The organism is Pseudomonas sp. PA-1-3F (assembly GCF_021609665.1).
Classification (GTDB): Bacteria; Pseudomonadota; Gammaproteobacteria; order Pseudomonadales; family Pseudomonadaceae; genus Aquipseudomonas; species Aquipseudomonas paracarnis.
Genome location: NZ_WJZD01000003.1, coordinates 1 through 57,671 on the forward strand (window position 1 = coordinate 1; position 57,671 = coordinate 57,671).

At 61.3% G+C, this 57,671-nt stretch carries 34 protein-coding genes and 1 pseudogene (1 of these 35 running past the window's edge); 11 read left to right on the forward strand and 24 right to left on the reverse strand.

What is annotated here, in order from left to right; genetic code table 11:
• Both GIV26_RS02475 and GIV26_RS02480 read right to left on the reverse strand, forming a co-directional pair.
• The coding region (locus GIV26_RS02475; RefSeq protein ID WP_236279433.1) for a non-ribosomal peptide synthetase at nucleotides 1-11,186 on the reverse strand (11,186 nt) is incomplete at its 3' end.
• Complete coding sequence (locus tag GIV26_RS02480) at nucleotides 11,183-24,094, reverse strand: non-ribosomal peptide synthetase (protein WP_236279434.1); 12,912 nt, start codon at nucleotides 24,092-24,094, stop codon at nucleotides 11,183-11,185. The genes GIV26_RS02475 and GIV26_RS02480, both read right to left, overlap by 4 nt.
• Nucleotides 24,095-24,423: 329 nt before the next feature.
• Here GIV26_RS02480 and GIV26_RS02485 point away from each other — a divergent pair.
• The 4 genes and pseudogenes from GIV26_RS02485 to GIV26_RS02500 form a co-directional block, all read left to right on the forward strand.
• A pseudogene (locus GIV26_RS02485) lies at nucleotides 24,424-24,582 on the forward strand (transaldolase family protein); the annotation flags it as partial.
• Nucleotides 24,583-24,644: 62 nt separating this feature from the next.
• A complete protein-coding gene (locus GIV26_RS02490) occupies nucleotides 24,645-25,640 on the forward strand; it encodes a GlxA family transcriptional regulator (RefSeq protein WP_034127747.1) in 996 nt (331 codons plus the stop codon).
• 111 nt (nucleotides 25,641-25,751) lie between these two features.
• The gene (locus tag GIV26_RS02495; protein WP_236279435.1) at nucleotides 25,752-26,951 is read left to right on the forward strand and encodes an NAD(P)/FAD-dependent oxidoreductase; all 1,200 of its coding nucleotides are present in this window, start codon (nucleotides 25,752-25,754) and stop codon (nucleotides 26,949-26,951) included.
• 365 nt (nucleotides 26,952-27,316) lie between these two features.
• Entirely contained in the window at nucleotides 27,317-27,574 is a 258-nt protein-coding gene (locus tag GIV26_RS02500) for a hypothetical protein (RefSeq protein ID WP_236279504.1), read from the forward strand.
• Between the two features lie 64 nt (nucleotides 27,575-27,638).
• On the opposite strand, the gene GIV26_RS02505 is transcribed toward GIV26_RS02500, so the two are convergent.
• From GIV26_RS02505 to GIV26_RS02520, 4 genes are all read right to left on the reverse strand, one after another.
• On the reverse strand, nucleotides 27,639-28,199 hold the full coding sequence (locus GIV26_RS02505; protein ID WP_181124837.1) for a hypothetical protein: 561 nt from the start codon (nucleotides 28,197-28,199) through the stop codon (nucleotides 27,639-27,641).
• A gap of 22 nt (nucleotides 28,200-28,221) precedes the next feature.
• The gene (locus tag GIV26_RS02510) at nucleotides 28,222-29,409 is read right to left on the reverse strand and encodes a sugar transporter (protein WP_054917142.1); all 1,188 of its coding nucleotides are present in this window, start codon (nucleotides 29,407-29,409) and stop codon (nucleotides 28,222-28,224) included.
• Nucleotides 29,410-29,521: 112 nt separating this feature from the next.
• On the reverse strand, nucleotides 29,522-29,884 hold the full coding sequence (locus tag GIV26_RS02515) for a type 1 fimbrial protein (protein WP_034127749.1): 363 nt from the start codon (nucleotides 29,882-29,884) through the stop codon (nucleotides 29,522-29,524).
• 87 nt (nucleotides 29,885-29,971) lie between these two features.
• Nucleotides 29,972-30,970: a bile acid:sodium symporter family protein gene (locus tag GIV26_RS02520; RefSeq protein WP_236279436.1), complete on the reverse strand. Its 999-nt coding sequence runs from the start codon at nucleotides 30,968-30,970 to the stop codon at nucleotides 29,972-29,974.
• Between the two features lie 85 nt (nucleotides 30,971-31,055).
• Between GIV26_RS02520 and GIV26_RS02525 the strand changes: the two genes are divergently transcribed.
• Nucleotides 31,056-31,844, forward strand: a complete 789-nt coding sequence (locus GIV26_RS02525; protein WP_032896737.1) for an AraC family transcriptional regulator — start codon at nucleotides 31,056-31,058, stop codon at nucleotides 31,842-31,844.
• A gap of 92 nt (nucleotides 31,845-31,936) precedes the next feature.
• Nucleotides 31,937-32,368, forward strand: a complete 432-nt coding sequence (locus GIV26_RS02530; protein WP_236279437.1) for a hypothetical protein — start codon at nucleotides 31,937-31,939, stop codon at nucleotides 32,366-32,368.
• Between the two features lie 286 nt (nucleotides 32,369-32,654).
• Here the strand turns inward: GIV26_RS02530 and GIV26_RS02535 are convergent, their stop codons facing one another.
• The 10 genes from GIV26_RS02535 to GIV26_RS02580 form a co-directional block, all read right to left on the reverse strand.
• A complete protein-coding gene (locus tag GIV26_RS02535; protein ID WP_236279438.1) occupies nucleotides 32,655-33,899 on the reverse strand; it encodes a zinc-dependent alcohol dehydrogenase in 1,245 nt (414 codons plus the stop codon).
• An 84-nt stretch (nucleotides 33,900-33,983) separates the two neighbouring features.
• Entirely contained in the window at nucleotides 33,984-35,102 is a 1,119-nt protein-coding gene (locus GIV26_RS02540) for a carboxylate-amine ligase (RefSeq protein ID WP_186527153.1), read from the reverse strand.
• 7 nt (nucleotides 35,103-35,109) lie between these two features.
• Nucleotides 35,110-36,054 carry a methyltransferase gene (locus tag GIV26_RS02545; RefSeq protein WP_236279439.1) on the reverse strand — a complete coding sequence of 315 codons (945 nt, stop codon included), beginning with the start codon at nucleotides 36,052-36,054 and terminating at the stop codon, nucleotides 35,110-35,112.
• A gap of 11 nt (nucleotides 36,055-36,065) precedes the next feature.
• Entirely contained in the window at nucleotides 36,066-37,445 is a 1,380-nt protein-coding gene (locus GIV26_RS02550) for an iron-containing redox enzyme family protein (protein WP_236279440.1), read from the reverse strand.
• Between the two features lie 295 nt (nucleotides 37,446-37,740).
• Complete coding sequence (locus tag GIV26_RS02555; RefSeq protein ID WP_003192009.1) at nucleotides 37,741-39,483, reverse strand: ABC transporter substrate-binding protein; 1,743 nt, start codon at nucleotides 39,481-39,483, stop codon at nucleotides 37,741-37,743.
• A 179-nt stretch (nucleotides 39,484-39,662) separates the two neighbouring features.
• Entirely contained in the window at nucleotides 39,663-39,935 is a 273-nt protein-coding gene (locus tag GIV26_RS02560; RefSeq protein ID WP_014718862.1) for a DUF2160 domain-containing protein, read from the reverse strand.
• Between the two features lie 11 nt (nucleotides 39,936-39,946).
• Nucleotides 39,947-40,747, reverse strand: a complete 801-nt coding sequence (locus GIV26_RS02565) for a carbohydrate ABC transporter permease (protein WP_003192012.1) — start codon at nucleotides 40,745-40,747, stop codon at nucleotides 39,947-39,949.
• 10 nt (nucleotides 40,748-40,757) lie between these two features.
• Nucleotides 40,758-41,624, reverse strand: a complete 867-nt coding sequence (locus GIV26_RS02570) for a carbohydrate ABC transporter permease (protein ID WP_003192014.1) — start codon at nucleotides 41,622-41,624, stop codon at nucleotides 40,758-40,760.
• Nucleotides 41,621-42,718 (reverse strand): ABC transporter ATP-binding protein, encoded by a 1,098-nt coding sequence (locus GIV26_RS02575; RefSeq protein WP_054898271.1) that lies wholly within the window; start codon nucleotides 42,716-42,718, stop codon nucleotides 41,621-41,623. Before GIV26_RS02575 ends, GIV26_RS02570 begins: the two co-directional genes overlap by 4 nt.
• Complete coding sequence (locus GIV26_RS02580) at nucleotides 42,718-43,812, reverse strand: ABC transporter ATP-binding protein (RefSeq protein ID WP_014718865.1); 1,095 nt, start codon at nucleotides 43,810-43,812, stop codon at nucleotides 42,718-42,720. Before GIV26_RS02580 ends, GIV26_RS02575 begins: the two co-directional genes overlap by 1 nt.
• 351 nt (nucleotides 43,813-44,163) lie before the next feature.
• Between GIV26_RS02580 and GIV26_RS02585 the strand changes: the two genes are divergently transcribed.
• Nucleotides 44,164-45,981, forward strand: coding sequence for a sigma-54-dependent Fis family transcriptional regulator (locus GIV26_RS02585; protein ID WP_236279441.1), 1,818 nt, complete (start codon nucleotides 44,164-44,166; stop codon nucleotides 45,979-45,981).
• Between the two features lies 1 nt (nucleotide 45,982).
• Here GIV26_RS02585 and GIV26_RS02590 read toward each other — a convergent pair whose 3' ends face one another.
• The 5 genes from GIV26_RS02590 to GIV26_RS02610 form a co-directional block, all read right to left on the reverse strand.
• Entirely contained in the window at nucleotides 45,983-48,100 is a 2,118-nt protein-coding gene (locus GIV26_RS02590) for a TonB-dependent receptor family protein (RefSeq protein ID WP_236279442.1), read from the reverse strand.
• 128 nt (nucleotides 48,101-48,228) lie between these two features.
• Complete coding sequence (locus GIV26_RS02595) at nucleotides 48,229-48,504, reverse strand: hypothetical protein (RefSeq protein WP_054898274.1); 276 nt, start codon at nucleotides 48,502-48,504, stop codon at nucleotides 48,229-48,231.
• Between the two features lie 132 nt (nucleotides 48,505-48,636).
• Nucleotides 48,637-49,377 (reverse strand): hypothetical protein, encoded by a 741-nt coding sequence (locus GIV26_RS02600; protein WP_003192025.1) that lies wholly within the window; start codon nucleotides 49,375-49,377, stop codon nucleotides 48,637-48,639.
• Nucleotides 49,378-49,722: 345 nt separating this feature from the next.
• Nucleotides 49,723-49,920, reverse strand: a complete 198-nt coding sequence (locus tag GIV26_RS02605; RefSeq protein ID WP_032896718.1) for a hypothetical protein — start codon at nucleotides 49,918-49,920, stop codon at nucleotides 49,723-49,725.
• A gap of 568 nt (nucleotides 49,921-50,488) precedes the next feature.
• Entirely contained in the window at nucleotides 50,489-50,818 is a 330-nt protein-coding gene (locus GIV26_RS02610) for a DHCW motif cupin fold protein (protein ID WP_236279443.1), read from the reverse strand.
• Between the two features lie 651 nt (nucleotides 50,819-51,469).
• On the opposite strand from GIV26_RS02610, the gene GIV26_RS02615 reads away from it, so the two are divergent.
• The 4 genes from GIV26_RS02615 to GIV26_RS02630 all read left to right on the forward strand — a co-directional run bounded on the left by GIV26_RS02615 (nucleotide 51,470) and on the right by GIV26_RS02630 (nucleotide 55,000).
• Complete coding sequence (locus GIV26_RS02615) at nucleotides 51,470-52,420, forward strand: DUF2971 domain-containing protein (RefSeq protein ID WP_236279444.1); 951 nt, start codon at nucleotides 51,470-51,472, stop codon at nucleotides 52,418-52,420.
• Between the two features lie 141 nt (nucleotides 52,421-52,561).
• The gene (locus GIV26_RS02620; RefSeq protein WP_236279445.1) at nucleotides 52,562-53,440 is read left to right on the forward strand and encodes a hypothetical protein; all 879 of its coding nucleotides are present in this window, start codon (nucleotides 52,562-52,564) and stop codon (nucleotides 53,438-53,440) included.
• 362 nt (nucleotides 53,441-53,802) lie between these two features.
• A complete protein-coding gene (locus GIV26_RS02625) occupies nucleotides 53,803-54,024 on the forward strand; it encodes a hypothetical protein (RefSeq protein WP_236279446.1) in 222 nt (73 codons plus the stop codon).
• Nucleotides 54,025-54,178: 154 nt separating this feature from the next.
• On the forward strand, nucleotides 54,179-55,000 hold the full coding sequence (locus GIV26_RS02630) for a hypothetical protein (protein WP_236279447.1): 822 nt from the start codon (nucleotides 54,179-54,181) through the stop codon (nucleotides 54,998-55,000).
• Nucleotides 55,001-55,215: 215 nt separating this feature from the next.
• Here GIV26_RS02630 and GIV26_RS02635 read toward each other — a convergent pair whose 3' ends face one another.
• The 3 genes from GIV26_RS02635 to GIV26_RS02645 all read right to left on the reverse strand — a co-directional run.
• Nucleotides 55,216-56,157 carry a YeeE/YedE thiosulfate transporter family protein gene (locus GIV26_RS02635; RefSeq protein WP_236279448.1) on the reverse strand — a complete coding sequence of 314 codons (942 nt, stop codon included), beginning with the start codon at nucleotides 56,155-56,157 and terminating at the stop codon, nucleotides 55,216-55,218.
• 2 nt (nucleotides 56,158-56,159) lie between these two features.
• Nucleotides 56,160-57,518: a glutathione-disulfide reductase gene (gene gorA / locus GIV26_RS02640; protein ID WP_236279449.1), complete on the reverse strand. Its 1,359-nt coding sequence runs from the start codon at nucleotides 57,516-57,518 to the stop codon at nucleotides 56,160-56,162.
• A gap of 68 nt (nucleotides 57,519-57,586) precedes the next feature.
• On the reverse strand, nucleotides 57,587-57,671 hold the 3' end of the coding sequence (locus GIV26_RS02645; protein WP_236279450.1) for an ester cyclase. The gene runs 437 nt beyond the window's last position; 85 of the gene's 522 nt are visible here — the last part of the coding sequence; its start codon lies off the right edge, out of view; the stop codon is at nucleotides 57,587-57,589.

Consider the following 57,671-nt stretch of genomic DNA (forward strand, 5'->3'; position numbering starts at 1 on the left):
ATCATCACCCCCTGCTCACGCTGGTTCCCCGCCGAATCCAACGCCGGGTCCTGCGCCAACACCAGGCGCACCACCCCGTCATACCGCCCTTGCGGCTGATACACCGTGCGCAACGCCGCCGCGTAAGTGCGCGCCGGCCCATCCATCGCCTCCAGCGCCGCACGCGCCGGCAACAACCCCACGCTCACCATCCCCCCATGCAACGCTTGTCGCTGCGCCACTTCATCGCGCCCGGCAAAGTCCACAGGATCAATCCCCAGCGACTTCCCAGCCGCCAACTGCATCGCCTCGATCAACCGCAACAACGCCGCCGTCGAGGTATATGCCTTGCCCGCACGCCCCGGCGACTCGCTGTCGATCACCGTCAACGACCCCACCTCACGCCCCATTGCCTGCAAGCGCAGCGCCATTTCCAGTGCCACCCAGCCGCCGAACGAATGCCCGACCAGATGCACCGGCCCTTCGGGGCATTCCTGTTCCAGCGCCGCCAGGTAACACTGGGCCGCCGCTTCCACCTGGCTATGGGGCACCGCCTCGCCATCCAGCCCCCGCGGCTGCAAGCCATACAGCGGCCAGTCGCGCCCCAGCGCTTCGCTCAAACCCACAAAGCCGGTGACGCTGTCTCCCGCGCCTGGCACGCAGAACACCGGCGCATAACCGGCGCGCCCGCTCTGGATACGCAGCAAGGGTGAGTGCGCCGCGCAACTCACCGGAGTACTCGCCGCCAGCGCTCGGCTCATGGCCTGGCCAAGGCTCTGGATATGCGGCGCCTGCATCATGCTCTGGTGATCCCCCGGCACCTGCACCTGGCGCAGTTGCCCAGGCGCCAGGGCGATGTCCCAACCCAGCGCGGCACTGCGCCGCGACAGTTCCGTAGGCCGCTGCTCGGCGCTGAACAAGTGAACCGGGATCGGCAGCGGGAACAGGCTGTAGTGGGCCAGGGCATGCCCATGCCCGACTTCCCGTTGCAAAAAGCTCAGCAGGTCGGCGTCCGTCGCCGCTGCCATTTGCGCGTATAGCAAACCTTGATCGCGACAGCGTTGCAGCAGAGCTGCAAAGTCCAGCTGTCCAAGGCCTGCCTCCAGTTGTTCCAGGTTCGCCAGCTCATCCACACCTCCCTGTGCCTTCCAATAGGCCGTGCACTGCAACAACAAATGCCGCTTGAGGGCATCCGGCCCGCTCCAGCGTGACTTGCCCTGGTCGGTCATGCGCGGCACGTAGCTGTCGATCAAGCCCAGAAACGCCACGGCCTCATCCTGCCCCAGCAACTGCATGGCAACTTCATAGGCCAGCACACCCCCAAAGGACCACCCCGCCAACCGGTAAGGACCGTGGGGCTGGATCTGGCGAATCAGCCCGACCATGCGCGCGGCCAGGCCTTCCATGCTGTCCAGATGCGCCTCGCCGAGCGCAAGGCCCGGCAGGCCATAAATCGGGTAATCGCCAGGCAGGTGCTGGCCCAGCGCCGGGAAGTACACGTCCATGCCACTGAACTCATGCACCAGGAATAACGGTGCCTGCGCCCCGCGGCTACGCACTGTGATCACCGCCGTCTCAGGTAGCACGTCGTCACCGCGCAGGCGCAGCAGCGCCGCGACCGAGGCCACGCTGGCATGCTCGAACAGCTCGGCCAGCGACACCGGCAACCCGGCCTCGTCCAGCCGATTGACCAGGCGAATTGCCAACAGGGAATGCCCGCCCAGTTCGAAGAAACTGTCATGGCGCCCCACCTGCTCAAGCTTCAACACCTCGGCCCACAGCTGGGCCAAGGTCTGCTCCAGTGCATCGACCGGTGCTTCAAATGTGCCGCTGGCCGAAGCTTCCCACGTCGGTACCGGCAAGGCTTTGCGATCGACCTTGCCATTGGCCGTCAACGGCAGTTGCTCAAGGATCACAAAGGCCGACGGCACCATGTAGGCCGGCAAGTGCGCCTGCAGATAAGCACGCACCGGCTCGATTCCGACCGGCTCGCCCGCCCAGGTGAAATAGGCCACCAGGCGTTTGTCCCCCGGCACGTCTTCGCGGGCCAGCACCACCCCCTCGCGGATTCCGGAGAATGTCGCCAAGCGTGCTTCGATCTCACCCAGCTCAATGCGAAAGCCACGGATCTTGACTTGATCGTCATTGCGCCCGATGCACTCCAGCAGGCCGTCTGCGGTCCAGCGTCCGAGGTCGCCGGTGCGGTACAGCAAGGCGCCTGGGTTGAACGGGTTTTGCACGAACTTTTCCGCCGTCAACTCAGGGCGGTTCAGGTAGCCCTGGGCGACACCGTCGCCGCCGATGCAGATTTCGCCGGTCGCCCCCAGGGGCAGCAGGTGCAACTGCGCATCCAGCACGTAGACCTGCGTGTTGGAAATGGGTCGCCCTACCGGCACGCTGTCGGCTTGAGTGGCAATGGCGCGCACTTCAAAAGTGGTGGCGTAGGTGGTGGTCTCGGTCGGCCCGTAGCAATGCACCAGGCGCAGCCCCGGAGCCAGCCCCAGCAGGTTGCGGAACGCCGCCGGGTCGGCACGCTCGCCGCCGCACAGCAAAATACGCAAGCCGGCCAGGGCCTGGGGAATCAGTTGCACATACTGGTTGAACAGCGCCGTAGTGACGAACAGCACCGTCACGCCGTTGAGTGCCGCGCCGAACGCCAGCGGGTCGAGCAAGGTGGCGTGGTCGATCACCTGCACCTGACCGCCGTTGAGCAACGGCCCCCAGACGTCCATGGTGCTGGCATCGAAGGCCGGGTTCGAAGCGAAGGCCACTCGGTCATTGGGACTGAAATCGGCGTAGCCGTTGTTGAGCACCAGGCGCGTGATGCCACGGTGAGGCACCAATACGCCTTTGGGCATGCCGGTGGAGCCGGAGGTGTACATGATGTACGCCACGCTCTGCGAGGACTGCAGCAGGCCCGGGTTGTGGTCGGGGTGTGAGTCAAGGGCCAGGGTGTCCAGGTCCAGGCGCTGCGCCGCGCTCTCCACGCTGCAGTCGCTACCGGTCAACAGCCAGGCCGCGCCGCTGTCTTGCAGCATGAAGCCCTGGCGTTCGGCCGGCGCGCTGATGTCCAACGGTACATAGGCGGCGGCGCATTTGAGAATCGCCAGTTGGCTGACCAGCAACGCCACCGAGCGTGGCAGCAGGATCGCCACGTTATCGCCGGGGCGCACACCCAGGCCGAGCAGGTGATGGGCCAGGCGGTTGGCGCGGCGGTTGAGTTCGCCATAGCTTATCCGTTGTTCGCCGTGCAGCACCGCCACCGCGTCGGGGCGCGCCTGCGCCTGGGCTTCGAACACCTGCTGCACGCTGTGTTCACGTGGGAACGCACGAGCCGTAGCGTTGAAGCCCTCAAGCAGTTGCTGGCGTTCAGCCAGGGGCAGGATCGGCAAACTACTGAGGACGATGTCGCTGCGCTCTTCCAGTGCCTGCACCACCTGCACCAAGGCGTTATGCAGGTAGTCGCCCAAGCGTCGGGCCCCCTGCCCCATGGCCGTGAGGCTGAAACCTTCACCCAGGTCATCCACGCTCATCGACACGCCGTAGTGGGTGTGTTCCTCGGTCTTGAGCACCTCGATCCCCTGCCACGCCTCGGCCACGCCCCCGGCCTGGAGCGCACTGTGGCGGTAGTTGAACAGCACGCTGAACAACGGCGTGGCCATGGGTACGCCGCTGCAACGCTGGGCCAGCGCCAAGGGCGCGTGTTCATGGCTGAGCAGTTGGGTCAGGCGCCCATGGGTGGCACGCAGCGCGGTCAGTACCGAGTGTTCACCCAGGTCGACTCGCAGCGGCAAGGTATTGATAAACACACCCATGGCGCGCTCGGCACCTTCGCCGCCTTGCAGGCGACCGAGCATCACCGTGCCGAACACCACCTGTTCACGGGCGCAGACCGTGCCCAGCACATGGGCCCAGGCCAGGTGCATGAGGCTGGCGGCGCTGACTCCCGCTTGACGCGCCTGGTGGCGCAGGCGCCGACTCAACCCCAGGTCGAGACTCACCTTCACGCGCTCATCGGCACCCAGGTGCGGTACGTCGGTGGGTTCGTCGACCTCAGCGAGCATCTCGCGGAAAAACGGCTCGTGGTCCTCAGCGCCCAGACGAGTCTGGGCCACGTAGTTGCGGTACGGCACGGGCGCGGCCAAGGTGTCTTGCGTGCCCAACAGGAAGGCCTGCATTTCGTGTTGCAGGATGTCCAACGCGATGTGGTCCATCACCAGATGGTGGAACAGCAACGTCGCCACCACCCGCTGCGACTCCTCGGCATACACCAGGCGCATCAAAGGTGCCTGGGCGAGGTCCAGGCGTGGCGGCACCGAGCCGTTTTCAATACGTAATGAGGCGGTGCGCCATACCACCTGCACCGGCTCCTCCAGCCCGTCCCAGTGGAAGGATGAACGCAGGATGTCATGGCGCTGGATCACCGCCTGCAAGGCATGGGCAAAGGCGTCCAGGCGCAGGCGGCTGTCGAAGGCAAACTGCGCCTGCAGCACATAGGCATCGTCACCTTGCACGGCGCGATGCTGATACAGGATGCCGGCCTGCAAGGGTGCCAGCGGGTAAATATCCTGCACATTCGCCACACCGCCGGGGATGCTGGCAACGATGCGCTCGATGGCAGCGGGGTCCAGGGTGATCAGCGCAAGCATGTCCGGCGTAATCCGGGTGCAATCGGCCGCAATGCGATTGGCCGGCACCGTCACTTCACGCCCACCGCCCAAGGCCGCAGCCAGGGCGGACAAGGTCGGTTGGCCGAACAGCACTTTCACATCCGCCGACAAGCCCAGGCGGCGCATGCGCCCGATCAGGCTGACTGCCAGCAATGAGTGGCCACCCAATTCAAAGAAATTGTCATGCCGACCCACGCGCTCCACGCTGAGCAATTCGGCCCACAGTGCGGCCAGGGTGATTTCCGTATCACCCACGGGCGCTTCATAGTCGCGCACGCTCAACGCGTCCAGGCCCGCCGTCGGCAGTGCCTTGCGGTCGAGCTTGCCGTTGGGGCTCAGCGGCAGCGCCTGAAGGTGCATAAAGCTCGTCGGCAGCATGAATTCCGGCAGGTGTTGCAGCAGGTGGGTGCGCAGGCTTTCCACGTCGCTCGGCACGCCGGTGTAATAGGCGATCAGGCGCTGCTCGCGGGCAATCACGGCAGCTTCCTGCACCGCTGGATGCTCGGTCAGGCGCGCCTGGATTTCCCCCAGTTCGATGCGCAAGCCACGAATCTTCACCTGGTCATCATTGCGCCCCAGGTACTCGAGAGTGCCGTCGGGCAAGTAGCGACCCACGTCACCGGTACGGTACATGCGCCCCGGGGTAAACGGGTCGTCGAGGAAGCGTTCGGCTGTCAGCTCAGGACGGTTGAGGTAACCCCGCGCCACCTGCACGCCGGCGATGAACAATTCACCGACCACCCCCAACGGCACCGGCTGCAACTGCTCGTCCAGTACATACAGGCGCGTATTGGCAATCGGCTTGCCGATGGGGGTGTTATCCGGCACCACGGCGCCTGCGCAGTCCCACGCGGTGACATCCACCGCCGCTTCGGTGGGGCCATACAGGTTGTACAAGCCAACCCCCGGCAATTGCTGTTTGAAGCGCCGTACCAGGCTGCCCGGCAGGGCTTCGCCACTGCACATCACCTGCACCAGCCCGGCGGCCTGGCTGACATCGCCGTGGGCCAGGAACACGTCGAGCATCGACGGCACAAAATGCAGCGTCGTGACCCCCTCGGCCTCGATCACCTGGCACAGGTAGTCAGGGTCTTTATGCCCGCCAGCGCGCGCCATGACCAGGCGTGCGCCGGTGAACAGCGGCCAGAAGAACTCCCACACCGACACGTCGAAGCTGAACGGGGTTTTCTGCAAGACCGTATCGCTGGCGGTCAACGCGTATTCGTCTTGCATCCACAGCAGGCGGTTGACCACCCCAGGGTGTTCGTTGATCACACCCTTGGGCTGACCGGTGGAGCCGGAGGTGTAGATCACGTAGGCCGCCACGCTGGCCGCCTGCGGGTTATGGGTGGGTTGGTGCTGCCAGGTGGGCGAATCCAGGTTTACCACCGGCACCTCGCCCAGCAACCCAAGGGTGCTGGACTGGCCCAGCACTACCGTCGGCGCGCTGTCGTGGAGCATGTAGGCGATGCGTTCCAACGGGTAGGCCGGGTCCAGCGGCACATAGGCGGCGCCGGCCTTGAGGATCGCGTACAGGCCGATGACCATGTCCAGGCCACGCTCCACGCAGATCGCCACCCGCGCCTGGGGTTGCACACCCAGGGCTTGCAGGTGATGGGCCAACTGGTTGGCGCGCGCGTTCAGTTCGGCATAGCTCAGTTGCTGCGCGCCCGCCTTCAGGGCAATGGCCTGGGGTGTACGCAGTACCTGGGCTTCAAACAGGCCGTGCAGGGTCTGGTCGAGGTTGTACTCAACGGCGGTGGCGTTGAAATCCACCAGCAGTTGCCGACGCTCGCGCGCATCCACCAGCGGCACCTGCGCCAGCACCGCCTGGTCGTTATCGACCATGGCCTGCAACACGCGGGTGAAATAACCGACGTAACGCTGCATCGTCGATTCGTCAAACAGGGCCACGGCATATTCCAGCGCACCGAGGATGCTGCCCTGCACTTCCCCCAGGTTCAACGACAGGTCGAACTTGGCGAAATGGCTGTTCTCGACAATGCTCTCCAGGGCCAGGTCGCCCAGGGCCAGGGTCGGCGCGCTGCTGTCCTGCCAGCTCAGCAGGGTCTGAAACAGCGGGCTGTGGGCCAGACTGCGCGGCGGCCGGGTGATTTCCACCACCTGCTCGAAGGGCAAGTCCTGATGGGCCTGGGCTTGCAGCGTCAGCGCCTTGACCCGCGCCATCAACGCCTCGGTGCTCAGCTCGCCCGAGGTGTCGATACGCAGCGCCAGGGTGTTGACGAACAGGCCAATCAGCCCTTCGACTTCGGTGCGCATGCGGTTGGCCACCGGCGTGCCGATCACCAACTCGGGCTGCCCGGACAAGCGCGCCAACAGCGAAGCCCAAGCGCTCATCAAGGTCATGTACAAGGTGGTGCCATGGCGTTGGCTCAAGGCCTTGAGCCCGGCGGTGAGGCGTTCATCCAGGCGCACTTCGACGCTGCTGCCAGCGTAGTCCTGCTGCGCCGGGCGCGGGCGGTCGGTGGGCAAGGTCAGCAACACCGGCGCACCGGCCAACGCCTGTTGCCAGTAGCTGCTTTGGCGCTGCAGCACCTCGCCGCTCAGCCACAGGCGTTGCCACACGGCAAAGTCGGCGTACTGGATCGGCAAGGGCGGCAGCGGGTCGGCGTGGCCGTGGCTGAAAGCCTGGTACAGCGCCATCAGCTCGCGGGTCAGCACACCCATGGACCAGCCGTCAGAGACGATATGGTGCAGGGTCAGCAACAGCACATGGTGATCATCGGCCATCATCACCAGGCGCCCGCGCAGCAACGGGCCGCGCTCAAGGTCGAACGGTGCCGAAGCTTCGCCGTGGATCAGCGCGTCCAGGGCCTGTTGCGGCTGCGGATGGCGACGCAGGTCCTGCACTTGCAGCGCCAACACCTCTTCGGCCGGCACGACCAGCACCTGGGCCTGGTCACCCTGCTGGGCGAAGCGGCTGCGCAGGGTTTCATGCCGCGCCACAATGCGCGCCAGGGCCCGTTGCAACGCTTGCACATGCAACTGCCCGCGCAACCGCAAACCGATGGGAATGTTGTAGGCGGTGTTGGCCCCTTCCATCAAGGCCAGGAACCACAGGCGTTGCTGGGCGAAGGACAGCGGCACGTCCTCATCACGGTTGGCCAGCAAGATATCCGGCAAGGTGCTGCGACCGGCCTGGGCCAGTACCTCGGCGACCGCCGCCAGTTCGGCGTTGGCAAACAGGTCGCCCAGCGCCAACTCGACGCCCAGCCGCTGGCGCACCTGGGACACCATGCGCATGGCCAGTAGCGAATGCCCACCCAGCTCAAAGAAATGGTCATAGCGCCCCACGCGCTGCACCTGCAACACCTCGGCCCAGATCTGCGCCAGCACGGTTTCGATTTCGCCCAGGGGCGCGGCGTACTCGCGGGTAAAGACGGCGGCCATGTCCGGGGCCGGCAGGGCCTTGCGGTCAAGCTTGCCATTGGCCGTCAGTGGCAGTGCGTCGAGTTTCATGAACGCGACGGGCACCATGTAGTCCGGCAGATGCGCCACCAGGTGGGCGCGAATCTGGGCCACCGTCAGCGGGTCCAGTTGTGGGTTTTCGGTGAAGTAGGCCACCAGCCGTTCTTCACGCACCACCGCCACCGCTTCCAGAATCCCGGGCAACTGGTTGAGCTGGGTTTCGATTTCGCCCAGTTCGATGCGCACGCCACGGATTTTCACCTGGTCATCGTTGCGCCCCAGGTAATCGAGTGTGCCGTCCGGCAGCCAGCGCACCAGGTCGCCGGTGCGGTACATGCGTCCTTCGTTGAACGGGTCGCGCACAAAGCGCTCGGCAGTCAGTTCCGGGCGGTTGAGGTAACCGCGTGCCACGCCCTTGCCGCCCACGTACAACTCCCCCGCCACCCCCAGCGGCACCGGACGCTGGTGTGGGTCGAGCACGTAGACCTTGGCATTGGCCATGGGCTTGCCGATATGCAACGGCTGGCCCGCCTCGACCTTGCCGGAAGTGGCCACCACCGTGGCTTCGGTGGGCCCGTAGTTGTTGACCAGCTCAAAGCGCTGCGCCCGCCCGAACTGGCGCAGGCGGTCGCCACCGACCAGCAAGGTGCGCAAGGTCGGGTGCTCGATGTTCTGACTGAAGGCGTATTCCGCCACCGGCGTCGGCAGAAAGCTCACGTCCAGTGGCTGCGCGCACCACCAGGCCAGCAGTGCGTCGATATCTTCGCCGCCCTCATGGGCCGGTGGCAGGTGCAAGGTGGCGCCCACACACAGCGCCGGCCACACTTCCCAGGCCATCGCGTCAAAGCCGAAACCGGCAACACTGGCGGTATGCCGCCCGGCGCGCAGGTCGAAGGCGCTGCAATGCCAGTCCACCAGGTTGGCGACGCTGTGGTGTTCCACCATCACCCCCTTGGGCAAGCCAGTGGAGCCGGAGGTGTAGATCACATAGGCGAGATTCGTCGGGCCGACGGCGATTGTGGGATTGCTCGCCGAATGGTGCTGCCAGGTGAAGCGGTCCAGGTTGATCACCGGCACTTCCAGCACCGGCAGGCGCGTCAGCAACGCATGCTGGGTGAGTACCGCCACCGGCGCGCTGTCGCTGAGCAAATAGTGGAGGCGCTCGGCCGGGTGGGACGGGTCCACCGGCACATAACCGGCGCCGGCCTTGAGAATCGCCAGCAACCCGGCCAGGGTGTCGAGGCCGCGCCGCGCGACAATGGCCACGCGGTCGTCGGGCTTGACCCCCAGCGCCAGCAGATGATGCGCCAGCAGGTTGGCTTGCTGGTTCAATTCGGCGTAAGTCAGTTGCCGGCCCTGATGCACAGCGGCAATGGCGTGCGGCGTGAGCGCGGCCTGGGCTTCGACGCGGCCATGCAGGGTGGTGCCTTGGGGGAAAACGGTCTGGGTGGTGTTGAACTGTTCCAGCAGCAAGCGCTGTTCGGCGGCGGGCACCACCGAGAGTTGATCAAGCGCGGTATGGGGGGCCTGCTCCAGTGCGCTCACCAGGTTTTCCAGCGCGGTGTGCAGGTAGGCGCAGACGCGCTGAGGGTCAACCAGGGTGCTGGCCAGCAAACTCAGGCCGAAGCCCTCACCCAGGTCGTCCACGCTCAGGGTCAGCGGGTAGTTGGTGCGCTCCTCGGCGCGCAGTGCGGTGATACCGTGCCAGGCCGACACCGCCTCGGCGCTGGCGGCGGGCGCGCTGTGGCGATAGTTGAGCAGCGCGCTGAACAGCGGCGTCGGCGCGAGCACGCCACTGCAACGCTGGGCCAGGGCCAACGCCGCGTGCTCATGGCGCAGCAAGGTGGTCAGGCGTGCGTGGGTGGCCTTGACTGCGGTGCGTACGTCCTGGGCGTCTACGTCCACGCGAAACGGCAAGGTATTGATGAAAATGCCCAAGGCGCGGTCGGTGTCATGGCTGCCCTGCATGCGCCCCATCAATACGGTGCCGAACACCACCTGGGCTTTGCCGGCCAACACCCCCAGCACCTGGGCCCAACCCAGGTGAAACAGGCTGGCGGCGCTCGCGCCCAGTTGGCGCGCCTGCCCGCGCAAGCGCTGGGCCAGTGCCGGCGCCAATGGCAGGCTGACTTCAGCGATACCCCGCGCATCACCTTGCACGTCCTGCAAACCGAACGGCAAGGTGGGCTCGCTGATATCACCGAGCATCTGCCGGAAGAAACGTTCGTGCTCCTGCTCGCTTATCCCCAACCGCGCCTGCGCCACATAGTTGCGAAACGGTACGGCCTGGCCCAGGGCCGCGCCTTGGCCCAACAGGCACGCCTGCATTTCGTGGCACACCACGTCCAGGGCGCTGTGGTCGAGCGCCATGTGATGGAACAACAGGGTGGCGACGATGCGCTGGTTGGCCGGGTCTTCAGCGCGCACCAGGCGCAACAACGGCGCCTGGGTGACGTCGAGGCGATAGTGGCGGGCATCAAACAGGTCATGCAGTTGCGCGGCGATATCGCCATCGGCCGGGTCCAGCATCAAGGCTTGCACCGGCAGGCGTGCCTGGCGCCACACCACTTGCGAGGGTTGCGTCAGGCCATCCCAGACCACCCCGGTACGCAGGATGTCGTGACGGTCCATCACCCGTTGCAGCGCCTGGGCAAACGCATCGAAACGCGCAAGGTTGTCAAAGGCGAACTGCGACTGCATCACATAGGGGTCACCCTGCTCGGCACTGACATGGTGGAACAGGATGCCTTCCTGCAACGGCGCCAACGGGTAGATGTCCTGAATATTCGCCACGCCGCCCTGCACCGTGGCGACAATACGCTCGATCTCGTCCTGGCTCAGGGTCGACAGGGTCAGCATGTCGGGGGTGATGCGCTCGGCATTGGCCGGGATGCCATTGGCCGGCACCTGCACCTCACCGGCCTTGGTCGCGGTGTATTCACCGGCCTTGATCAGCTCGATCAGCGCCGGCTTGTGTTCACGCAAGGCGGCCAAGATCGACGGGTCGCTCAAGGCTTGCTTGTTGCCGTTCACCGACAACTGCTCGCCCTTGAGCGCCAGTTGCACATCCTTGGTTTTCAGGGTTGCCAGCAGCTCGAGGATGTTCACAGGACGATCTCCATTCGTTCGGTCATTGCGGCGTAGCCGGCCAGGGTCGGTTGTTCGAACAAGCCCCGCACATCGGCTTCCATGCCTTCCTGGCGCAGGCGCCCGATCAAGCTCACGGCCAGCAGCGAGTGCCCGCCCAGTTCAAAGAAGTTGTCGTGGCGCCCTACCCGTTCCACCTTGAGCAGCTCGGCCCAGAGCTGGGCCAGGAGGATCTCGGTGTCGCCTTCGGGCGCCGCGTACTCACGTACCTGCAAGGCGTCCATACCGGGTGCAGGCAGGGCCTTGCGGTCGAGCTTGCCGTTGGGGCTCAGGGGCAAGGCGTCCAGGTGCATGAACAGCGCCGGCACCATAAAGTCAGGCAGGTGCTGCAACAGTTGGGCGCGCAGGCTTTCGATATCGGTGGGCGCGCCGGTGTAATACGCGACCAGGCGCTGGTCACGGGCGACGACCACGGCGTCCTTGACCGCCGGATGCTCGATCAGGCGCGCCTGGATTTCCCCCAGTTCGATGCGCAGGCCACGGATCTTCACCTGATCGTCGTTGCGCCCCAGGTACTCGAGCGTGCCGTCGGGCAAGTAGCGGCCCAGGTCACCGGTGCGGTACATGCGCCCGGGGGTGAACGGGTCGTCGAGGAAGCGCTCGGCGGTCAGCTCAGGACGGTTCAGGTAACCCCGCGCCACTTGCACGCCGGCGATGAACAGCTCACCGACCACGCCCAGCGGCACCGGCTGTAACTGCCCATCGAGTACATACAGGCGGGTGTTGGCAATCGGCTTGCCGATCGGGGTGTTGTCCGGCACCTCGGGCCGTGCGCAGTTCCAGGCCGTCACGTCCACTGCCGCCTCAGTGGGGCCATACAGGTTGTACAAACCAATCCCCGGCAACTGCTGCTTGAAACGCCGCACCAGGCTGCCCGGCAAGGCCTCGCCGCTGCACATCACCCGCACCAACCCCGCCGCCTGGCTGACATCGCCGTGGGCCAGGAATACATCGAGCATCGACGGCACAAAGTGCAAGGTGGTGATGTGCTCCGCCGCGATCACCTCGCACAGGTACGCCGGGTCCTTGTGCCCTTCAGGGCGCGCCATTACCAGACGCGCGCCGGTGAACAGCGGCCAGAAGAACTCCCACACCGACACGTCGAAGCTGAACGGGGTTTTCTGCAACACCGCATCGTGGGCCTTGAGGCTATAGGCGTCCTGCATCCACAACAGGCGGTTGACCACCCCGGCATGTTCGTTGATCACGCCCTTGGGTTGGCCGGTGGAACCGGAGGTGTAGATCACATAGGCCGCGTGTTGGGCAATGAGGTTTGGTACTTGCGGGTTGGTGGCGGGTTGGTGTTGCCAGGTGCTGTGGTCGAGGTCGACTACCGCCACGTCCCCCAGCAGGGTGCGGGTGGCGCTTTGGGCCAGCACCACCACCGGCGCGCTGTCGTGCAGCATGTAGGCGATGCGCTCTGGCGGGTACGCCGGGTCCAGCGGCACATAGGCACCGCCGGCCTTGAGGATGGCGAACAGGCCGACGACCATGTCCAGGCCGCGCTCGACGCAGATGCCCACCCGTGCATCCGGGCGCACACCGCTGTCACGCAGGTGATGGGCCAGGCGGTTGGCGCGTTCATTGAGTTGCTGGTAGCTCAAGGTGTGCTCGCCGGCCTTCACCGCCACGGCCTGCGGGGTACGTACAACCTGGGCTTCAAACAGCCCGTGCAGGGTCTGGTCGAGGTTGTAGTTCACCTCGGTGGCGTTGAACTGCACCAGCAGTTGTTGCCGCTCTTGCAGCCCCAGCACCGGCAGGCGGTTCAGCGCCTGGTGCGGGGCCTGCTCAAGAGCCTCGACCAGGCCGCTCAACGCGTTATGCATATACCCGCACACCCGTTGCGCATCCACCTGGGCCAGGGCGGTGAACGCGTAGCCGTCGCCCAGGTCGTCCACGTTCAAGGTCAGCGGGTAATTGGTGCGCCCGTCATTGACCAAGGTCTGCATGCCTTCCCATGCCAACTGCGCATCCGCCGAACGGGTGGCGGCGCCGCGATGGCGATAGTTGAGCATCGAGCTGAACAAGGGCGCCGGGGCCGCTACGCCACTGCAACGCTGGGCCAAGGCCAGGGAGGCGTGTTCATGGCCAAGCAATTGGGTCAGCCGCGAATGGGTGGCCCGCACGGCGGCGCGGGCGCCCTGGTCGTCGATATCCAGGCGCAACGGCAAGGTGTTGATAAACACGCCCAGAGCGCGGTCGGCGCCCTCGCCGCCTTGCAGACGACCCACCAGCACCGTACCAAACACTACCGAATGGCGCGCCGATACCGCGGCCAGCACCTGCGCCCAGGCCAGATGGAACAGGCTGGCAGCACTGACCCCCAGCAGCCGTGCCTGGCTGCGCAGGCGGCGGTTGAGCTGGCTGTCCAGTTGCAGGGTATGTTCGTCGATGGCATTGCCGTCGCCGCGCACGTCCTGCCAGCCGAACGGCAACGTCGGTTCGTCAACATCGCCCAACATCTGGCGGAAGAACTGTTCATGCTCCTGTTCGCTGACACCCAAACGGGCCTGGGCCACATAGTTGCGATACGGCATTGGCGCGGCGGTGGGGGCTGCGTGGCCCAACAAGTGGCCCTGCATTTCGCGCAACACCACGTCGAAGGCGGTGTGGTCCAACACGATATGGTGATAGAGCAACACCGCCACCACGCGCTGGTTGGCCGGGTCCTGGGCGTACATCAGGCGGATCAGCGGCGCCTGGCTGATCTCCAGGCGATACCGCCGCGCATCAAACCGCTCGTGCAGGCCGGCGAGTACGTCACCTTCCAGTTGCAGTTCCTGCACGCACAACTGCGCCTGGCGCCACACCACTTGCAGCGGTTGCGCCAGGCCCTCCCACACCACCCCGGTGCGCAGGATGTCGTGGCGGTCGATCACCTGTTGCAGTGCGCGCATAAAGGCCTGCAGGCGCTCGACACCGTCAAACGCCAGGTGTGATTGCAGCAGGTAAGGATCGCCCTGCGCCGCCGTGAGGTAGTGATAGAAAATCCCTTCCTGCAACGGCGCCAGCGGGTAGATGTCCTGCACGTTGGCAGCGCCGCCAGGCACCTGGGCCACCACCTGGTCGATCGCCGACTGGTCGAGGTCCACCAGGGCCAGCATGTCCGGGGTGATGCGCTGACAACCGGCACTGATGCAATTGGCCGGCACCTGCACTTCGCGGCCACTGCCGACAGCGGCGGCCAGCGCGGCCAGGGTTGGCTGGCTGAATAGCACGCGCACATCAGCGCTGAGGCCGGCTTGGCGCATGCGCTCGATGAGGCTGACGGCCAGCAATGAATGGCCGCCCAGTTCGAAGAAGTGGTCATGGCGACCCACTTGCTCCACCTGCAACACCTCGGCCCACAGCCGCGCCAGGGTGGTTTCGACGTCACCCTGGGGGGCTTGGTATTCACGGCTGAGCAAGGCGCACTGGTCTGGCTCTGGCAATGCCTTGCGGTCCAGTTTGCCGTTGGCGGTCAGGGGCAACTGATCAAGCCGCATGTAGGCGACCGGCACCAGCGCCTCGGGAAGTTGGGCCTGCAGGTGCGCACGCAAGGTCTCGATCTGCAGCGGGCGCTGTTCGGTGAACCAGGCCAACAGGCGGCCTTCGCGCACCAGCACCACGGCCTCGCGGATGCCGTCCAGTGCCGTCAGGCGGCTTTCGATTTCACCCAGTTCAACCCGCACACCGCGCAGTTTTACCTGGTCGTCGTTACGGCCCAGGTACTCAAGGTTGCCATCGGGCAGCCAACGCACCAGGTCACCGGTGCGGTACATCTGCCCTGGGTTGAACGGGTCTTGCAGGAAGCGCTCGGCCGTCAGCTCGGGACGGTTCAGGTAACCCCGCGCCACGCCGCTGCCGCCCACATAGAGTTCACCGGCCACGCCCACCGGTACCGGGCGCAGGTGCGCATCCAGCACGTAGCTGGTGGCATTAGCGACAGGCCGGCCGATATGCAACACCTGCCCGGCCCGCACGCGGCCGGAGGTGGCAACCACCGTGGCTTCGGTGGGGCCGTAGTTGTTGACCACCGCAAAGCGCCGCTCCTGGGTGAACTGACGCAGGCGGTCACCGCCGATCAGCAGGATGCGCAAGGTGGGGTGCTGCTGGGGCAGGCTGAACGCGTACTCGGCCACCGGGGTGGGCAGGAAACTCACGTCCAACGGCTGTGCCAGCCACCAGGCCAGCAGTTCATCGATGTTTTCGTTGCCGATGTCGGCGGGTGGCAGGTGCAGGGTCGCGCCGACGCACAGGGCCGGCCAGACTTCCCAGGCCATGGCATCAAACCCCATGCCGGCCACGCTGCTGGTGTGGCTGACCGCTGTCAGACCAAAGGCCTCACAGTGCCAATGCACCAGGTTTTCCACGGTGCGGTGTTCCACCATCACGCCCTTGGGCTGGCCGGTGGAACCGGAGGTGTAGATCACATACGCCAGGTGCGCGGGCGTCAGGGCGGGCAGTTGCGGATTGCTGACGGCGTGGCGCTGCCAACCGGGGTCCTGCAGATCGACCACGGCGACGGGCCCCAGCAGCTCCCGCGTGCTGGTCTCGGCCAGCACCGCCACGGGCGCGCTGTCTTGCAACAAGTAGGCGATACGCTCGGCGGGGTACGCCGGGTCGATCGGCACATAGCCCGCGCCAGCCTTGAGAATGCCCAACAGCCCCACCAGCATCTGCGGGCCGCGACGGCAACACAGTGCCACGCGGTCATCGGCTTGCACGCCGAGTTCCAGCAAGTGATGAGCCAACTGGTTGGCCCGTTGATTGAGCTGCTGATACGTCAGCGCCTCGCTGCCTTGCTGCACGGCAATGCGATGGGGTTGGCGCTCGGCCTGTACCTCAAACGCACCGTGCACCGTCTGGCCATGGGGGAAGTCGTGGGCAGTGGCGTTGAACTCGCGCAGCACCGTGTCGCGCTCTGCGGCGGGCAGAATCGGTAACTGGCGCAGCGCGCGGTGGGGCGCCGTCTCAAGGGTGGCAACCAGTTGCTCCACGGCGCTGAGCATGTAGTCGCACAGGCGCTGCGCGCCGATTTGCGGCACGGCCAGCACGCTCAGGCCAAAGCCTGCGCCCAGGTCATCCACGCTCAGGGTCAGCGGATAGTTGCTGCGTTCTTCACCGCCCAGCAGTTGCACGCCTTCCCAGATGCCGTGGCCGTCGCGGGCCATTTCGCCTGGGTTGCTGTGGCGGTAATTGAGCAAGGCGCTGAACAGCGGCGTGCTGGTCGGCACACCGCTGCAACGCTGGGCCAGGGCCAGTGACGCATGCTCATGCCCGAGCAAGGCGCTCAAGCGTGCATGGGTGGCTTTGACCGCCTGCGCTGCGCCGGCTGCAATATCGACCCGCAGCGGCAAGGTGTTGATAAACATCCCCAGCGCACGGTCTGCGCCCTCGCCGGCTTGCATACGGCCCATCAGCACCGTGCCGAACACCACCTCGTCGCGGCCCGAGACTAGGCCCAACACCTGGGCCCAGGCCAGGTGCATCAGGCTGGCGGCGCTGACGCCCAGTTGGCGCGCCTGCTGGCGTACACGCTGGGCCAGGCCCGCTTCCAGGTGCACCTCGGCTTCTTCGATTGCACGACCATCGCCCTGCACATCCTGCAGGCCAAACGGCAAGGTGGGCTCGTCGACCTCGGCGAGCATGTCGCGGAAAAACTGCTCATGCTGCGCCACACTGACGCCCAGTCGCGCCTGGGCCACATAGTTGCGAAACGGCGCGGCGACGGGCAAATCCTGGGCCTGGTTGAACATAAAGGCACGCATTTCCTGGCCGACCACTTCCATGGCGGTGTGGTCCAGCGCCAGGTGATGGAACAGCAGGATCGCCGCGACCCGGTTGTGCGCCGGGTCCTGGGCATAGACCATGCGCAGCAAGGGCGCCTGGGTAATGTCGAGGCGGTAGTGACGCGCATCGAAACGCTCATGCAGTTGCGCCATCACGTCGCCATGTGCCGGGTCGAGCATCACCTCGTGCACCCCCAACTGGGCGGTGCGCCACACCACTTGCACCGGGCTTTCGAGCCCTTCCCACACCACAGCGGTACGCAGAATGTCGTGGCGCGCCACCACCTGTTGCAGCACGCCCATAAAGCCGTGCAGGCGCTCGGCAGTGTCAAAGGCCATGCGCGATTGCAGCAGGTACGGGTCGCCCTGCTCGGCGCTGATGTGGTGGTAGAGAATGCCTTCCTGTAGCGGCGCCAGCGGGTAGATATCCTGGATATTCGCTGCACCACCCGGCACGCTGGCGACAATCCGCGCGATGGCCTGCGGGGTGAGTTGCACCAGGCTCAGCATCGACGGTGTGATCTGTATGCAGCCGGTGGGGATGCCATTGGCGGGCACCACGATTTCTCTGCCGCTGCCCACGGCTGCCGCCAGCGCGGCCAGGCTTGGCTGGCTGAACAACACGCGCACATCGGCGCTCAGGCCCACCTGGCGCATGCGTTCGATCAGGCTGACCGCCAGCAACGAATGCCCGCCCAATTCGAAGAAGTGATCATGGCGCCCCACGCGTTCAAGCTTGAGCACGTCCTGCCAGATCTGCGCCAGCAGGCTTTCCACCTCGCCTTGTGGGGCTTCGTAGCCACGGCTGATCAAGGCGGCCTGGTCGGGTACCGGCAATGCCTTGCGGTCGAGCTTGCCGTTGGCGGTGAGCGGCAACTGCGCCAGCCACACATAAGCCGAAGGCACCATGTAATCGGGCAACCGGCCTTGCACATGAGCTCGCAGGGTTGCGATATCCAACGTTGCGTCGGCGGTGTAATAGGCCACTAACCGTTTGTGGCCAGGCTCGTCTTCGCGAACCAATACCACAACGTCCCTGATCCCGGCACAGGCACACAGGCACGCTTCGATTTCACCGGGTTCGATACGAAAGCCACGAATCTTCACCTGCAGGTCATTGCGCCCCAGATACATCAAATTGCCGTCGGCTCGCCAGCAGGCCAGATCACCGCTGCGGTAGAGTTGGCCATCGCCGAATGGGTTCGGGACGAATTTTTCCGCGCTCAGCTGAGGCAGATTCAAGTAGCCTTTCGCAACGCCCGCACCGCCGATATAGAGCTCGCCGGTCACACCCACGGGCAGCGGTTGCTGGCGCGCGTCCAGTACATAGGCCTGAGCGTTGGCAATCGGTCGACCAATCGGAATAGCGCCCTCGCCAAGGGTAGTGACCTCAAACGTGGTGGAGAACGTGGTGGCTTCGGTCGGGCCATACCCATTCAGCAGATGCTGGGGTTTGCCGAGCTTGAGTACCCGGCCAATCACCTGAGGGTCAAGCACGTCGCCGCCGACGATCAGGTAGCGCAATTGGCGGAACACCGGCATCAACGCATCGGCGTACTGATGAAATAGCCCGGCGGTCATCCATAACACGTTGACCGTCTGTTCCCGCAACAGCTCGGCGAACGCGGCTTGGGATAACAACCGCACCTGCTCGACCACCACCACACAACCGCCATTGAGCAACGGTGCCCACACTTCGAGGGTGCTGGCGTCAAATGCCGGGTTAGAAGCAAAGGCCACCCGGTCGTGGGCATTGAATTCGGCAAAACCGTTGTTCAGCACCAGCCGCGAGATGGCGAGGTGGGGCACTTGCACGCCCTTGGGTGTCCCGGTGGAGCCGGAGGTGTAGAGGATGTAGGCAACGCTCTGCGCGGATTGGGCCAAGTCTGGGTTAGCGGGCGACTGCGCGTCCAGATCCAACTGCGCCAGGTCGTCCAGCACATGGCGTGCGCCGCTGTCTTTGACGATGAAGGCCTGGCGTTCGACAGGCGCGTTGACGTCCAGCGGCACATACACCGCAGCGCACTTGAGGATCGCCAGTTGGCAGACCAGCAGATCCAGGCAACGCGGCAAGGCAATCGCCACGCTTTCGCCGGGCTGCACACCCTGGCTGATCAGATGATGGGCCAAGCGGTTGGCACGGCGATTGAGGTCACGGTAGCTCAGTGACAGCTCGCCCTGCACCGCCGCCGACGCTTCAGGGCGAGCCAGCGCCTGAGCTTCAAACAGTTGCGAGACAGTAAGTTGCGAGGGGTATTGCCGGGCGGTGGCGTTGAAACCTACCAGCACTTGATGACGCTCGGAAGGCGGCAGGATCGACACCGCCTGCAGCGGCGTGGTCGGCGCATGCTGCAGCGCGCTCACCACATGGCGCAACGCGGTGAGCATGTACTCACCCACGCGTTGCACATCCAGGTGCGCGACGCCTTGCACCGTCAGCGCAAAGCCACTCCCCAGGTCATCAACGTTGAGCACCAGCGGATAGTTGCTACGTTCTTCGGAGCTGAGAATCTCGATACCGGAAGCGGCAAAGGGGTTGTCCCCCGGCGCTTCATCGGCTGCGCTGTGCCGGTAGTTGAGCAAGGTGCTGAACAGCGGCAGCGAGCCCGGCACGCCACTGCAACGCTGGGCCAGGGACAACGAGGCATGTTCGTGCCCGAGCAGTTGCGCCAGGCGCGCATGGGTGGCGCGCACGCCGGCCTGCACGCCGACGCTGCCAACGCTGACCCGCAGCGGCAAGGTATTGATAAACATCCCCAGCGCCCGGTCCGCGCCCTCGCCGCCCTGCATACGGCCCAGCAACACGGTGCCGAATACCACCTCCTGCTGGCCAGACACCTGGCCCAGCACCTGGGCCCAGGCCAGGTGTACCAGGCTCGCGGTGCTCACGCCCAGTTGCCGCGCCTGTTCGCGCAAGCCCAGGTTGAGCGCAGGCTCCAGCGGCAGGCGCGCTTCATGGATGCCGCTGCCGTCACCATTCACGTCCTGCAAGCCGAAGGCCAGGGTCGGCTCGTCGATGTCGCCCAGCATCTGGCTGAAGAAGGCTTCATGCTGGGCCTGGGTGACACCGAGGCGGGCCTGGGCCACGTAGTTGCGATACTGCACCGCGTCAGGCAGTTGCGCGCTGTGGCCATGCAGGCTGGCACTCATCTCTTTGACCAGCACGTGCAGGGCCGTGTGGTCGAGGAGGATATGGTGCAGCAGCAAAATGCCGACCAAGCCGTGGCTGTCCTGCGCATACGCCAGGCGCATCAGCGAGGCGCGTGACAGGTCCAGGCGATAGTGGCGTGGGTCGAAACGCTGTTGCAGATGCTCCAGTGCATCACTGCCTAGCGCATCCAGGCGTTCGATCACCAAGGGTGCCTGGCGTAACACCACTTGCACCGGCTCTTCCAGGCCCTCCCAGAGGATGGCGGTGCGCAGGATATCGTTGCGCTCGATCACCGTGTGCAGCGCGTTGACAAACCCGTCGACGGCGCCCTGGTCGTGAAACCGCAACTGCACCTGCAACACGTAGGGGTCGCCCTCGGTGGTCGCCAGGTGGTGGTAGAGAATGCCGGCCTGCAACGGCGCCAGGCCATAAATGTCCTGCACGTTGGCAACGCCACCGGGTACGGCCTCAAGGATATGGTCGATAGCGGCCTGATCCAGCTCGACCAGGGGCAGCATGCCCGGGGTGATGGCCGGCGTGTCTGCTTGAATAAGGTTGGCCGGCACCTGCACGGTCTGCTGGCCGCCCACCGCCGCAGCGAGCGCCGCCAAGGTCGGTTGGCCGAACAGCACGCGCACATCGGCGCTGAGGTCGACCTGACGCATGCGCTCGATCAGTTTGACCGCCAGCAGCGAATGGCCGCCGAGTTCGAAGAAATTGTCCTCACGACCGACACGGTCGACGTTGAGCAGGTCTTGCCAGAGCATGGCGAGGGTGGTTTCCACCGCCCCCTGGGGCGCCGCATACTCGCGCCGGGCCACGGCGTCGGCATCGGGTGCGGGCAAGGCCTTGCGGTCGAGTTTGCCGTTGGTGGTCAACGGCAGCGTATCCAGGCGCACGAAGGCGCTGGGCACCATGTGTTCGGCCAGGCTCAGCAGTAGATGGTCACGCAGGGCGGCCACGTTGAGTTCGCCATCGCTGATCACATAGGCCACCAGGCGTTTGTCGCCCGGCTGATCTTCACGGGCGATCACCACCGCATCGCGCACGCCGCTGGCAGTGGCCAGGTGCGCCTGGATTTCACCCAGTTCGATACGGAAACCACGGATCTTGACCTGGTCATCGTTACGCCCCAGGTACTCAACACTGCCGTCGGCCAGCAGGCGGCCGAGGTCGCCGGTCTTGTACATGCGCAAGCCGGTGGCCGGGTCGGCAAGGAAGCGTTCGGCATTCAGCGCCTGGCGGTTGAGGTAACCACGCGCCACCCCGGCACCGCCCACGTACAACTCGCCCACCACACCCAGGGGCAAGGGCTCATGGCGCTCATCCAGCACGTACAACTGCAAATCGGGAATACGCACGCCAATCGGGCTCACGCCGACCAAGTGCGCGTCGGCCGCTTCCAGCGCACGGTAGGTCACATGCACGGTGGTTTCAGTGATGCCGTACATGTTCACCAGTTGCGTACCGGCATTCACTGCCCGTGCGTACCACGGCTTGAGCATGCCCGGTTCCAGGGCTTCGCCGCCGAAAATCACTTGGCGCAAGGAATGGGACTGGGCACTGTTGCCCTGGGCCGCGATCAACTGGCGGAACGCGCTCGGCGTCTGGTTGAGGATGCTCACCTGGGCGTCGCACAACAGCGCGTAGCACTCATCCGGCGAGCGGCTGACCAGTTGCGGCACGATCAGCAACTGGCCGCCGTGCATCAGCGCGCCCCAGATTTCCCACACGGAAAAGTCGAACGCGAAGGAATGGAACAGCGCCCACACATCGTGCGGGTTGAACCCGAACCAGTGGTGGGTGGCGCTGAACAGGCGTGCGACCTGGCGATGCTCGATCATCACGCCCTTGGGCTGGCCAGTGGAGCCGGAGGTGTAGATGACGTAGGCCAGGTTGGCCGGGCTCAGGTGCAGCCCAGGGTTGGTGATGGGCAACGGGCCCAGGTGGTCCAGGTCGATCCGGGCCAGTGCGCCGGCCCGCTGCGCCGTGTTTGCCTGCACCAGCACCACCACCGGCTGGCTGTCGGCCAGGGTGTAGGCGATGCGTTCCTGGGGATAGGCCGGGTCGATGGGCACATAGCCCGCACCGGCCTTGAGAATGCCAAGCAGGCCGATGATCATCTGCGGGCCACGCTCCACGCAAATCGCCACGCGCGCGTCGGGGCACACGCCGTGGGCCAGGAGCGCGTGGGCGACCTGGTTGGCGCGTTCGTTGAGTTGGCGGTAGGTCAGGACGTGGTGCTCGAAGCGCAACGCAATGGCATCGGGCCGGGCAGCGGCGTGGGTTTCGACTTGCTGGTGGATCAGTTGGGTGTCGGCGTAATGCGTGGAGCAATGATTCAAAGTGTGCAGCAAATGGTGGCGTTCAGCGTCAGTCAGGATGTTCAGGCCGCAGAGCGGCATATCCGGTCGTTGTTCAAGGGCTTCGGCCAGGCTTTCCAAGGCCGTATGCAGATAACCCGCAACCCGCTGCGCGCCAATGGACGCATCAACCATCACGGTCAGGGCGAAGTCTTCACCCAGGTCATCGACGTTCAGCGTCAGCGGGTAATTGGTGCGCTCCTCGGCGCCCAACACCTGGATGCCGTCGGCGACTTCGATCACCGCCGCCATGTCGGTGGCCGCGCTGTGACGGTAGTTGAGTATCGCGCTGAACAGCGGCGTAGGCGCCGCCACGCCGCTGCACCGTTGTGCCAGCGCGAGGGACGCATGTTCGTGATCGAGCAAGCGCGTGAGGCGTTCATGGGTGATCTTGACCGCAGCGCGCACGCCCTGCTCACCCACATCCACCCGCAGTGGCAAGGTGTTGATGAACATGCCCAAGGCCCGCTCACCGCCCTCACCTGCGCCCATGCGCCCGAGCATCACAGTGCCAAATACCACCGCCTCCCGACCGGAGACTGCACCCAGCACTCGCGCCAAAGCCAGGTGCATCAGGCTCGCCACACTCACCCCCAGCGGGCGCGCCATGCTGCGCAGGCGGCGGCTCAGAGCGCTGTCGACGGGAATGCGCACTTCGTCGATCCCCTGGCCGCCGCCCTGCACATCTTGCAGGCCGAACGGCAGCGTCGGTTCATCGATATCCGCCAGCATGTCGCGGAAGAACGCCTCATGGACCTGCTCGCTGACGCCATGGCGCACCTGGGCGATATAGCTGCGAAACGCTATCGGTGCAGGGGCCTGGGCTTGCTGCCCGGCCAGGTACAGCTGGATTTCATGCCGAACGCCATCCAGGGCCGTGTGATCAAGGATGGTGTGGTGGAACAGCAGCATCGCCACCACCCGCTGGTTGGCCGGGTCGTCAGCGAATACCAGGCGCAGCAGCGGCGCCTGGCCCAGGTCCATGCGATAAGCGCGGGCATCATAGCGAGCGAGCAATTGAGCGAGGCGGTCAGCACCGTCCAGAGGCACCTCTTCGCAGGCCAGCACAGCCTTGCGCCACACCACTTGCAGCGGCTCGTCCAGGCGCTCCCAGACCATCGAGGTACGCAGGATGTCGTGACGGTCGATGACCCATTGCAACGCCTCGGCAAAGGCCTCAAGGCGTGCGCGGCTGTCGAACACGAACTGCGCGTGCAGCACGTAAGGGTCACCCTTCTGCGCCGAAAGATGGTGATAAAGCATGCCTTCCTGGAGCGGCGCCAGGGGGTAGATATCCTGCACATTCGCCGCGCCGCCTGGGACCGCCGCGACGATGCGGTCGATGGCCGGCTGGTCGAGGTTGACCAGGGCCAGCATGTCCGGTGTGATGCGGTAGGCCGGACTCAGCCAGTCACCGCCATGTTCGGCGACCAACTGCAACAGTTGGGGTTTGTGCGCGATCAATTGATCCCAGAGCGCGTCGTCCAACGCTTCGTCATCGCCCAGGACGATCAGGTCGCCCCCTTCGGTCTGCAGACGGATCGCATGGGTGGAGATCGCTGCCAGTAAGTCGCTGAACTGCATGGGTAACCTGCCTGATAATTCACGGTTGACGAGAATGTCCGTATTCAGTTTTGCCGCTTGGATCGGCAGTGCCGGGCGCCCAGGAAAAAATAGCGGGCGCAGCCGAGGGCCTGGAGTGGCTTCCGGCAGGCTTGGAAAATTAAGGTATCTGTGGGCTGGGTGGTGACATGGGAAGCGGGGACAAGTGCCCGGCTGAAGGGTTCCACCGGACTCTGGCGGTTACCCCTCTCTGTGGATGCCAAGGCGGCCCGGAGCTGACAGCCTCAGGGTAAACAAGGTGCGCGGGACATGGTAAAACAGCGCCGTGCCCTTTTCCGGAGAACGCGGCGATGACGTCCAAACTTGAACAACTCAAGCCATTCACCACTGTGGTCTGCGACACCGGCAATCTGGAAGCCATCAGCCGCCTGCGGCCCGTGGGCGCCACCACCAACCCGTCGCTGCTGCTCAAGGCCTGCGCCATCCCGGAATACGCTGAGCGATTGCGTGCCGAAGGGATCCGACAGTTTGCGCGGGATCAGGAAAAACTGGAAAAGCTGCTGGCCAGCGCATGACTGCACTCTCTGCTTTGGCCCAACCCCGCACGTTGGTGTTCCTGACCTACCCGCACATGGGCTTGCTCGACCTGACTGGCGCCCAGACGGTGTTCTGGGCCGCGACCAAGGCCATGGCCGAGCGCGGTTTGCAAGGTTATGTGTTGCACAACGCCAGCCTGGCGGGCGGGCTGATGCCGACCGCCGAGGGCTTGAGCGTCGACACCGTCGCCTTGGCACAGTTTGACCCCGCTGCCATCGACACCCTGGTGGTACCCGGCGCGCCGGCCATTGAGCAAGCCATGCTGGAAAATACCGCGCTGGTGGACTGGTTGCGCAACGCCTCCGGCCAGGCGCGACGGACCGCCTCGGTGTGCAGCGGCACGTTTTTGCTGGCGCTGGCGGGCTTGCTGGAGGGGCGCCGCGCGGCAACGCATTGGGCCATGTGCGAGCTGCTCAAGCAACGTTTCCCGAGCATCGAGGTGGACGTGGACGCGATCTTCGTGCAGCAAGGCCAGGTGTGGACCTCGGCGGGCGTCAGCGCCGGGATCGACCTGGCGCTCGCGCTGGTGGAGGCTGACTGCGGGCGCGAAGTGGCGCTGCAAGTGGCACGCGAATTGGTGGTGTTCCTCAAGCGCCCCGGTGGCCAGGCGCAGTTCAGCCAGGTGCTGCAAGCGCAAACCGCCGACAGCGCCAGCTTTGATGCGCTGCATGCGTGGATCAGCGACAACCTGCGCGACAGCGACCTCAGCGTCGAGCGCCTGGCCGCGCAGAGCCATATGAGCCCACGCAACTTTGCCCGGGTCTATAAGCAAAAAACCGGTCGCACCCCGGCCAAGGCCATCGAACTGTTTCGCATGGAAGCGGCGCGCCGCATGCTCGAAGACTCCCAGCGCAGCATCGACCAGATCGCCGGGCTTTGCGGGTTTGGCGATGAGGAACGCATGCGCTGCACCTTCCACCGCCACCTGGCCATCTCACCCCGCGACTACCGCGAGCGCTTTTCCCGCTAGGCCGGCAGAGGTGGCAGTCATCCAGGGTTATATGTCCTTTCGGACAGGCCCTGCTGCTTTTACAGTGATCCGGCAATGCCTTGCGGCTTATCTGGTCTCTGGAGCAACCCCATGAAACAACACATTCTGATCATTGGCGCCGGGTTCGGTGGCGTGTGGAGCGCCTTGAGCGCGGCTCGGCTACTGGATAAACACGACCGCAACGATGTGCGCATCAGCCTGCTCGCACCCCAAGCGGAGCTGCGTATCCGCCCGCGGTTCTACGAGCCCGATGTACATACCATGCTGGCCCCGCTTGATGCGCTGTTCGACGCTGTGGGCGTGACCTTTGTGCAAGGCGCCGCCGACAGCATCGACGCCACTAATAAGCAAGTGACCTACCGCAACGCGGCCGGCATCCCGGCCACCCTCGCCTACGATCGCCTGGTAGTGGCCGCCGGCAGCCGCTTGAACCGCCCCGGCATGGACGGCATCGAGCATGTGTTCGATGTGGATCAGATCGAAGACGCGGCGCACCTTGAAGCCCATATCAACGCCCTGAAAAACCTGCCCGACAGCCCGGCCCGCAATACCGTGGTGGTGGCCGGCGGCGGCTTCACCGGTATCGAGACCGCCACCGAAATGCCGGCGCGCCTGCGTGGCGCACTGGGTGAGACGGCCAACATCCGTGTGATCGTGGTCGACCGCGGGCCGCAGATTGCCGCGTCTATGGGCGATGGCATACGCCCATCGATCATCGAAGCCAGCCAGGCACTGGGGCTTGAATGGGTACTGAACACCTCGGTCGCCTCGGTGGATGCCGGTGGCGTGACCCTGGCGGATGGGCAGCGGATTGAATCGAGCACCGTGATCTGGACCATCGGCTTTCGCGCCAACCCCCTGACCGAACAGATTGAGGGCACCCGCGATGCCCAGGGCCGCCTGCACGTGGACGCCCACCTCAAGGTCAAGGGCCAGGCTGCCATCTTCGCCGCTGGCGACGTGGCCTACGCCGCCACAGACGCGCTGGGCAACTTCGCTGCCATGTCCTGCCAGCACGCCATCGCCCTGGGCCGCTACGCCGGCAACAACGTCGCCGCCGATCTGATCGGCGTGGCCCCCATGGCCTACAGCCAACCCAAATACGTGACCTGCCTCGACCTCGGCGCCTGGGGCGCGGTGTACACCGAAGGCTGGGACCGTCAGCTCAAGCTGGTGGGCCAGGAAGCCAAGGAACTCAAACAGCAGATCAATAGCGTGTGGATCTATCCACCGGCAGCGGATAGAAAGGTGGCGTTGGCGGCGGCGGATCCGTTGATCCCGGTGGCGTAGAACTTCGCGTTGCTCACTACAATGACAGGATGTGAACGGTCCATTTTTTTGATGTCATCCACTTCCCGGTTGCGATGGAGCATCGCGCAGGCTACTCTTTCAACTCGCAGCAAGTGCTGCGATTGGACTTGGCGGTCCGACCAGATATAGGCGCAACGGCGCCCCCAACACGATTGCAGGCGCTTTTTTTGCGCCCGTGATTTCGTGCAATGGCGGGTTGCGCAGGGACTTCTTCGGAAGTGCCGGGTCCTATATCCCCGGTCCGCCAACCTTGCGTAATCCGCCACCCTAATTCTGCTTGGCGGCAGAAGGTGACGGCTCACTTAGATATAGGAGCAAGAACCATGACCTCATCTGATCGGTATATGCCCATAACGGGCCCCGATTACACCATACCTACACTGCTAATCGATACTCAGGCGCCGCTTGATGCTTTGCATGACGCAGCAGTTTTTCGTATTCGGGCAGTCACTCAAGTTCTGGAAAACCTGGCACTTCGCGATGAAATCAGCAGCGATACCGTGGTGCTGCAGGACTTCGCGTCGCTGTTGAGTATTCCATTGCGGGACGGCTGCGATTTACTGGATGTGATCGGGCGTAGGCTAAGGGCAAGGATGTCGTAACCGAAAACAGGCGACCTTACGGTCGCCCTCTATAAACTCAGCAAATCAGCAAAGCCGCATTTATTCAGCGTACCTTGTGATAGTTGGCCAAAGCATCCATATAGGCTGCTTTAACTGTCAGGCCTACAGTATCCAATACCTTCGCGTTAAGGGCAGCAAGCTTGTCACCTATCAAGCTTTGCCCCGCCTGCTTCAACTTGAGCCGGGAATGCCCGGCATATTTCGTGCCGGCGATATCCACCGTCAGGCTAACCTCACAGGCGTAATAGTCAGGAGAGTTCCAAGTCTTGACGAAGACTCTGTCGATCTCGACGCTGGTTTTGAGTGTCGAAGAGGGAGAAACGCCCACCGCACGCTTGGTGAAATCGGTCCAGTCGTCAACAGGAACGTTGGCGAACCCCTCGTAAAGGCCGACATTGTAATTAGCAGCATGCCAAACAAGCTTGCTCGACTCCTTGCAGCGCGTACACTTTTCAGCGCCAGTCACTTGCACGATGTCGGCCTGTACAACACTACTTTTGATTGCCGCCAACTCGGCCTCCGTCGAGTACGCCGCGAAGTGCAACTGGTTGGTAACGCAACCACTGAGCCCTAACAGAACACATGCAACGATCAAGTACTTCATCAATCACCAATCCCTGTGAAATTCATTTATTAAGCGGCACACCCTGCCCAAACCGCCGAATCGCCAGGCAATACCCCACCAACGCCAGCCCCGCCAGCAAACCGCCCGCCGCGCCGATCCAGGCGAAGCCGAAGTGGCTGCCCACCCAGCTGCCCATCAACGCGCCGCCGCCGATGCCGATGTTGTAGATCCCGGAAAACATCGCCATGGCCACATCGGTGGCGTCCGGTGCCAGCACCAGCACCTTGGACTGCATGGCCAGGCCAAACCCCATGATCGCCATGCCCCAGAAAATGCTCAGCCCCACCAGGTAAGACTCGGCGCCGCTCAACGGCAGCATCAGCGCCAGGCACGCGGCGAGGATAGACACTGCGCCGATCACGAACAGGTGGGGATTGAAGCGATGCACCAGGCTGAACAACAACGAGCCGATGATGCCAGCACCACCGAACACCAGCAGGATCAGGGTCACGGCACTGCCGCCCAGGCCGGCGACGCCTTCGACGAAGGGTTCGATGTAGCTGTAGGCGGTGAATTGCGCAGTGACGGTCATTGCGGTCAGCACATAGAGCGCCACCAGCGCCGGGCGCTTGAACAGCAGCGGCAGGCTGCGCAGGGAGCCGGAGTTCTGGCTGGGCAGCAGCGGCAAGGTGCGCGCCAGCCAGAACACCAGGGCGGCGGCGAACGCGGCGATCACCAGAAAGGTGGTACGCCAGCCCATGGCCTCGCCCAACAGACGGCCTAACGGAATGCCCAGTACCATCGCCAGGGACGTGCCGGTGGCCAGCAAACCAAGGGCCTGAACCTGCTTGCCCTCTGGCGCCAGGCGTACAGCCAGCGAAGCCGTGATCGACCAGAACAACGCATGGGCCAGGGCGATGCCGACCCGACTGACCATCAGCAAGCCGAAGCTGGTGGCCACGCTGGAGAGAATATGGCTGGCGATAAACAGACCGAACAGCACAATCAACAATTTTCGCCGTTCGACGTTGCGGGTCAGCAGCATCACCGGCAGCGAGGTCAGCGACACGATCCACGCATAAATGGTGAGCATCAGGCCGACGCTGGCCACGGGCATGTCAAAGCTGGCGCCGATGGCGCTGAGCAGCCCGACGGGGACGAATTCGGTGGTATTGAACACAAACGCGGCCAGCGCGAGGGCGATGACCGGTTGCCAGTTGGCTTGTGGGGTTGCGGCTGAAAGGCTCATTGACGGGCGGGGTACTCTGACGATGATCAAGCGGCCACCCAGGACAAGCGCCGCCGCCGAGCATTCTATAGGTTTCTCGCACCGCTGTTGCTGCGGATCGTCGCCCCAGGGTTTATGGCGAGGTCATGGTAATCACGTAATTGCCCGACTGAATCAGCTTGCCGGCGCGGTCTACCAGCACGTAACGCTGATCGTAATAGCGCCCCTCGCCGGTGTCCGCTACCAGCCGCACATGGGGTGCGTCGACGCTGACCACCGGCGCGACACTGCGCACCTCGATTCGGCTGCCACGACTGGATTGGGCGCAACCGCGCAGTTCCATTACCGAGCCGCTGCGCGCATTTGTCGCACACCCTGACTCGACAATCGCGCCGCTGAACCTGATGGTGCCCTGCCCCACGGTCTGGGCGGCGCCGCAGGTACTTGCCCACAGGCCCAGGAGGCCAGTCATTACCGCAACACGACGAACGTTCATGCCGACACTCCTTCTTGGGTTAGTTAAGAAGTAAGTCGTCGGCACGCCGGTTAACTTGAGCTTATTTACCCGCGAATGAGAGGTGCATCACGGATCCACCTGTCCCATCAATTCAGGAATGCTCTCCGGCCGCTGGGCATAGCGTTGGGCCAACGCCGCGCAGACCATCAACTGGATCTGGTGAAACAGCATCAACGGCAAAATCAACACGCCCATGCTCGCCCCGGCAAACAGCACCTGGGCCATGGGGACGCCGGTGGCCAGGCTTTTCTTCGAGCCGCAGAACAGGATGGTGATGCGGTCTTCCTGGTTAAAGCCAAACGCCTTGCCCAGCAGCGTAGACGCCACCAATACCAGGGCCAGCAGCACGCAGCAAGCCACCACCAAGCCGCCCAATTCCCACAGCGGGGTCTGGTGCCAGATGCCTTCGTTGACCGCCTCGCTGAAAGCCCCGTAGACCACCAGCAGAATCGAACCTTGATCGACGAACTTGAGCCAGGCTTTGTTACGCCCGACCCAGCCCCCAATCCAGCGGCTGGCGACTTGCCCGGCAATGAACGGCAGCAACAACTGCACGCTGATTTTGACAATCGCATCGACTGTGGACCCGCCATCCCCATGCACGTTGAGCAGCAGCGCTACCAGCAGGGGCGTCAGGAAGATGCCGAACAGGCTGGACGCCGCCGCGCTGCAGATGGCCGCCGGGATATTGCCGCGGGCCAGGGAGGTAAAGGCAATCGCCGATTGCACAGTGGCCGGCAAGGCGCAGAGGTAGAGCATGCCCATGTACAGCTCGTTGCCGATCAACGGCGACAGCACTGGCTTGAGCGCCAGGCCCAGCAACGGAAACAGTACGAAGGTCAGGCTGAACACCAGCAGATGCAAACGCCAGTGGCCGGCACCGGCGACGATAGCCTTGCGCGACAGCTTGGCGCCGTGCAGGAAAAACAGCAGCGCGATGGCCAGGTTGGTGACCCAGCCGAACGCCACGGCGGTCTGGCCGCTGGCGGGCAGCAGTGAGGCGAGGATCACCGTGGCGATCAGGGTGAGGGTGAAGTTGTCGGGGAGAAACCGGGGCCGGGTCATAAGCAATTCTTCCAGGGGTTGCCAAAAGCGTCGCGACGACTCTAACGTAACCACCTGTTACCGACTAACGCCAATGAGCCAGTAAATGCCGCCTAAAGGACATGAAAAAGCCGTTCGCCGCAGTGTCCCAGGGCTTTCCAGCCTGCCGAGGCCGGTGTACGGGCGTACTGAATCCTTGCCCAACCGTGCGCTGACGCGACGCCACAGCCACCCGTGGGTGCAGCTGTCCTACGCGATTTCCGGGGTGCTGGAGATCCAGACCAGCGTCGGTCGTTTCGTCGCGCCACCGCAGCGCGCCGTATGGATTCCGGCAGGTATGCCCCATCGTGTGTTCAGTTCGCCCCATACGGAAATGCGCAGCTTGTACCTCGATTGCAGCGTCACCGCCTGGGCCGCCGAGCGTTGCCAGGTGCTGGAGGTGAGCAGTTTGTTACGCGAGCTGATCCGCAACTTCAGCCAATTGCCGGTGGAATATACCGAGGACGGGCCGGACGGGCGCCTGGCTCAGGTACTGCTCGATCAGCTCGCCGCCGCGCCCCAGGTGGATTTGATGTTGCCGCTGCCTCACGACCCACGGCTGCGGCAGATCTACCGCAGCCTGAACCTGCACCCCGAGCAGCAGACCACCTTGGGCGAGTGGAGCCGCAAACTGGGGGTCAGCGAAAAGACCCTCAGCCGGGTGTTCCTGAGTGACACCGGGCTGACATTCCGCGCGTGGCGCCAGCGCCTGCGCCTGTTGAGCGCCCTGCCCGCCCTGGAACAAGGCGAGCGGGTGACGGATGTGGCATTGGGGTGTGGCTATGAATCGACCTCAGCCTTTATCAATGCATTTCGTCAGCAGTTCGATTCCACCCCCGGTGAGTTCTTCCGCTGACCCTCCCACGACGCAAATAATCCCCAAACCCACGCTCGGCTGGTATTGTGCCGCGCTTTGAAACACAGCAACCGACTGCGAGGAAATGGACGTTGAACACTGACGAAAAAATGACCGGGGACCTGTTCGAGGTTGATAAGCGCCTGTCACTCAAGCCCGTGGTGGACTTCAACGCCTACCTGCGCAGCGCCTTCGGCGACGGCCCTTGCACCTGCGTGCGCTGCACGGTCAACGGCGGCGATGAAAGCGGCTATGAGTTCCAACACACCTTCACCTTCGACGCCAAGCCCCTGCACCGTCGCTTCGCTTCGACGGCGGGCAGTGATGTATTGATGGCGTTGAAGAAGGCATGGTTGTCGTACACCAAGGCCGAGCTGCCGCTCAGTGGTACGTTGGCGCTGGATACGGTCAAGGAGTTTGTCGAGCCACAGTGGCACAAACGCCTGGCGCCGCTGTTTGTCGCCAGCGGGTTGGTCAAAGATGTCGAAGGTGAATTGCGCATCCAGCCGCAAGCCGCAGCCTGACACCGGTTAATGTGGGAAGCACCACTGTCGAAGCAAAGAAGATCCATGGGGGAGCTGGCTTGCCTGCTATAGCGGTAGTGCAGTAACAGGCGCAGTGACTGTCACACCGCCTTCGCAGGCAAGCCAGCTCCCACATTGGTCATGCATCGCCCACAAAATCAGCGTCCGGCACAGATCCCCTGTGGGAGCGGGCTTGCCCGCGAAGGCGGCGTGTCAGTCACTGAATATTCAACTGAACCACCGCTATAGCAGGCAAACCAGCTCCCACATTTTTCCGGTTATTGGCCTAGAAACCGGGAACGCTTTGTACGCGCAACTCAGGGGGCAGTTCGTCCAGCGGCTCGGTCAGCGGCCGGTCGCTCCCACCCGGCAGCAGGATCACCTTGCGGCATTCCTCCTCGGCTTTATCAAACAGCTCATACCCCCGCGCCGCCTGCTCCAGGGGCAGCCTGTGAGTGATGATCGCTTCCGGGTGCAGATGCCCCAGCTCGACGTGCTCCAACAACTCCGGTAAGAACCGCTGCACATGGGTCTGGCCCATCTTGAAGGTCAGGCCCTTGTCGAAAGCATCGCCAAACATGAAGCCATGGATAAACCCGGCATACACCCCGGCAACGCTGACCACACCACCGCGACGTACGGCGGCGATGCACTGGCGCAGCGCCTTGCCGCTGCTGCCCTCGATCTTGAGCGCGGTGAGCAGGGTTTCCGTGGTGCTGCCCTTGGCCTCGAAGCCCACCGCGTCCACCACACCATCGACGCCGCGCATGCCGGCGGTCTGGCGGATGATGGTGTCCGCCGGGTCCTCGTCTTCTTCAAAATTGATCGGGATCACGCCGTACATTTTCTGCGCATAGGCCAAACGATACGGATGGTCGTCGACCATGAAGATCTGCTCGGCACCCAGCATCTGCGCGCATGCCGCACTGAGCAGGCCCACGGGCCCGGCACCATAGATGGCCACGCTGGAGCCTTTGCCGATGCCAGCGTTGGTCACTGCCTGCCAAGCGGTGGGCAGGATATCGGAGAGGAACAGCACCTTCTCATCCGCCAGGGTGCCGGGCACCTTGAACGGCCCGGTATTGGCCTTGGGCACCCGCACCCACTCCGCCTGACCGCCGGGAATACCGCCATACAGGCGGCTGTAGCCAAACAGCGCGGCACCCGGTGGGATGGATTTTTTATTCAGGATCGCGCCGCGCCCATCGTTGGTGGTTTCGCAGGCGGCGAATTGCTGGAGCTGGCAGAAAAAGCAATCGCCACAGGCAATCACGAACGGAATCACCACACGGTCGCCGCGTTGCACGGCGGTGACGGCCGGGCCGGTTTCTTCGACGATGCCCATGAACTCATGGCCGAAGATATCGCCGTGCTCCACGGTCGGGATCTTGCCCCGGTACAGGTGCAGGTCCGAGCCACAGATCGCGGTGGCGGTGACCCGCAGAATGATGTCGTCGGGTTGTTCAATGATCGGATCGGGCACGGTATCCACCTGCACCTTGTGTGCGCCCTGGTAAGTCATCGCTCGCATGCTCTGCGCTCCTGCCGTTGAGGGGTTACTGATTAAGGGCGGAGCAAGACCATCAGTGTTCCATCAACCTCGTTCAAGACCCGATCAATGGTCGCCGCGAGTCTGGGCCAACAGCAGGTCGACTACCTGGCGCAAGCTGGCAAGCGCATCGGCGCCGCTCGCCTGAGCCTGGGCCTGCCAGCGCAACTGCTCGGCCGCGCTGTTGCCGCGTCGCAGCAGCGCCTGCAGGGTATCGAACAGCAGCGGCTCGCCCATGGCCTCTGCGGTGGCGGCAAAGGTCTGCCGGGCGCACTGCAGCCATTGCTCAGCGCTGCCCAGGGTGCCTGCGGCGTCCAACGCGAAGGTGCCAGCGGCACCATAACGCTTGGCCTGCCAGCGATTTTCCTTGAGTAGCCAGCGCGCCTCGGAATTGAACCTGGCGCCAGGGCGCTGCATCGCGCAGGCATGGGCGACCATCACCCGAAACAGCGTGGCGAGGGCCAAGGTGTCCGCCAACCGTGGGCAGGCGTCGGTCATGCGCAGTTCCAGGGTGGGATAGCGTGCCGCTGGGCGGATTCCCCACCAGCCATTGCCATCGGCCTTGATCGCGCCGATGCGCTGTAACATGGCCAGGTAGCGCTGGTACTCGGCCCAATCGCTGAAGTGTTCCGGCACGCCCATGCGGGGCCACTCGTCGCACGCGGCCTGGCGGTAGCTCATGAAGCCGCTGGGCGCGCCGTCCCAGAAGGGGGACGAGCAACTGAGCAGCAGCAACAACGGCAACCACGGCGACACCTGGTTCATCACCGCGATACGGTCCAGCGTTTGCGGCACCTGCACATGCACATGCAGCCCGCACAACACACTGCGCCGCGCTACATATTGAATATCGTCGAACAGGTGCCGGAAATGCGCCTGATCGGTTGGCCGCTGCCCACGCCAATCGGCCAGGGGGTGGCTGCCGGCGCACACCACACCGAGGCCGAACTCAGCCAGGGATTGCGCCAGGTTGCCGCGCACTGCCCGGAAGTAGTCCGCCGCTTCGGCGCTGGAGGTGAACACCGGAGAGGCCGCCTCGATCTGGCCCTGGAACATCTCAAACGAGAAGCCCGCGCCAATCGCTTCGCGACAGGCCGCCAGCACTGCCGCCGAGGGCTCGCCGACCATCTGGCGGCTGTGCAGGTCGGTGATGAAGTATTCCTCTTCAATGCCAAAGGTGAGCATCGGGTATTCAGCGCAATCGGGTGACAGTCAGTGCGACCACGGCGATGCGCTCCACCTGCTCATAGCCTGGTTTTTCCAGTTCTTCACCGAAAACATCCGGGTCCAGTTCGCGGTAGGTCCAGCCGTAGGCGTCGCTGCCCAGCAGCGGCTTGACCGCCTCCACGAAGGGGTCGCTGCCGGCCACCATCGCCACCCCGGTATACAGCAACAGGCTACCGCCCAGGGCCAGGCGCCCGATGGACTCACTGACGATGCGCAGCGACAACTGCTCCCCCAAGGCGCCGCCGCCATGGCGATAGGCGCGCTGGCGGTCATCTTTCATGTACGGCGGGTTAGCGACGATCAGGTCGAATTCGCCCTCCACACTGGCCAGCACGTCACCGTGGTACACGCTGACGTTATTCAGCGCGGCCAGCTCGGCATTCACCGCGGTCATGCGCAGGGCACGGGGGTTGATATCCACCGCCAGCACCTGGGCGTCATGCCGGGCTTTAGCAATCACCAGCGCACCGACGCCGGCGCCACAGCCAATGTCCACAGCGCGCTTGAGCGGCTCGAAACGCTGTTGCAGATAGGCTTCGATCACGTGGGCAAAGCGGTAGCTGTCGGGGCCGAAAAACACCGCGTCCGCCTGGTCGGTGGGATAAGACGAATGGGCGAACAGCAGCTCGTCGAGGCTCGACCATCGCACTGCGCTGCGCCATAGCGCGCCGTGCTTTTCGATCACATCCGCTTGCTGCAATTCTTCACGTAGGGCCTCGGGCAACAGGCCTTGATCGAACGGCATCGACCAACCGAACACATCGCGCAGCGTCATTGCCAGGGGCGTCGCCAGCCGCCGATAGACACGCTCATGGGTCAAGGGCGTTGGCGTGATAAAGCGATAACCACCCTCCTTCAACCCGCGGCCCAAATTCAACAAGGCACGATCAGCCAGTTGTTGCGCAGACATAGGCACATTCCTTAGCGCAGGCGCGCACGCAGTTGGATAAAGCGGCGAGTGGCATACAGCCCGGCAGGCGTGCAGTGACGGCGGGCCGACAGCCACGGGATCAGCGCATTGAGCTGTTGCTCATCGGGCAAGTTGCACAATGACTCCGCCAGGGCCTGGGTATCAGGATCCGCGGGACGATGCTGCTCGCGGGAAAACCGGCTGCCGCGTCCCGGCCGCACGGGCGGCACGCGTTCGCTGGTAACCCATTCACCCGCAATCCAGTCATGGATCAGTTGTTTTTCATAACCGCTGAACACCCCAAACATCGCGGCGCCAGCGCCCTCGATCAATTGCCAGAAGCGACTGTTGGTGGGGTCCTGGTTGTGCTTGATCCAGCCTTTGTCTTCGAGGGCCTTGAGGAAAGCGCCGATCTGCCCAGGCCGGGCCAGCCATTGGTTGACGGTCTGCCCTTCAAAGCGGCAATAGTCCGAATGCATGTGCTGGCCGAAGGCGCGCTTGCGCTCAAGCATCGCCACCACCTCGTCCTGCAAGTTGAATTGTTTGATGATAGACGTGGTACCCAGGCCCAAATCATTCAGACGGTAGCCTGCCGCCACACGGCGATAGAAGTCTGCCCTGCCCTCGCCCAGCGGCAACAGGTTCAGCACCGATTGTGCAGCTTTGCACGCGTGGCCACTGCTGGCGTTGTCGATGGTGACATGCAGCGTGAAGTAATAAGGGTCGATGCCTAGCTCACTGAGTTCATAGGCGGTGATCAACAGGTGCAGCGGCAGTTGCTCGTAACCCAGGTTGAAGCCAATGACCTCCGGCAGGAACTCTTCGGCGCAAACGCCCAGCGCCAGTTGCAGCGCGCCTTGCAGGTAATGGTCATCCTCCAGGCCGGCTTCGCTGTCGGCATCGTGCTCGCTGAGCAACTTGCGGTAGATCACCACATGGTTCTGCGCAGCTTCACCGTCGCCCAATTCTTCCAGGTAAGTGGTGAGCAGGCCGTCGAAGCGCTGGTCTTGCCAATAGCGCAGCAAGCCGTATAGCCAGGCGCCGTCGACCTGTTTGGTCGGCGCCACACACTGCAGGAAATACAACGCATGGGCCTTGTTCTGGAAATACCGTCGTGGCCCCCCTTGCTGGCGCTGCTCAAGGTAGTCGGCATAGGCCTGGGCCACCTCGGCGCAGCGTTGCTCGACCCAGGCCGGCAGCTGTTCGGGCGCCTCAGGCAAGTCGCAGTCGGTGGCCTCTACCAGGGCCAATTGATCGTGCAGGTATTCACGCGCCAGTTCGGTGGCGTCTTGGGTTTCGCCATGCAGCTGTTGGTAGACCCGTTGATGGCGGCCCTGGGCCGAGTCGGTGAGAGAGGCCGGCTGGCCTGACAGCGCTATGAGGAGTGTCATGATGGCAGTTTCCGCAAAGTCCGTTACAACGGGCCTCCCACAAGGTGGCCCCGCAAGAGCGCTCAACATCACGCGCTTCTAAAATGCAGAGCCTCGGGGCGTGCGGAAAATTCAAATGAGGTTGGGTTGGGAGGGATAAGCGGTCGTATGTCAGGGCTCACAAAACCAAAAAATGCCTGTAGGAGCGAGCTTGCTCGCGAAAAACGTCAACGATAACGCGTGCTTCCTGAATAAACGCGGCGTCGGTGAGTTCTTCGCGAGCAAGCTCGCTCCTACAGGGGTTGAGATGGCGCTGTTACTTACGCGCCGCCTCCCACTGCTTGAGCAGGTCGTTGTAGTTCACGGTTTCACCCTTGGGCTTTTCGTTGGCCAGTTTCGGCTTCGGTGCACCCGGCTGGTCGAACCAGTATTGCGCGTCTCGCTCGGGGTTCATTTTCGGGCCGCACACCGGTTGCACCTTGGAGCGTTCCAGGCGCGTCATGATCGCATCCTGCTCCTTGGCCAGGTTGTCCAGCGCCTGTTGCGGGGTCTTCTCGCCGCTGGCCGCTGCGGCGATGTTGCTCCACCACAGTTGCGCCAGGCGCGGGTAGTCCGGCACGTTGGTGCCCGTCGGGGACCACTCGGTGCGGGCCGGGCTGCGGTAGAACTCCACCAGCCCCCCGAGTTTGGGCGCCATGTCGGTCATGGCCTGGGAGTTGATATCGGACTCACGAATCGGCGTCAGGCCAACGATGGTTTTCTTCAGCGACACCGTTTTTGAGGTCACGAACTGCGCGTAGAGCCAGGCCGCGAGTTTCTGCTTTTCGGGGGTGGACTTGAGGAAGGTCCAGGAACCTACGTCCTGATAGCCCTTCTTCATGCCCTTTTCCCAATACGGCCCGACTGGGGACGGTGCCATGCGCCATTTCGGCGTACCGTCGGCATTCACCACCGGCAGGCCCGGTTTGACCATGTCGGCGGTAAACGCGGTGTACCAGAAGATCTGCTGGGCGATGTTGCCCTGGGACGGCACCGGGCCGGATTCGGAGAAGGTCATGCCCGCCGCTTCCGGTGGCGCGTAGGCTTTCATCCAGTCCACGTATTTCTGCGTGGCGAATACTGCCGCCGGGCCGTTGGTGTCGCCGCCGCGGGTGACGCTTGAGCCCACCGGGTGGCAATCCTCTACACGGATGCCCCACTCGTCCACCGGCAAACCGTTGGGCAAGCCTTTGTCGCCACCGCCGGCCATGGAGAACCAGGCATCGGTGAAACGCCAGCCCAGGGACGGGTCTTTCTTGCCGTAGTCCATGTGCCCATAAATGCGCTTGCCGTCGATTTCCTTGACGTCTTCGCTGAAGAACTTGGCGATGTCTTCATAAGCCGACCAGTTCACCGGCACGCCAAGGTCGTAGCCGTATTTCTCCTTGAACTTGGCCTTCAACTCCGGCCGCTCGAACCAGTCGGCGCGGAACCAGTAGAGGTTGGCGAACTGCTGGTCGGGCAACTGGTAGATCTTGCCGTCCGGCGCGGTGGTGAAAGACAGGCCGATAAAGTCCTTGAGGTCCAGGGTGGGCGAGGTGAAATCCTTGCCTTCGTTGGCCATCAGGTCGGTGATGGATTCGGTCTTGCCGTAGCGAAAGTGCGTACCGATCAAGTCGGAATCGTTGACCCAGCCGTCATAGATGTTCTTGTCGGACTGCATCTGGGTTTGCAGCTTCTCCACCACGTCGCCTTCCTGCAGCAGGTCGTGGGTCAGCTTGATGCCGGTGATTTCACTGAAGGCCTTGGCCAGCACCTTGGATTCGTACTCGTGGGTGGTGAGGGTTTCCGACACCACGTTGATCTTCATCCCACGGAACGGCTCCGACGCCTTGATAAACCACTTCAACTCTTCAAGCTGTTGGGCTTCGGTAAGGGTCGAGGGTTTGAACTCGCTGCCGATCCATTTTTTCGCGGCATCTTCATACGCATCGGCCCAGGCCGAAGCGCTCAAACCACTGAGGGCCAGTACGGCGGCCAATGAAATGCTATGTCGCAGCTTATTGTTTTTATTCAACATAGAGACCTCCAGGTTAATTTCAAACGGGGTTTGTAGGAGCGAGCTTGCTGTGGCGAGGGAGCTTGCTCCCGCTGGGCTGCGAAGCGGCCCCAAAATAGATATCCGAGTCGGTTATCGGTTTGGGAGTGCTGCGCACTCCAGCGGGAGCAAGCTCCCTCGCCACACAAGCCCGTGCACAGCTAGCCCCAACGCATCACACTCAACAGCCAAACAAGGGAGAGCGCGGACGCCACCCAGATGCTCCAGTCGGTAACGCCGATCACCAGCAAATGCAGGTAGGCGCTGCCGAGAAGACCGATAAACAAGCGATCGCCACGGGTGGTGCTGATCGGCAGCAAACCGCGCCGCGGGATACTCGGCGAACGTAATTCCCAAGTGGTCATGCCCGCCAGAATCAGGGCAATGCCGCCAAAGAACAGCGCAGTGGGGGTGGTCCAGGCCATCCATTCCATCATCGACTCCTCTAGACCCGGCCCAAGGCAAAGCCCTTGGCCACGTGGTTGCGAACAAACCAGATCACCAGCATGCCCGGCAGGATGGTCAACACCCCCGCCGCTGCCAGCACGCCCCAATCAATGCCGGAAGCCGACACCGTACGGGTCATTACCGCTGCGATGGGTTTGGCGTTGACCGAGGTGAGCGTGCGCGCCAGCAGCAGTTCTACCCAGGAAAACATGAAACAGAAAAACGCCGTGACGCCGATACCGGAGCCGATCAGCGGGATAAAAATCTTCACGAAGAACTTGGGAAAACTATAGCCGTCGATGTAGGCGGTTTCGTCGATTTCCTTGGGTACGCCGGACATGAAGCCTTCAAGGATCCATACCGCCAACGGCACGTTGAACAGGCAATGGGCCAGGGCCACGGCAATGTGCGTGTCGAACAACCCGATGGAGGAATACAGCTGGAAAAACGGCAGCAAAAACACCGCCGGCGGCGCCATGCGGTTGGTCAGCAGCCAGAAGAACAGGTGCTTGTCACCCAGGAAGCGATAGCGCGAGAACGCATACGCCGCCGGTAGCGCCACGCTCAGGGAGATCACCGTGTTCAGGCTCACGTAGTACAGCGAGTTGAGGTAGCCGGTGTACCAGCTCGGGTCGGTGAAGATCACCTTGTAGTTGGCCAGGGTGAAATCCTGCGGAAACAGGGTCAGGCCGCCGAGGATTTCGGTGTTGCTCTTGAAGGACATGTTCAGCAGCCAGTAAATCGGCACCAGCAGGAACAGGATGTAAACGAGTAGTGGAATCAGCTTGCGCTTGCTCATGTTGGCGGCCTCAGCGGTTGGCGTCGGAATGGGTCATGGCGGTGTAGAACAGCCAGGACACCAACAGGATGATCAGGAAGTACACCAGGGAAAACGCCGCCGCCGGGCCCAGGTCGAATTGGCCGACGGCCATTTGAGTAAGCGTCTGGCTCAGGAAAGTGGTGGCATTACCCGGCCCGCCGCCGGTGAGCACGAAGGGTTCGGTGTAGATCATGAAGCTGTCCATGAAGCGCAGCATCACCGCGATCAGCAGCACGCTTTTCATCTTCGGCAACTGGATATGTCGGAACACCGCCCAGGCCGATGCACGATCAATCCGCGCAGCCTGGTAGTACACGTCCGGAATGGCCCTTAAACCTGAGTAGCACAGCAGTGCTACCAGAGAGGTCCAATGCCACACATCCATGACCAGTACGGTGACCCAGGCGTCCATGGTGTTGGCAGCGTAGTTGTAGCTGATGCCCAGGGCGTTGAGGGTCGAGCCCAGCAGGCCGATGTCGGCACGGCCAAAAATCTGCCAGATAGTGCCGACCACGTTCCACGGAATCAGCAAGGGAATGGCGAGGATGATCAGCACCAGCGAGGACCAGCGGCCCTTGGTGGGCATGGTCAGGGCGATGGCGATGCCCAGTGGGATCTCGATCAACAGCACGCAGGCCGAGTAGATGAACTGGCGCAGCAGCGAGTCGTGCAGGCGCGGGTCGAGTAGCACCTGCTTGTACCAGTCGGCTCCGACGAAATAGCGGCTGGATTGGTCGAAAATGTCCTGCACCGAATAGTTGACCACGGTCATCATCGGGATCACTGCACTGAACGCCACCAGCAGGAACACCGGCAGCACCAGCCACCAGGCCTTGTTGTTCTGCACCTTGTTCATGGCGCCACCTCCAGCAAATAATCGTCGGCGTAGAGCATCAGCCATTGCGCGGGGAAGCTGACGGAGGCCTTGCCTTCCGGCACCGGTTTGTCCTCGGCCAGGCGCACCTTGAGGGTGGCGCCATCGAGGTTGAGGGTCATGATCTTGTAGGTGCCGAGGTCTTCCACATGTACGACGTCGGCTTGCAGGGCGTCAGGGTTGTACTCGTCCCACACGTGGATAAATTCCGGACGAATGCCGACCTGGAGCTTTTTATAGTCGGTGGTGTCGAGACGTTGCTGCATCGCTTCGGACAGCGGCAACAGGGTATTGGCGAATCCTACACCGCCAGCCTTGGCCTGCACCTCGATCAGATTCATCCCAGGGCTGCCGATGAAGTAACCGACAAAGGTGTGGCTGGGCCGCTCGAACAATTCACGCGGCGTACCGAACTGCACGATTTGCCCGCCGTACATCACCGCGATCTTGTCGGCGAACGTGGAGGCTTCCAGCTGATCGTGGGTGACGTAGACCATGGTGATATTGAACTGCTCGTGAATCTGCTTGAGCTTGCGCCGCAGTTTCCACTTCAGGTGCGGGTCAATCACCGTCAGCGGCTCATCGAACAGAATGGCCGACACGTCATCGCGCACCAGGCCACGGCCCATGGAGACTTTCTGTTTTTCGTCGGCGGTGAGGTTGCGGGCTTTTTTGCTCAGCAGGTTTTGCAGGTCGAGGACTTCGGCAATTTCCTGCACCTTGCTGTGAATTTTCGCTTCGGCCATGCCCTGGTTGCGCAGTGGGAACGCCAGGTTGTCGAACACCGTCATGGTGTCGTACACCACCGGGAACTGGAACACCTGGGCGATGTTGCGCTTTTCCGGGGTCAAGTCGTTGACCACTTGGGTATCAAACAGCACCTGGCCTTCGGACGGGCTGAGCAGGCCGGAAATGATATTGAGCAGCGTGGACTTGCCGCAGCCTGACGGCCCGAGCAAGGCGTAGGCACCGCCCTGCTCCCACACATGGTTCATTTCCCGAATGGCGTAGTCTTCTGGCCCTGTAGGCGTAGGGCTGTAGCTATGGGCCAGGTTGCGCAAATGGATCTCGGCCATCAGGCAACCCTCGCGACACGGCGTCCGGGGGCCTGGACCAAGCGGCCCTGACCATCGAACACAAACAGTTTATGGGTGGGGATATACACGCGGATCGGCGCGTCGACATCGTATTCATGCACCCCCGGCAGGTGCAGCACCAGCAGGAAATGCTCACTGCGCACATGCAGGAAGGTTTCCGAGCCGCTGATTTCGGCGACTTCCACGGTCACCGCCAGCTCCAGGTCATCATCGTTGCTGGGCACCAGGCTGATATGGCTGGGGCGCACGCCAAAGCGGAATTCGCCTTCGCCGATAGGACGCAGGTCAACATTGAGTGGGAAATGCACGAAATTGGCGAAGCTCACTTCGTTGCCGCTGATGCGCCCTGGCATCAGGTTGATCGGCGGCTCGGAGAACAGCTCAGCGGCGAGGACCGTTTGCGGCTGATGGTAGACCTCGGCGGCCTTGCCGCTCTGAATCACTCGCCCCTCGTGAAGAATGGTGGTGGTGCCACCCAAGGCCAGGGCTTCGTTGGGCTCGGTGGTGGCATATATCGCGATGGTGTGGCGCGCCTTGAACAGTTCGCGCATTTCCTGGCGCAGCTCTTCGCGCAGTTTGTAGTCCAGGTTGACCAGCGGCTCATCGAACAGAATCAGTTCGGCATCTTTCACCAGGGCGCGGGCCATGGCGGTGCGTTGTTGCTGGCCACCGGACAATTCCAGGGGGTGGCGCTGCAGGAATTTCTCGATGCGCAGCATCTTGGCGGTTTCCAGCACCTTGCTCTGGATCACCTCCTGGGACACACCGGCCTGGCGCAACGGCGAGGCGATGTTCTCGAACACGGTCATGGTCGGGTAGTTGATGAACTGCTGGTAGACCATCGACACATTGCGCAGGCGTACCGGCTTTTGCGTGACATCCACACCGTTCATCAGGATGCGACCGCTGTCGGGCTTGTCCAGGCCGGCCATCAGGCGCATCAGGCTGGTCTTGCCGGACAGGGTGCGACCGAGCAGGACGTTGAAAGAACCGGCTTCGAACCGCAGGTTGGCGTCGTCGATCCAGGTTTGGCCGTCGACAACGCGGGAGACATGTTCCAGGGTCAATGACATGACACGACCTTTTTTATTATTGGAATGAATCTGGTGCGTTGTCAGAGCGAGTTTCGTGCCAAAACCGCAAGCGCTTGATGTGTAAGGAGATGGGTGAATCATGATGTTCAGGAGTGAACAATCCGGCTGAACAACTGAACACTGCCGGGGTTGACAATGAACAGTTGTGAACAACACTTTATGCGCGACGAAGATCAAATGTGGGAGCGGGCTTGCCCGCGATGGCGGTGCATCAGTTTGTAGATGCAGTGCCTGACCCTCTGCCATCGCGGGCAAGCCCGCTCCCACATTGTTCGATGTCCGACGTTAGATGGCGCAAGACCCGACAACAATAATAAAGAAGGTCGCACGATGGCCGAACCCTTGACCCACGACACCCTTATCCAGGAATCCTGGCGCCGTTGCCGCGCCTACGGCCTGGACCACCAGAGCGCCCCCAGCTTTGACCAACTGCCCGCCGAAGGCATACGCCAACTCCTGGAAAGCCAGCATTCCCTAGTGCAGACCACCCACCAGGAAGTATTGCCCTACTACGAGAACATCCTCAGCAATTCCAATTGCCTGATCATGCTGGCCGACAATCAGGGCCAGGTGCTGACTTCGTGGGGCACCCAGCGGTTTATCGAACCCACGCTGGCCCGTGGCTTCAGCCCCGGCGCCAGTTGGATGGAACGCGCCAGTGGCACCAACGCCATCGGCACCGCACTGGCCTGCGCCCAGGCCGTGCATATTGAGCACGATGAACACTTCCTCAAGGCCAACCGCTTCATGACCGGTTCCGCGGCACCGATTTTCGACGCCCAGCGCGAAATCATCGCGGTGCTGGACGTGTCCAGCGACAGTTACCTGCCGCCCTCCCACACCCTGGGCATGGTCAAGATGATGAGCCAGACCGTGGAAAACCGGCTGATCCTCAACCTGTTTCGCGGCGAACATTTCCAACTGACCTTCAACACCGGCCTGAGCAATCTCGACAGCCAATGGGCCGGCCTGCTGATCTTTGATGAAAGCGGCCAGGTGCTCTCGGCCAATCGGCGTGCGGATAACCTGCTGGGCATCAGCCTCTCGCGGGTGATGATCGACAGTCTATTCAAGGTGTCGCTGCTGGAGTTGCTCAACCAGCCGGAAGGGCTGCCCTTTGCCTTGCAAGCGGCGGGACGCAATCGGTTCCAGTGCCTGTTGAAGCGCCCCAGGCAGATGCCGGTGCAGGCCCGGGTGTTCAGCCAACCGCAGCCGCCAGCACCGACCTCGATCAACCTCCAAACCCTGCATTTTGGCGATGTGCGCGTGGAAAAAGCCGTGCGCCAGGCCGAGCGCCTGCTGGAAAAGGACATTCCGTTGTTGATTCACGGCGAGACCGGCGTGGGCAAAGAGGTGTTCGTCAAAGCCCTGCACCAGGCCAGTTCCCGCAGCCGGCAGGCGTTAATCGCAGTGAACTGTGCGGCGATTCCCGCAGAACTGGTGGAATCGGAACTGTTCGGCTACGAAAAAGGCGCCTTCACCGGCGCCAACCAAAAAGGCAGCATCGGTCTCATCCGCAAGGCCGACAAGGGCACGCTGTTTCTCGACGAAATCGGCGATATGCCGCTGCCCACCCAGGCCCGCCTGTTACGGGTATTGCAGGAGCGCTGTGTGCAGCCGGTGGGCAGTAGCGAGGTATTCCCGGTGGACTTGCGCATCATCTCGGCGACCAACCGCGCACTGCGCGAGCTGGTGCAGGCCGGGCGCTTTCGCGAGGATTTGTACTACCGCATCGGCGGCCTGACCCTTGAATTGCCGCCGTTGCGCGAGCGTACCGACAAGCAGGCGCTGTTCCAGCAACTGTGGCAACAACACCGCGAGCCGACGCAATGGGCCGGGCTGAGCGCCGAGGTGCTAAGGCTATTCGAGCAACACCCGTGGCCGGGGAATTTACGCCAAGTGAGCAGCGTGTTGCAGGTGGCGCTGGCAATGGCCGAAGAGCAGCCGATCCGCGCAGAGCACCTGCCCGATGATTTTTTTGTGGATATGCAGGCGACAGTGCCGCTGTCTAAACCTGAACACCTGGATGAAAGTCTCGACCTGAGCCAACGCCTGGAAGCCGTGGGCGGGAATATTTCCCACCTGGCGCGAGAGCTGGGGGTGAGTCGCAACACCCTGTACAAGCGCCTGCGCCAACACGAAGGTTGATTTAACGCCAGCTCCAGGAAACGCCGGTGTAGATACCCCTCCCATCAGCGGGGGTGGAGCGTGCAGCGTCCATGCCTTTGTCGTCGTAGCCCGGCGTGACGGTGTTGGCGTAACGGCGGTTGGTGAGGTTGCGCAGGTCGACCCAGGCTTGCCAGCCCTGCTTGGGCGCGTCGTAGCCGAAGGTGGCGCCGAGGGTGGTGTAGGCCGCCGCGTAGTAGGAATTGGCGTAGTCCACCGCTACCCGTGATGCATGCTCGGTATTGAGGCTGGTGTAGAAACCCGTCGGGTGGCTGTAGCGCAGTTGCGCCTGGTAGTAGTGCTTGGGAATGCCGGGCAAGGTGTTGTCGCCGAAACGCTCGTCGTCGCGGTAGTGGAAGTCGCTGAAGGTGTAGGCCTGGCGCAGCTGGAGCTCACCGCTGCCGCCGCCGTCCCACAGCGGGCTGAGCAGGCTCAGTTCCACGCCCTGGTGCACGGTGGGGCTGGCGTTGGATTCGGCGATGATAGCGTTGCTGGTGGCAGTCTGGGCCTGGGTCTCTACAGAAAGCAGCTCGTGGCGAACTTCCGAGCGATAGAGCGCCAGGTCCCATTGGCCGAGCCAGGCTTCACCGCGCCCGCCGACTTCCAGGGTGGTGGCGGTCTGATTACGCAGCTTCACGCCTTTGCGCTGCAACCCCGTGGCTGCCCCACTGCCCGGGCCAAAGTATTTGTTCGAACCCCAGATCATCGACCACGCGTGCGGTGGCTCTACCGAGCGGCTCAGGTTGCCGTAGACCTGCAACTGCGGGGTGAAGTCGTAACGCAGGCCAATGCGCGGCGCGTAATCCCAATCATGCTGACTGAGCGGTGCCTGGCCGTCAGGGTAAGTGACCTGGGTTTCGCGGCGCGTATAGATGGCGGCAAGGCCGGTGGTCAGCCACAGATCCTCAACCAGTTCCAGCTCATTGCCTACATGCAGCAGGGTGTCGGAGCCCAGGTAGCTGTAGTCACGGGTCTTGGTGCCGGGGGCATAAATGGCGGTATTGCCCGCAGGGATGCGGACGTATTCCGACGCGCCATTGTTCGGCATCGCCTGGGTAGTACGCAGGCCGAGAGTGGTGGTGCTGGCATGGCCGAACAGGCTGTCCTGGCGGATGTAATTCAGGGTGCCGCTGATATCGGTGTAGGCAACTTTGAGGCGGTTGGTGCCTTCGCGCAGGTCCATGGGGTAATCGTGATAGGCCAGCCCGACCTCGACCCGCGCATTATCGTCCAACCGCAAGGTGGTCTTGTTGGCAATCCAGGTAGAGCCCGGTTGCAGGCGCTTTGAATCGCGGGCGGCGTTGAGGCTGTTGGCGGCACGCGGATCATGGTTGATCTGGTCACGCGTGAGCCTGCCGGGTGAATCGTTGGTGGTTTCGCGGTAACGCAAGTAGAAGCGCGTTTCCAGGTCCGGGTTAAAGCGGTAGCCGAAGTTCGCGGCGATGCCCTTGCCGCTGCCGGCGCTTTGGTGCTGATAACCGTCGAACTCCGAATCGGTGAGGCTGATGTAATAGTCGGCGTCCCCCAGCACTTGCCCGGAACTGACTTCACGTTGGGCATAGCCGCGACTGCCGACCTCATAGCGCACCTGTAGCTTGGGCGCGTCCAAGCCGGTGCGGGTGACGTAGTTGACCGCACCGCCCAAGGCCAATGCACCCTGATCGAACCCGTTGGCGCCACGCAGCACCTCTACCCGGCTTTGCCACAGCGGGTCCTTGAGCTCATAGGGCGTGCCGCCTGGGCCGGTAAGCGGCAGGCCGTCGAACATTTCATAAAGGCCGGAGGCATGGGCACCGGGGGCGCGGTTCAGGCCCGAGCCACGAATGGACACCTTCACCCCTTCGTTATTGGCCGCCTTGGCGTACACACCGGCCTGGTACTTGAAGACATCCTCGTTGGTGCTGACCCGCCCCTGTTGCACGCTGTCCATATCGATGTAATTGGTGCCGCCGGGCACGCTTTTGAGTTGTGCCTGGGCGATTTCTGCGGCGCTGGCCTCAGCCGTGGTGACTTCAACCGGCGCCAATTGCAGGCTTTCAGCCTGTACCAGCGAACTGAGGGTCAAGGCGGCGAAAATAAACGGGGGGTGGCGCAGCAGCATTGGGGCAGGTCCTTGGAATCCGGGAACGTGCCGGGCCAAACCCACCACGCGAACAGTGATGGGAAGGCAGGCATGCCCGTCAGGTCACTCCTTGATGACGGACAGGGGCGTTTTAAAAACAGGATGAATCAGGTTTGGTCGTCAGGCGTTGCCAATGCCCGCATCAGGTCATCGGCATCCGACCCCGGGGGAAAGCGGAAGCCATACATTTCGTCAGTGGCGAGAATCTCCCCCAAGGTGTCGCGCAACTGGACTTCCGTGGGCGAGTCACGCAATAACTTATGCGCCGGCAGCAATAACTCGGCAGACACGCCCTGGGCGGTCGCGGCATCGATCACCGCATAGAGGATAAACCGCAAGCGTATTTCGCGATCCGTGGGCCAAACCGTTTTTCGTTTACCCAAGGGAGGGCCTCGTGTTTAAGAAAAATCCGAGGCTATTGCCCGCAGGCAAGCCTTTCAAGCCGCCGGAGGCAAGATAGGCCGCTTCCTACAGCCGAAAGGGAAACACCGCACCAATTGGTCGATGCGATGGCCTCACTGCACCGGTAGGAAGTTCATCAGCAACAGACTTTGTGCGTAATTGAGGCCAATGCGCCGGTAGCGCTCATCAAGGATTTGGGTAAGTAGGTCCAAACGCGCGACGATCTTGCCGAACTCAACGGCAAAACTGAGGTTACTGCCCTCCTCTGATATCTCGTTGGAAAACAACAGCAGCACGCCGTTGGCATCCTGACGCTGGCTGAGCAACCAGGTGGCCTTTTCGATATTGCGCGCCGCATTGCTGACAAACTGCGGATTGATCGAGTCAGTCACATAAAACTGCGTACGCCCGCCGTGAGCGGTCACGAGCATGCTGCCAATCGCATAGATGAACGCGCCGACGCGGTCGCCACGAAAGTCAGGGCTCAAAGAATAACTCAGGGCAGCCAGGTCACGCCGGTCTCCCAGTGCGGGCAAGGGTTGGCGGTTTTCGATGGCCTGGCGGATTTGCCGGGCGGCGGTCACTGCATCCGGATACCCGGATTGACGCCACTGGTTGGGGTTGCGCAGGTAGAGCTTGCTCATCAGCAAGTAGAGGCTTTGCAGGTTGTCACGCATCCCCAGGGTGGCCATGCGGTCGACGCTGGTCTGGAAGAATTCGTCGGGCTTGCCGTCGCTGAACTGCCTGGCGATATCGCGACCCTGTTGTTGGCTGCAACCTGTTGCGCAGAGCGCGAAAACCGCAGCAAGCAGCAGCGGCCATCGGGAGGTAAAAACAGTTGACGTTCGATCCATCGGCACCGGGTCTGATCTGTGGGCCACGCGCAGGAGTCGGGTGGCTGGGACAGGGGTAGATCAGCAAAATGCAAAAAAGTGCAGCGGTGCGGGTCGGATCAGCATCGGACTACAGCAACAAGGAGGTGAACGAGACCACGGTGCCCCATCACCTACCCGAGCCAACAAACGCCCAGCAGACAAAGCCCAGCACATCGCCCCCTGTAGGAGCGAGCTTGCTCGCGAAAAACTCACAGGCGCCGCGTTCAATCAGGAAACACGCGTTATCGTTGACGTTTTTCGCGAGCAAGCTCGCTCCTACAACGGCATTTCGGCACAGGGCCGGGCTCGTTTGCCTGAACGCCTTCAGGTGTCGGGATGTTCACTTGCTACGGAATCGGCCGCGTCTACATCCGACATGTCCTCCTCAAGCGGTGCCTCGTCGTCCGGCGGCAGCGGGACATTGTCCTCATCGCGCCGCGGGTCATGCCCTGTCTCGTTATCGGTGCCCCGGGTAACCGCTTGCTGGGAAATGTTGCCTGGGGCTTTCTCGTTGATTTCCATGCTGGCTCTCCGTGTATCGCTCGGGATATCCGTGCTTAAGATTGAGAGGAAGCAACGGATGGAGAGTGCCGGATGTTAGACGAATGGTGGTTCGTCTTTGAAAGGTAAAGGTATGAATGCGAAAAACAGCGTTTATTTGATTATCAGCACACCCAAACCCCAGAAACGCAAAAGCCCCGCTTTCGCGAGGCTTTCGTGTAAATCTTGGCGGGAAACCAGGGATTCGAACCCTGGAGACGCAATTAACGTCCGCCGGTTTTCAAGACCGCTATGCAAATTCAAGCGGGCCAATGCCCTGAAACCCGTCGGAGTTCCATTACTCATGGCAACCGGTCAGGCTACAGACCGCATTCTGCAAGGGGTGCGTTTTGAGTTTGGGAACCGTTTTTGTCCTCTCGAGCATCAAGTCGAATGAAGGCAAGCCACAGAATTGCCTAAAGAATTACAAATACTTTGTGACTGCTTTCGGCCAGGAACAGTCATCTGCACCGTAGTATTTCCACCCCCAGATTGCGGACGCATCAGGTGCCAACGGATTTGGGGGGCGTTTTACATGTCGCCCCCACGACTAATCCACAATGAACAACTTCGCCCCGATCGAAGTGAATGACCGATGTCCCTCAGCATTATTGCCCACCTGATAGCTCATGCCTGGCGTCAGTGTGAACTGACGACCATCTTCCAGTTCAGTATGCAACTGACCCTCCAGGCACAACAGGATGTGCCCCCTCCAACACCAGTGATCCGCCAGATATCCAGGGCTGTATTCGACCATCCGCACACGCTCTGAACCAAACTGGCAGGTACGCCAATAGGCTGTGCCTGTCTGACCGGCATGTGCCACCGGCTCTATCGTTGACCAATCGGTGGTACCAAATGGGATTGCAGTGAGATCCATTGTTGCCTCATCGAAATGCAATAAATTCAGACCGTATCATTCGGACGATGGAGCCGATAGACACAGAAGGCCCGCATTTATGGGATACAGGCGCGGTGAGAGAAACTGCCTCCACCCCGCCACTGGATAGCCATTCGGTGCTGCTATCGCGGGTAACTCATTGACCGCTTTGGGTCGATTGCTGCCAGGCAGGAGCAATACCAACGGCTTTATCGGTGCTGGATTGAACTGACTACTGATTACCCCCTTTCTCTATCTAGCCTGTAGCCGACAACGATTTGCCCCGTACCAGTTTTGTACCAGCACCGGCCACTCGTCTCTCTAAACTGTTAATTTTTTCGCGTTCGACTAGGGCATACGTACGTATTTGGCATTTGATACCAGGGGTCCACACATCCGCTGACCATACGTAATCTGACAACTGTCCTTCCCGCCCTGTAGCAAATTTTAAGCGACCTATCTCTGGTGCCTGTCACGGCACTGACGCTGCTATGCTTGGTTTTCTTGAGAGGTGTCGATAAACTGCCATTCTTGTATTCCCCTTCCTCAATCCCCCTCCTAAATTTAATTTTTCTTCCAGTCAGGTGCTTAAAGATGGCATTCTGCCTTCGTCAATAAAACCATCACATGCTTAGCCGAGGTAACTTGATCATGGAAGACAACAACAATTTGTATAAGTACATGGGCCCGGAAATAGCTGACAAATTTTTGTTAGCCGATGGAACATGTAGCTTAAAGCTTTCCTACTTGAAAGACTATAATGATCCATTCGAGTTCTTTTTAACCATCGACTACAATCAAGGCCCTGAAATTCTCGCATATTACAACGAAATGATCTCAATGGTAACTCAACAGCCAGTTACCTGCTTTGCAAAATCTCCATTAATCACTCCAATGTGGGCTCATTACGCATCAAACTCTCAGGGGTTTGTCGCCCAAATAAATGAAGCGGCACTTGACGAGTGGCTCGAATCAAAAAACTCAGACCCAAGCTTTGGAGACATTGATTACCGAGACAGCCCTCACGAAGGAATGCAGGGCATGCTTGATCGTGCATATGTAGTATCTAAACCGAGGCATATAGGGTGGCTACAGCAAGCGATTGGAAGCTCCGCCTATTTCTCCAAACAAACGTGCTGGAGCTATGAGCAGGAAAGACGCCTCATCGTTAACGAAAAAAACATCGATAAAATCAACGAAACTCTATCGCTTCTCTACTTCCCTGCAAACTTCGTAACATCCTTAATTGTTGGCGCAAAAGCATCACAATCCTTGAAGGACAAGATAAAAGAAATATCACAAGTAGTAGGATGCAATTATTACGAAAAGCGCATCGGCAAAAGCACCACAACCCCGTACTTCCTAGATAGTGAAAATAAAACATACATCTTTAATGGCAAAGAAATAGTTCCGCATAATGAAAGATGTGAATCGTGCAAAGAGCCAAAAATAAATTCTAACTTGAAGCAATGCTCATGGTGCAGTATCACTGAAGCCCATGAAAAAAATGCTGCTCATAGAAATTCTTTTCGAATGTTAGAGCACGCCGGGATTCTCGATCAGTACCTGACTGCCTTTCTGGAAATTGGCAAAAAAAAATAACAATCCTCGCAATGATTTTTCGAGGTAGGGGAATGTTGTGGTAACGGTCAGCTAACTGCCAGAGGCAGGCAAAGGACAGAAGTATTGTTCGAAATTAACTGCGCATCCGAACTGGTACGAAGCTTAAGGAGATGAGTTCAAATGAGCCCCCAAGAAATATTTAACAATTTCTGCACTAAAACCTCTGAATTGATTCTACTGCAGCGTGCTGCCCGCTCCAATAGTGACAAAAATCTTGAAAACTTACATGAGGCAAAAAAGAGAGAAGCCTTACAAGACAGCCCTTACGAGAACATTCCAAGATCAATAAATAGGATGTTCTTCTATTCTGCAAAAACCAACGAACTACTCTCTTACGGGAAGAAGGCTCAAAATATAGACGACCAAATAAATTTCGAATTACAACATAGAAACAAGCAGTATCAATGGATATTAGCTGAGGCTTACGAGATTTTCGAAGACTACATCGAAGAGCTTTACGCCGACATAGGTTTTCGCGACAAGAATTTCTGGCCTCTATCTGACTACGGAGCACTTACACTTCACGAAATTTATAAATTAAATAATGAATGGCACCTGAACTATACAAAAGAAAGAAAGAAAAACAAACCATCGTCAATATTAATCCAATTCAGGAAAAAGCTAGGAGACCTCGAAAAACTAGAAAAAACCAACTGCCAAAATGTCAATTTTAGGTTTGCCATTACCTTTATAGAAAAACTTCGACATGCAATAGTTCACAATAACGGTAGAATCGACAATAAAGAAAAATTTATTGAGAAAACTTTAAACGAGTCCAACATCAACACGCCAGAGAAAGAGAAGTATAGAAACACGATAAACTCCTACATACCTCCAAGTAACGACAACCTCATTAAACTCCTCGAACGAGCCGGCCATCCGGACATACCATTTTCTTATAACGATACACTTGAGGAAATAATAAAAGTTCTCGTCACATATGCACACCTGCTAGCCGACTGCTTATCTGGCCACCAATCAGAGCCATTGACTCCATAGATAGGGATTCGAACCCGACCTGACCACCCCCCAACCCGCTCTAGGCCGCAATTATATTGGGTTATGGGTAAGCTGCAAGGACAGAAACGGCCTACAGCGGCCTGAGTTTTGCCCTAAATTTGCCCTAAGATTGAGTGCGCATATGGAATCCACATTGCGAGACTCAGTGCAAGCGTGTCATCCGCCACAATGCACAAAATCGTAGACAGTTCGAGTTCCCATGTCGTCCGATGACGAATCGGACGCAGCCTTACCGCTATCGCTGATCGCAGAACCTGGAGCCGATCTGCAAGCGATTTCCAAGCAATCTGCAATCTGGCGGACCACTGCTATGCTTTGCTATTTTCGACGGAGCAGAGCACGTGTCAGGGGAATACTTATTACGGGGCTTGCTCGAAAGAATGTACGAGAATCAGCTTGCGTTGGAAGCTGCCGTGATGGAGTTGGCCCTCCAAAGCGAGAAGCAAGGCTTGAGCGAGGTCGGTAATAACGTACGTGGTGCTCTGTTCGTGATCGGTGAAAACGCCGGCTACATCAAACAGGGCTTAGCCAAGCTCAAGGGCTCGAGTTCCGGCCAAGCCTAAGCGATCTCAGGTTTGCAGCCGGTAATCCCAACGCGAGCAGAGTAAGGTGCTCGCAGGCAGTAATCGGCCAGGAGCGGACATGGGTGTCGACAAAAGCTGGGCGGACTCTAGAAACCATTAGCATAATCATCAAGCTTTAACAGGGAAGATCAAGATGTACGAAGAACGGTTCATTGCTTTTGTTGATATTTTGGGATTTGGCAACCTAGTAGAGAAAAGCGCCGTCACACCTGATCTTCCCCAGAAGATCCTTAATGCATTGATGGCGATGCATCCGACACAGATAGAAGCGGAGCTTGTCACTACCGTTAATTTAGAGTTAATCCCTGCGGAAGAGGTAGAGCGGGTTCGAGAAACCGCTCGATACATGTCAACAATTCAGCAACAAATGCATCCGGTCAGCATTAACTACTTTTCTGACAGCTTAGTTATATCTGCCCGCGCTGATGATATCATTGCGTCTCAAATGGTCATGGATCTACTCACTAAAATTAGCGCAATGATGTGGATGTCACATAGCCTATTGCTTCGCGGTGGTGTGACAGTCGGAATGCTTGTCCACATCCAAGGTGGTCCAATGTTCGGGCCAGCAATGAATCAAGCATACTTCCTTGAATCCAAGAAGGCCGACCATCCTAGATTCTTGATTGATAAGCACTGCATCGAACGGTACAGAACTGTCGATACATTTAGACTGTTCGAGTCATTCATACAAGAAGATGGTGATTACTACTATGCCTCTCTTGCGACTGCTTTCAGGCATATTTTGAATGACAGTTCACTGGTCATGTCCGGTGAGAAAGTTCTTCGTAAGTTCCGACACTCAATGCTGAAAGCGCCAGCAGAGATCGAAAAACTGCGGGAACAGTTCAAAGACGACGCGAGAGTACGCCCAAAATATGAATGGCTGGCCGAAGAATTCGAGGCACGAATTCCTGAAGTGAATCCGCCGTACCCATGTGAAGAAGACGCTTGAATCGTCCCAGCTTTTGCAGACACTTTATGACCTCTTTTGACCGCTAGCCCAAAGCGGCGATCGGCCGCTTTGGGTCATAAGCAGCCTCTCGCTACGTCGCATCGCTCACACCCCGATTGTGTAGGAGTATGTGGGGGATTTTGGGGGATAAACCCGTTATTACTTGCTCAAATACCCATACTTACATGTCTAGCAGGTTAAACACGGGACGCGCCTTATAGCTTGGATGCCCTACCTACAATGTGCCTGGCGACAGCCATTGGCAACAAGATCGCCGCCATCATTAGAGTCAGGGCCACAAATGCACTCAGGGAGGCACTCGGCAACGACTGCAATAGCAGCGAATCATTGCCGCCGGGCATCAGGACCACGCCTGCCCCCATTAGCCCTCCACCAACGAGTGTACGCGCCAGCGCCCACGCAGTTGGCCGCTCGAATTTAAAGGTACCGAATCGCTGACTGGCTACCACGCTTCCTGCTAGCGTCGTCAATACCGTCATGTAGGATACGGTGCCGGCGCTGCCTGTAACCACACTGTCGACAAGGCTCGCTAAAGTCCACCTGGGCTCGATTGCAAACAGCAGTCCTGCGGCCGCACCGATCAAGGCCATCCGCCGTCCGCTACCGGGTCGAACACCTTGGCGCCGTTCAGCTCTCCTGAACGCAGCTAGCAATCCAATGCATACCAATACCACCAGGCAGTACGCCGTGACCGACACAGATGTGGGTTCACTGAAGACAGATGGTTGGCCCACGTGCTGCCCCGCGCGCGCGCGCTCGGCCAACAGGAAACCAGCGACCAAACCGACCGGCAGCACGACCAGCCGGACCTCACCGTTACCGGATCGCGCCAACGAACCTAGAAGACATGCATCGTTAACCAACGCGCCGATACCAAAAAGCACGGCACCGATGATTAAGGTAAGTTCGACCGAAAATACAGGCGGTAGCTCTAGCGTGGGCGAAGACATCCAGGACAACGGTAAAAGCAACGCCGTGGACGCCATCACAGCCAGGGCGAGCCCGCCCACGCGCCAGGCGCGACGTTTGTGCAGCAATTCGTGCGCAGCAGAAACCAGACATGTCCCGGCCTGGTTGACAATGAGGCCCATCGTAAACGTAAGGAGGGCTACGAGCAGCAGTGTCCAGATAGACATGATCAGCTCGGCAAGGGGGCACGCAGGGTGACAAACTCTTCCGCGGCCGTTGGGTGCACACCGATAGTTTCATCGAAATGCTGTTTGGTTGCGCCCGCCTTGAGCGCGATTGCCAGCCCCTGGATAATCTCACCCGCATCCGGCCCCACCATATGGCAACCGAGGACCTCGTTTGTTTCTGCGTCGACCACCAGTTTCATCAGAGTGAGGTCCTGGCACTTGGTCAACCTCAGTTTCATTGGCTGGAAGCGACTTTCGAAAATCTGCACGTTGTGGCCGTTTGCCTTAGCCTGTTCTTCGCTTAAGCCGACAGTACCGATGTTGGGCAGGCTGAACACCGCCGTCGGGATCATCGCATAATTCACTGGACGATAGTGCTCGGGCTTGAACAAGCGACGAGCCAACGCAGTGCCTTCAGCCAACGCTACCGGCGTCAATTGCACTCGCCCGATCACATCGCCAATGGCAAGGATCGACGGCTCGGACGTCTGGTACAGGTCATCGACCTCGACAAAACCAAGTTTATTCAGTTTGACACCGACATTCTCCAACCCCAAGTTATCTAGCATCGGGCGCCGACCGGTGGCATAAAACACACAATCGGCCGTAAGCTCGCGGCCGTCTTTCAGGGTGGCCCTGAGGCTGCCATCGGCTTGCTTGTCGATGCGCTCAATATCGGCATTAAATTGCAGGTTCAGGCCACGCTTGGTCAGTTCCTCCCGCAAATGCTTGCGCACGGAACCGTCAAAACCGCGCAGGAACAGATCACCGCGATACAACAACGTGGTCTGCGCCCCGAAGCCGTGGAAGATGCTGGCGAACTCGACCGCGATGTAACCGCCGCCCACCACCAGCAACCGTTTAGGTAGAGCTTTGAGGAAAAAAGCTTCGTTGGAACCAATAGCGTGTTCGTGACCTGGAATGTCCGGGATCTGCGGCCAGCCGCCCGTCGCGATCAGAATGTGCTTGGCCGTGAAGCGCTCACCGTTGATCTCCACCTCATGGGGGCTCACCAACCGCGCATGGCCCTCATGCAGGGTTACGCCGCTGTTGAGCAATAGATTGCGGTAAATGCCGTTCAGGCGATTGATCTCGCGATCTTTGTTAGCGATCAAGGTTGCCCAATCAAAGCTCGCCTCTCCCAGCGACCAGCCAAAACCATTGGCCTGCTCGAAGTCTTCGACAAAGTGCGCTCCGTAGACCAATAACTTCTTCGGTACACAACCAACGTTGACACAAGTCCCGCCCAGGTAGCGGCTTTCCGCCACGGCCACTTTGCCCCCAAAGTCTGCGGCAAAACGAGCAGCCCGCACACCGCCAGAACCAGCACCAATGACATAAAGGTCAAAATCGTAAGCCATTTCACTCTCCTCGGCAGGCCAACAGCAAACCTACTGCGCCCCTTATCCAGCACAATGCGGCCAGGCAGCTACTTACTCGTCAATTGGGTAAGTGCACCGAGATCGTTTGCTAGCGTCTCTAAGTGGACCAGCTTACCTTCATTGTTGAACGTA

Excerpts from the sequence above, each read along its gene's own strand:
- GIV26_RS02480 (WP_236279434.1), bottom strand. The coding sequence starts at position 24,094 with ATGCAGTTCAGCGACTTACTGGCAGCGATCTCCACCCATGCGATCCGT.
- GIV26_RS02490 (WP_034127747.1), top strand. The coding sequence starts at position 24,645 with ATGACTGCACTCTCTGCTTTGGCCCAACCCCGCACGTTGGTGTTCCTG.
- GIV26_RS02495 (WP_236279435.1), top strand. The coding sequence starts at position 25,752 with ATGAAACAACACATTCTGATCATTGGCGCCGGGTTCGGTGGCGTGTGG.
- GIV26_RS02500 (WP_236279504.1), top strand. The coding sequence starts at position 27,317 with ATGCCCATAACGGGCCCCGATTACACCATACCTACACTGCTAATCGAT.
- GIV26_RS02505 (WP_181124837.1), bottom strand. The coding sequence starts at position 28,199 with ATGAAGTACTTGATCGTTGCATGTGTTCTGTTAGGGCTCAGTGGTTGC.
- GIV26_RS02510 (WP_054917142.1), bottom strand. The coding sequence starts at position 29,409 with ATGAGCCTTTCAGCCGCAACCCCACAAGCCAACTGGCAACCGGTCATC.
- GIV26_RS02515 (WP_034127749.1), bottom strand. The coding sequence starts at position 29,884 with ATGAACGTTCGTCGTGTTGCGGTAATGACTGGCCTCCTGGGCCTGTGG.
- GIV26_RS02520 (WP_236279436.1), bottom strand. The coding sequence starts at position 30,970 with ATGACCCGGCCCCGGTTTCTCCCCGACAACTTCACCCTCACCCTGATC.
- GIV26_RS02525 (WP_032896737.1), top strand. The coding sequence starts at position 31,056 with ATGCCGCCTAAAGGACATGAAAAAGCCGTTCGCCGCAGTGTCCCAGGG.
- GIV26_RS02535 (WP_236279438.1), bottom strand. The coding sequence starts at position 33,899 with ATGCGAGCGATGACTTACCAGGGCGCACACAAGGTGCAGGTGGATACC.
- GIV26_RS02540 (WP_186527153.1), bottom strand. The coding sequence starts at position 35,102 with ATGCTCACCTTTGGCATTGAAGAGGAATACTTCATCACCGACCTGCAC.
- GIV26_RS02545 (WP_236279439.1), bottom strand. The coding sequence starts at position 36,054 with ATGTCTGCGCAACAACTGGCTGATCGTGCCTTGTTGAATTTGGGCCGC.
- GIV26_RS02550 (WP_236279440.1), bottom strand. The coding sequence starts at position 37,445 with ATGACACTCCTCATAGCGCTGTCAGGCCAGCCGGCCTCTCTCACCGAC.
- GIV26_RS02555 (WP_003192009.1), bottom strand. The coding sequence starts at position 39,483 with ATGTTGAATAAAAACAATAAGCTGCGACATAGCATTTCATTGGCCGCC.
- GIV26_RS02560 (WP_014718862.1), bottom strand. The coding sequence starts at position 39,935 with ATGGAATGGATGGCCTGGACCACCCCCACTGCGCTGTTCTTTGGCGGC.
- GIV26_RS02565 (WP_003192012.1), bottom strand. The coding sequence starts at position 40,747 with ATGAGCAAGCGCAAGCTGATTCCACTACTCGTTTACATCCTGTTCCTG.
- GIV26_RS02570 (WP_003192014.1), bottom strand. The coding sequence starts at position 41,624 with ATGAACAAGGTGCAGAACAACAAGGCCTGGTGGCTGGTGCTGCCGGTG.
- GIV26_RS02575 (WP_054898271.1), bottom strand. The coding sequence starts at position 42,718 with ATGGCCGAGATCCATTTGCGCAACCTGGCCCATAGCTACAGCCCTACG.
- GIV26_RS02580 (WP_014718865.1), bottom strand. The coding sequence starts at position 43,812 with ATGTCATTGACCCTGGAACATGTCTCCCGCGTTGTCGACGGCCAAACC.
- GIV26_RS02585 (WP_236279441.1), top strand. The coding sequence starts at position 44,164 with ATGGCCGAACCCTTGACCCACGACACCCTTATCCAGGAATCCTGGCGC.
- GIV26_RS02590 (WP_236279442.1), bottom strand. The coding sequence starts at position 48,100 with ATGCTGCTGCGCCACCCCCCGTTTATTTTCGCCGCCTTGACCCTCAGT.
- GIV26_RS02600 (WP_003192025.1), bottom strand. The coding sequence starts at position 49,377 with ATGGATCGAACGTCAACTGTTTTTACCTCCCGATGGCCGCTGCTGCTT.
- GIV26_RS02605 (WP_032896718.1), bottom strand. The coding sequence starts at position 49,920 with ATGGAAATCAACGAGAAAGCCCCAGGCAACATTTCCCAGCAAGCGGTT.
- GIV26_RS02610 (WP_236279443.1), bottom strand. The coding sequence starts at position 50,818 with ATGGATCTCACTGCAATCCCATTTGGTACCACCGATTGGTCAACGATA.
- GIV26_RS02615 (WP_236279444.1), top strand. The coding sequence starts at position 51,470 with ATGGAAGACAACAACAATTTGTATAAGTACATGGGCCCGGAAATAGCT.
- GIV26_RS02620 (WP_236279445.1), top strand. The coding sequence starts at position 52,562 with ATGAGCCCCCAAGAAATATTTAACAATTTCTGCACTAAAACCTCTGAA.
- GIV26_RS02630 (WP_236279447.1), top strand. The coding sequence starts at position 54,179 with ATGTACGAAGAACGGTTCATTGCTTTTGTTGATATTTTGGGATTTGGC.
- GIV26_RS02635 (WP_236279448.1), bottom strand. The coding sequence starts at position 56,157 with ATGTCTATCTGGACACTGCTGCTCGTAGCCCTCCTTACGTTTACGATG.
- gorA (WP_236279449.1), bottom strand. The coding sequence starts at position 57,518 with ATGGCTTACGATTTTGACCTTTATGTCATTGGTGCTGGTTCTGGCGGT.